The sequence below is a fragment of the Ureibacillus sp. FSL W8-0352 genome (genome assembly GCF_038004345.1).
Lineage (GTDB): Bacteria > Bacillota > Bacilli > Bacillales_A > Planococcaceae > Ureibacillus > Ureibacillus thermosphaericus.
The window spans coordinates 3,151,885-3,209,555 of the sequence record NZ_JBBOQT010000001.1 but is presented as its reverse complement, the minus strand read 5'-3'; the positions used below and the strand labels follow the sequence as shown (position 1 = coordinate 3,209,555).

General features: G+C 33.2%; 46 protein-coding genes and 2 pseudogenes (1 of these 48 running past the window's edge). 16 read left to right on the top strand and 32 right to left on the bottom strand.

What is annotated here, in order from left to right; translation table 11 throughout:
• Positions 1-938, top strand: partial view of an IS4 family transposase gene (locus NST98_RS16105; protein ID WP_340715551.1) — the 3' portion only. The gene continues 187 nt to the left of window position 1, outside the view; 938 of the gene's 1,125 nt are visible here — the last part of the coding sequence; its start codon lies off the left edge, out of view; the stop codon is at positions 936-938.
• A gap of 4 nt (positions 939-942) precedes the next feature.
• On the top strand, positions 943-1,149 hold the full coding sequence (locus tag NST98_RS16100) for a hypothetical protein (RefSeq protein WP_340715550.1): 207 nt from the start codon (positions 943-945) through the stop codon (positions 1,147-1,149).
• Between the two features lie 179 nt (positions 1,150-1,328).
• Here NST98_RS16100 and NST98_RS16095 read toward each other — a convergent pair whose 3' ends face one another.
• From NST98_RS16095 to NST98_RS16070, 6 genes are all read right to left on the bottom strand, one after another.
• The gene (locus NST98_RS16095; protein WP_340715549.1) at positions 1,329-3,290 is read right to left on the bottom strand and encodes an N-acetylmuramoyl-L-alanine amidase; all 1,962 of its coding nucleotides are present in this window, start codon (positions 3,288-3,290) and stop codon (positions 1,329-1,331) included.
• Between the two features lie 224 nt (positions 3,291-3,514).
• Positions 3,515-4,465, bottom strand: coding sequence for a C40 family peptidase (locus NST98_RS16090; protein ID WP_340715548.1), 951 nt, complete (start codon positions 4,463-4,465; stop codon positions 3,515-3,517).
• Positions 4,466-4,699: 234 nt separating this feature from the next.
• Entirely contained in the window at positions 4,700-5,896 is a 1,197-nt protein-coding gene (locus NST98_RS16085; protein ID WP_340715547.1) for a CAP and S-layer homology domain-containing protein, read from the bottom strand.
• 161 nt (positions 5,897-6,057) lie between these two features.
• Positions 6,058-6,717 (bottom strand): S-layer homology domain-containing protein, encoded by a 660-nt coding sequence (locus NST98_RS16080; protein WP_340715546.1) that lies wholly within the window; start codon positions 6,715-6,717, stop codon positions 6,058-6,060.
• 292 nt (positions 6,718-7,009) lie between these two features.
• Positions 7,010-8,317 (bottom strand): S-layer homology domain-containing protein, encoded by a 1,308-nt coding sequence (locus tag NST98_RS16075; RefSeq protein ID WP_340715755.1) that lies wholly within the window; start codon positions 8,315-8,317, stop codon positions 7,010-7,012.
• A gap of 508 nt (positions 8,318-8,825) precedes the next feature.
• A complete protein-coding gene (locus NST98_RS16070) occupies positions 8,826-9,272 on the bottom strand; it encodes an Hsp20/alpha crystallin family protein (RefSeq protein ID WP_016839601.1) in 447 nt (148 codons plus the stop codon).
• Positions 9,273-9,690: 418 nt separating this feature from the next.
• Between NST98_RS16070 and NST98_RS16065 the strand changes: the two genes are divergently transcribed.
• Both NST98_RS16065 and NST98_RS16060 read left to right on the top strand, forming a co-directional pair.
• Positions 9,691-10,164: a hypothetical protein gene (locus NST98_RS16065; protein WP_340709449.1), complete on the top strand. Its 474-nt coding sequence runs from the start codon at positions 9,691-9,693 to the stop codon at positions 10,162-10,164.
• 117 nt (positions 10,165-10,281) lie between these two features.
• Entirely contained in the window at positions 10,282-10,566 is a 285-nt protein-coding gene (locus tag NST98_RS16060; RefSeq protein WP_340709450.1) for an amphi-Trp domain-containing protein, read from the top strand.
• 350 nt (positions 10,567-10,916) lie between these two features.
• On the opposite strand, the gene NST98_RS17370 is transcribed toward NST98_RS16060, so the two are convergent.
• Entirely contained in the window at positions 10,917-11,021 is a 105-nt protein-coding gene (locus NST98_RS17370; protein ID WP_445684063.1) for a hypothetical protein, read from the bottom strand.
• Positions 11,022-11,261: 240 nt separating this feature from the next.
• Here NST98_RS17370 and NST98_RS16055 point away from each other — a divergent pair, with 240 nt between their 5' ends.
• From NST98_RS16055 to NST98_RS16045, 3 genes are all read left to right on the top strand, one after another.
• Positions 11,262-11,735 (top strand): hypothetical protein, encoded by a 474-nt coding sequence (locus NST98_RS16055; protein WP_340715545.1) that lies wholly within the window; start codon positions 11,262-11,264, stop codon positions 11,733-11,735.
• A gap of 233 nt (positions 11,736-11,968) precedes the next feature.
• Positions 11,969-12,253 carry a hypothetical protein gene (locus NST98_RS16050; RefSeq protein ID WP_340715544.1) on the top strand — a complete coding sequence of 95 codons (285 nt, stop codon included), beginning with the start codon at positions 11,969-11,971 and terminating at the stop codon, positions 12,251-12,253.
• A 362-nt stretch (positions 12,254-12,615) separates the two neighbouring features.
• Positions 12,616-12,912, top strand: a complete 297-nt coding sequence (locus tag NST98_RS16045) for an S-layer homology domain-containing protein (RefSeq protein WP_445684048.1) — start codon at positions 12,616-12,618, stop codon at positions 12,910-12,912.
• A gap of 361 nt (positions 12,913-13,273) precedes the next feature.
• Here the strand turns inward: NST98_RS16045 and NST98_RS16040 are convergent, their stop codons facing one another.
• The gene (locus tag NST98_RS16040; RefSeq protein ID WP_016839607.1) at positions 13,274-13,471 is read right to left on the bottom strand and encodes a hypothetical protein; all 198 of its coding nucleotides are present in this window, start codon (positions 13,469-13,471) and stop codon (positions 13,274-13,276) included.
• 536 nt (positions 13,472-14,007) lie between these two features.
• Between NST98_RS16040 and NST98_RS16035 the strand changes: the two genes are divergently transcribed.
• From NST98_RS16035 to tnpC, 3 genes are all read left to right on the top strand, one after another.
• Positions 14,008-14,202 (top strand): hypothetical protein, encoded by a 195-nt coding sequence (locus NST98_RS16035; protein WP_340714536.1) that lies wholly within the window; start codon positions 14,008-14,010, stop codon positions 14,200-14,202.
• Positions 14,199-14,552, top strand: a complete 354-nt coding sequence (gene tnpB, locus NST98_RS16030) for an IS66 family insertion sequence element accessory protein TnpB (protein ID WP_340714537.1) — start codon at positions 14,199-14,201, stop codon at positions 14,550-14,552. The genes NST98_RS16035 and tnpB overlap by 4 nt, the downstream gene beginning before the upstream one ends.
• A gap of 77 nt (positions 14,553-14,629) precedes the next feature.
• Complete coding sequence (gene tnpC / locus NST98_RS16025) at positions 14,630-16,204, top strand: IS66 family transposase (protein WP_445684053.1); 1,575 nt, start codon at positions 14,630-14,632, stop codon at positions 16,202-16,204.
• A gap of 81 nt (positions 16,205-16,285) precedes the next feature.
• Here the strand turns inward: tnpC and NST98_RS16020 are convergent, their stop codons facing one another.
• The 4 genes from NST98_RS16020 to NST98_RS16005 all read right to left on the bottom strand — a co-directional run bounded on the left by NST98_RS16020 (position 16,286) and on the right by NST98_RS16005 (position 22,377).
• The gene (locus NST98_RS16020; RefSeq protein ID WP_340715542.1) at positions 16,286-17,938 is read right to left on the bottom strand and encodes an S-layer homology domain-containing protein; all 1,653 of its coding nucleotides are present in this window, start codon (positions 17,936-17,938) and stop codon (positions 16,286-16,288) included.
• Positions 17,939-18,203: 265 nt separating this feature from the next.
• On the bottom strand, positions 18,204-19,559 hold the full coding sequence (locus tag NST98_RS16015) for a serine/threonine-protein kinase (RefSeq protein ID WP_339289136.1): 1,356 nt from the start codon (positions 19,557-19,559) through the stop codon (positions 18,204-18,206).
• A gap of 338 nt (positions 19,560-19,897) precedes the next feature.
• Positions 19,898-21,607, bottom strand: coding sequence for a phospho-sugar mutase (locus NST98_RS16010; RefSeq protein WP_340715541.1), 1,710 nt, complete (start codon positions 21,605-21,607; stop codon positions 19,898-19,900).
• A gap of 248 nt (positions 21,608-21,855) precedes the next feature.
• The gene (locus NST98_RS16005; protein ID WP_083839562.1) at positions 21,856-22,377 is read right to left on the bottom strand and encodes a competence protein ComK; all 522 of its coding nucleotides are present in this window, start codon (positions 22,375-22,377) and stop codon (positions 21,856-21,858) included.
• 291 nt (positions 22,378-22,668) lie between these two features.
• On the opposite strand from NST98_RS16005, the gene NST98_RS16000 reads away from it, so the two are divergent.
• On the top strand, positions 22,669-23,160 hold the full coding sequence (locus tag NST98_RS16000; protein WP_340715540.1) for a sigma-70 family RNA polymerase sigma factor: 492 nt from the start codon (positions 22,669-22,671) through the stop codon (positions 23,158-23,160).
• Between the two features lie 124 nt (positions 23,161-23,284).
• Here the strand turns inward: NST98_RS16000 and galE are convergent, their stop codons facing one another.
• The gene (gene galE, locus NST98_RS15995) at positions 23,285-24,271 is read right to left on the bottom strand and encodes a UDP-glucose 4-epimerase GalE (RefSeq protein ID WP_340715539.1); all 987 of its coding nucleotides are present in this window, start codon (positions 24,269-24,271) and stop codon (positions 23,285-23,287) included.
• 242 nt (positions 24,272-24,513) lie between these two features.
• On the opposite strand from galE, the gene NST98_RS15990 reads away from it, so the two are divergent.
• On the top strand, positions 24,514-25,794 hold the full coding sequence (locus NST98_RS15990; RefSeq protein ID WP_340715538.1) for a glucose-6-phosphate isomerase: 1,281 nt from the start codon (positions 24,514-24,516) through the stop codon (positions 25,792-25,794).
• Between the two features lie 466 nt (positions 25,795-26,260).
• On the opposite strand, the gene NST98_RS15985 is transcribed toward NST98_RS15990, so the two are convergent.
• From NST98_RS15985 to NST98_RS15955, 7 genes are all read right to left on the bottom strand, one after another.
• Positions 26,261-27,628: a sugar transferase gene (locus tag NST98_RS15985; RefSeq protein WP_340715537.1), complete on the bottom strand. Its 1,368-nt coding sequence runs from the start codon at positions 27,626-27,628 to the stop codon at positions 26,261-26,263.
• 96 nt (positions 27,629-27,724) lie between these two features.
• Complete coding sequence (locus NST98_RS15980; RefSeq protein WP_340715536.1) at positions 27,725-28,477, bottom strand: glycosyltransferase family 2 protein; 753 nt, start codon at positions 28,475-28,477, stop codon at positions 27,725-27,727.
• Positions 28,478-28,480: 3 nt separating this feature from the next.
• Positions 28,481-29,626 carry a glycosyltransferase gene (locus tag NST98_RS15975; RefSeq protein ID WP_340715535.1) on the bottom strand — a complete coding sequence of 382 codons (1,146 nt, stop codon included), beginning with the start codon at positions 29,624-29,626 and terminating at the stop codon, positions 28,481-28,483.
• 132 nt (positions 29,627-29,758) lie between these two features.
• The gene (locus NST98_RS15970) at positions 29,759-30,343 is read right to left on the bottom strand and encodes a sulfatase-like hydrolase/transferase (protein WP_340715534.1); all 585 of its coding nucleotides are present in this window, start codon (positions 30,341-30,343) and stop codon (positions 29,759-29,761) included.
• Positions 30,324-31,490, bottom strand: a complete 1,167-nt coding sequence (locus tag NST98_RS15965) for an LTA synthase family protein (protein WP_340715533.1) — start codon at positions 31,488-31,490, stop codon at positions 30,324-30,326. Before NST98_RS15965 ends, NST98_RS15970 begins: the two co-directional genes overlap by 20 nt.
• A gap of 64 nt (positions 31,491-31,554) precedes the next feature.
• Complete coding sequence (locus tag NST98_RS15960) at positions 31,555-32,559, bottom strand: acyltransferase family protein (RefSeq protein ID WP_340715532.1); 1,005 nt, start codon at positions 32,557-32,559, stop codon at positions 31,555-31,557.
• Positions 32,560-32,867: 308 nt separating this feature from the next.
• Entirely contained in the window at positions 32,868-37,124 is a 4,257-nt protein-coding gene (locus tag NST98_RS15955) for a glycosyltransferase (RefSeq protein ID WP_340715531.1), read from the bottom strand.
• Between the two features lie 114 nt (positions 37,125-37,238).
• On the opposite strand from NST98_RS15955, the gene NST98_RS15950 reads away from it, so the two are divergent.
• Complete coding sequence (locus tag NST98_RS15950) at positions 37,239-38,594, top strand: transposase (RefSeq protein WP_340714611.1); 1,356 nt, start codon at positions 37,239-37,241, stop codon at positions 38,592-38,594.
• 275 nt (positions 38,595-38,869) lie between these two features.
• On the opposite strand, the gene NST98_RS15945 is transcribed toward NST98_RS15950, so the two are convergent.
• The 6 genes and pseudogenes from NST98_RS15945 to NST98_RS15920 all read right to left on the bottom strand — a co-directional run.
• Positions 38,870-40,126 (bottom strand): ABC transporter ATP-binding protein, encoded by a 1,257-nt coding sequence (locus NST98_RS15945; protein WP_168412859.1) that lies wholly within the window; start codon positions 40,124-40,126, stop codon positions 38,870-38,872.
• On the bottom strand, positions 40,116-40,910 hold the full coding sequence (locus tag NST98_RS15940) for an ABC transporter permease (protein WP_340715530.1): 795 nt from the start codon (positions 40,908-40,910) through the stop codon (positions 40,116-40,118). The genes NST98_RS15945 and NST98_RS15940 overlap by 11 nt, the downstream gene beginning before the upstream one ends.
• A gap of 53 nt (positions 40,911-40,963) precedes the next feature.
• A complete protein-coding gene (locus tag NST98_RS15935; protein WP_340715529.1) occupies positions 40,964-42,130 on the bottom strand; it encodes a glycosyltransferase in 1,167 nt (388 codons plus the stop codon).
• A gap of 107 nt (positions 42,131-42,237) precedes the next feature.
• Positions 42,238-43,803 carry an O-antigen ligase family protein gene (locus tag NST98_RS15930; protein WP_340715528.1) on the bottom strand — a complete coding sequence of 522 codons (1,566 nt, stop codon included), beginning with the start codon at positions 43,801-43,803 and terminating at the stop codon, positions 42,238-42,240.
• Between the two features lie 16 nt (positions 43,804-43,819).
• Entirely contained in the window at positions 43,820-44,314 is a 495-nt protein-coding gene (locus NST98_RS15925) for a tetratricopeptide repeat protein (protein WP_340715527.1), read from the bottom strand.
• A 440-nt stretch (positions 44,315-44,754) separates the two neighbouring features.
• Positions 44,755-45,363: pseudogene (locus NST98_RS15920) on the bottom strand (group II intron maturase-specific domain-containing protein); the annotation flags it as partial.
• A gap of 135 nt (positions 45,364-45,498) precedes the next feature.
• On the opposite strand from NST98_RS15920, the gene istA reads away from it, so the two are divergent.
• Positions 45,499-47,016 carry an IS21 family transposase gene (gene istA, locus NST98_RS15915; protein WP_340715526.1) on the top strand — a complete coding sequence of 506 codons (1,518 nt, stop codon included), beginning with the start codon at positions 45,499-45,501 and terminating at the stop codon, positions 47,014-47,016.
• On the top strand, positions 47,004-47,723 hold the full coding sequence (gene istB, locus NST98_RS15910) for an IS21-like element helper ATPase IstB (protein ID WP_013399917.1): 720 nt from the start codon (positions 47,004-47,006) through the stop codon (positions 47,721-47,723). The genes istA and istB overlap by 13 nt, the downstream gene beginning before the upstream one ends.
• A gap of 71 nt (positions 47,724-47,794) precedes the next feature.
• Here istB and ltrA read toward each other — a convergent pair.
• The 3 genes and pseudogenes from ltrA to NST98_RS15895 all read right to left on the bottom strand — a co-directional run.
• Positions 47,795-48,460: pseudogene (gene ltrA, locus NST98_RS15905) on the bottom strand (group II intron reverse transcriptase/maturase); the annotation flags it as partial.
• A 599-nt stretch (positions 48,461-49,059) separates the two neighbouring features.
• Positions 49,060-52,281 (bottom strand): S-layer homology domain-containing protein, encoded by a 3,222-nt coding sequence (locus NST98_RS15900; RefSeq protein WP_340715525.1) that lies wholly within the window; start codon positions 52,279-52,281, stop codon positions 49,060-49,062.
• 712 nt (positions 52,282-52,993) lie between these two features.
• Entirely contained in the window at positions 52,994-53,713 is a 720-nt protein-coding gene (locus NST98_RS15895) for a WecB/TagA/CpsF family glycosyltransferase (RefSeq protein WP_339289176.1), read from the bottom strand.
• A 261-nt stretch (positions 53,714-53,974) separates the two neighbouring features.
• Here NST98_RS15895 and NST98_RS15890 point away from each other — a divergent pair, with 261 nt between their 5' ends.
• Positions 53,975-55,249, top strand: coding sequence for an ISL3 family transposase (locus tag NST98_RS15890; RefSeq protein ID WP_340715043.1), 1,275 nt, complete (start codon positions 53,975-53,977; stop codon positions 55,247-55,249).
• 193 nt (positions 55,250-55,442) lie between these two features.
• Here the strand turns inward: NST98_RS15890 and NST98_RS15885 are convergent, their stop codons facing one another.
• The 3 genes from NST98_RS15885 to NST98_RS15875 all read right to left on the bottom strand — a co-directional run bounded on the left by NST98_RS15885 (position 55,443) and on the right by NST98_RS15875 (position 57,489).
• On the bottom strand, positions 55,443-56,714 hold the full coding sequence (locus NST98_RS15885) for a nucleotide sugar dehydrogenase (protein ID WP_340715524.1): 1,272 nt from the start codon (positions 56,712-56,714) through the stop codon (positions 55,443-55,445).
• A 437-nt stretch (positions 56,715-57,151) separates the two neighbouring features.
• Complete coding sequence (locus NST98_RS15880; protein WP_340715523.1) at positions 57,152-57,340, bottom strand: hypothetical protein; 189 nt, start codon at positions 57,338-57,340, stop codon at positions 57,152-57,154.
• On the bottom strand, positions 57,337-57,489 hold the full coding sequence (locus NST98_RS15875; RefSeq protein ID WP_340715522.1) for a hypothetical protein: 153 nt from the start codon (positions 57,487-57,489) through the stop codon (positions 57,337-57,339). The genes NST98_RS15880 and NST98_RS15875 overlap by 4 nt, the downstream gene beginning before the upstream one ends.
• Positions 57,490-57,671: the final 182 nt, after the last annotated feature.

Genomic DNA, 57,671 nt, shown 5'->3' with positions numbered 1-57,671 from the left:
ACGCTGTCTTTTTAGAAGAATTACAACGAGCAACGGGATTGGAATCGATTAGTTTTTCACAGTTAGGGAGACGAATCAACGCCATTCCAACGGTTTTCTTTCAATCGATTTTTCTTGATTTAGTGGCTCAAATTCATGAGAAAACACATTTTCAAAAGCGAAGAAAGCTGACAACGCCACTAAAAATCATTGATTCGAGTACATTACCGCTTAATTTGACCAATCATAAGTGGGCAGAGTTTCGAAAAACAAAATCAGGAGTAAAGCTTCACTTACGACTTGTTTTTATGGAAAAAGGACTCTCCTATCCAGATCAAGCCGTACTCACGAATGCCAACGAACATGATCGTGGTCAACTAGAAGTATTCGTGGATGACAAAGAATGCATGTACGTGTTTGATCGTGGTTACTTGGATTATGGGCGCTTTGATCAAATGACGGAAGATGGCTATTTCTTTGTGACCCGTTTGCGTAAAAACGCTGTTGTCCGAGTGTTAGAATCCTTTTCGTTACCAGAAGATTCACCCGTATTCTCTGATGAAATGGTTGTCATTGGAACACCACAAAATCGTTCTGAAAACGTGTTTCGCTTACTCAAATTGCATGATACAAAAGGAAATGAGCTTCATTTACTGACAAATCGGTTTGACATTGACGCAGATGAAATTGCAGAAATCTACCAATCACGTTGGGCAATCGAACTTTTTTTCAAATGGATGAAACAACATCTGAACATTAAAAAGTTTTTTGGTCACAGTGAACAAGCTGTGCATAATCAAGTGTACGTAGCCATGATAGTGTACTGTCTGAATGTTTTAGCTCAGTTGAACACAAATAGCGAACGCAGTTACTTACAAATTAGTCGCTATTTAAAGGCTTCTTTGTGGAAATCCGCTCACATTTGGTTACGAAAAATCGAAGGAAACGGCGTCCCATAAAGGTTTGCCAGTCGTTGTTGCACAAGTCATAGGTTATAGTAAAAAAATGGATGTTTACTACCCTCGCTTAGGTGTTTTCGTTTTTTCTCTAAAGTCCAGAAAAAATAAAACTGAAAATTCAGACATCATTTATGCGACGGTAGTGAAATCGATTAAAAAAGAAAAATTTATCATTAAAGAGAAAATTGTTATTTATGAGTATCATTTGTAATATGGGTGTAATATTTATTTGATACTAACCGGAAAAAATACAGGATAATGTTGGATTTTTATTAAAAATAAGGGTTGAATTCCAAATAATACGGTTGTCTAGAAATATAAAAAAGCGAATTGGAAAACACATCGTTTTTCTCAATTCGCTTTCATGTATTTCTAACGCAAGCCCAATTATTATTTTTGATAATACTCTACGATTCCTTTATAAATTGAATCACCAAAGATTTCGACATATTCATGATCTGTCAATTTTGCACGGTCTTCAGGATTTGTAATAAATCCTAATTCTACTAACACGGAAGGAAGAATCATATTGCGAATTACATAGTAATCTTGTTTTTTCACACCACGATCTTTCATATCTGCATTTTTCACAATTTGATCGTTAATGGCTTTTGCCAATGTTTCATCTTCTTCAATATTCACGTTACCCGCAACGCTATAGTACGTTTCTGTACCTTTTGCACTCTCATTTGAAGCAGAGTTTACGTGTATACTCACAAACACTTCCGCGTAATTATTAAGCGCAATTTTCACACGATCTTCTAACGTCGGGTACGTATCTCCCGTTCTAGTCATAATAACTTTTGCACCATCTGCTTCTAATTTATTTTTCACAACTGTTGCAACTTTTAAAGTTATTTCCTTTTCCACCGCTCCGTTACTTGCTGCACCTGGATCTTTACCACCGTGCCCCGCATCAATAATAATCACGCGATCTTTTACTGGACTACCTTTTTGATTGATAAGTTTTAAATACGTTTTATGCACATAGCCTTTCGTGCCATTTTTCGTTGTAATATTTGCCCAGTTCCCACTAATCGAATGAACAGCCACTATTTCTCCTTTATTTAATGTTCCAAGAGAATTAGAAGTAGCGTCTGCTTTCTCTCGAATATTTAATGCATTCGTTGTAACACGACCAATTGTGTTAGTCGTATAAGTAGGTGTTTCAACAACTGGGTCTTTATCTACAGGATCTTTCACAGGCGGCGTTTCTACTGGATCTTTTACAGGTGGATCAACAGGCTTCTCCACAACCGGTTGTTTCGTAGCAGAAGCTTGAACGTATCCAGGAACCCCGTCCTTTTCTGTTAAATACCAATCACCTACTGTTTTATAAACCGGTATTTGCTCGTCAGCGTTAAAAGAACCTATCACTTTTGAATTGGTATTGCTAGATTTATAAACGTTCACTTTTCCAACTGCAATCACATGTTTCTGCACTTTTCCGAGAGGTTGTCCAGCCTCATCCACTACTTGAGCGTAATCTCTTGAAATATAGGCATATTGATCTTTATACATCACTTTAAACCAACCAGGTTGAATTTCAAATAAAGGGAGTTTAGTTCCTTTATTGATTTGGCCAATTCGATTAGCGTTTGTTGATGTATCGGTTGAAGTGCGGACATTTAAGTAATCAACTGTCGCCGCCACTGTTCCAATAGCATCTTTTTCATTCGGAACTTGTACGCCTTGCACTGGTAATTCTAATCGATATTTTTCCTCTTTTGCTCGGGCAATAAAGGAAGCAAATTGTCCACGTGTAACGGAAGATTCCGGCATAAATACGCGTTCTTTACCGGAAGGACTCCCTTTCGTAATACCGTTGTAATAAATTGCAGAAATGTATTTGTAATAAGGATGTTTCGGACTGATATCTTTAAAAGGTACCGTTAAGTTTGCGTACTTCTCCACATCTAATTGAAAGGCAGTTGCTAAAACTTTCGCCATTTCTTGGCGAGTTAAGTTAACGTAAGGACCAAATTCTCCATTTTTAAAAGCTGAAAAATATCCTTCTTTTACTGCTCTTTCCACATAACCTGAAAGTTCTGTCCCTGTTTGTACATCTTTAAAAGAAGATTGTTTTACTTTCAACGGTTGCAACCCAGAAGAAATGACTACCATTTTGGCAGCTTGTCCTCTCGTAACTGGTTGATGTGGTTTATAATATGTTCCATTTTCCGTTTCATACCCTTTAATAGCACCTAAGTTAATTAAATATTGGATTTCTTCATAGGCATCATAAGATGGTGGAACATCGACAAACTGAACTTTTGCACTAGTTGTATGTATATTGAATAAAGATAAACAAAGTATAAAACCTATTAATAAACTTATTTTTTTTAAAGACAATACATTTCCCACCCTTCTAAGATAGTAATTTTATTCTATCAAAAGAATTATTTTCATTCATCAGTCTTTTCTACCTGTTTCCCTAAATTTATCCTTATATAATCTATTAACGATTCTGGAATGAAGAAGTTCTCGCTTAATGATAAAAAAAGAGAGGTTCGTTAAACCTCTCTACTTATAAATTTATTTAATTTCCTACAAGAAAAGTTGGTAGCTAATATGGATTATTGTGCATTTTTAATACGTTCAATGAAAGTATCCAAGTGTTCGAAAGTTGCGTATTCGTCTACTCCAAATGTTCCGTCTTCTCTACCAGTCGCAATGCCATTGGAAGCTAAAATAGCTACATATTCGTATGCCCAATGTTCTTTAGAAACATCAGCAAATGTTGCTGGCTCACCTTTTAATTCTAAACCATACGCTATCACTAATGCTTTTGCTAATTGACCACGAGTAATCGGTGAACCTGGGTTAAATTTTCCATTTGAATCTCCAGTAAAGATATTTAATTTATTTAAGGCCGTTGTTGCACCAGCATATTTAGATTCTGGCTTCACATCAATAAATGGTGAATTTTGATCAGTTGTATCTAAGTTTAATGCTTCAGCAAGTCGGATTGCAGCTTCACCGCGGGATACAACAATGCTAAAATCGATTGCAGCTTCTTTTACTTCCACTTTTGCTTGTTCAGCTTGAATTTTTTCCACATCTTCAGTTGTAAATTCCGCAACACGTCTTGCACCAACATAACGGGAGCCCCAGTAGTACGGATCGTTTAGACTATCGATTTCCACTCCGCCAGATGTAGTAGCGGAAATGAACTTGTTATCCCCCAAATAAATTCCGACGTGGGAAACTCCTTTGCCTGAAGTATTGAAAAATACCAAATCTCCAGGTTGTAAATCGTTTTTGGAGACAGCTGTGCCTTGTGTGTATTGTTCTTTGGAAGTGCGCTTTAATGAAATGCCTAATTGGGAAAATACATATCTTGTATATCCTGAACAATCGATCCCCGTTTTAATATTCGTCCCACCATATTTATATGGCGCTCCTATGTATTGCTTCGCTGTATTTGTTAATTCATCCACTGTTGCTGCTTGTGCTGTGCTGTTTGCACCGAAACCTGATACAAGTAAGAACGATGTAAAAATCGTCAACAACCATTTCTTTTTCACGAACACTCGGCCCCTTTCGAACATTGCTAAATCCGTTACTATATACTCACAGTTAATAGACTATCATAGATTGGACTCTAGTAATTTTTCAATTGTGTAACTTTTTTGCTATATAACAGAAAATGCCGAAATCCTTACCTTTAAAGGAAATTCGGCACTTCTAATAGAAAAATTATGAAATTATATAACAGGTATTGTAACATTCCTGTAATAAAAGATACTAGTTTATTACAGTTATTTGCTAGAAAATAATTGAACCCAATAATAGTTTCCTTGAGAATCTGACTTTATTCCCACGCCTATATTCGTATAATTTTCTTTCAACATATTTTCCCTGTGCTTTTCTGAAGCCATCCATGCATTAACAACATCTTTTGGTTGATCAAAATTACGTGCAATATTTTCACCAAATCTCGTAAATTCATAGTCAAAGAGTGTCGCCATATCCCAAGGATGCCCGTAATAAGGAGAGAAATGATCAAAATATTTTCTCTGTATCATATCCTGTGCCTTAATAATCGCCAATTGAGTGAGTGCTAAATCTTGTTTCAAAGGAGGGACTCCAACTTTTTTACGTTCTTCATTTACTAAATCAATCACTTCATTTGTCCAATTCACTGCACTATTGACCGTAGAAATATAGTGTTTCGACAAATAGTCATAAGCTAACTGATAAGATTTTATTTTATTTTGAAATTCAATGCCTCTATAAACGAGAACTGCCAACTGTGCTCTTGTTACATACTGATTAGGTGAAAAAGTAGTAGGTGTTGTACCTTCGATGATTCCTACATCTGCTAGCGATTCTATATAATCTCTAGCCCAGTAATCCTTTTTGTAATCTTTAAATGAAGTTTTATTCACATGGTCCACTTGAACACCATAACTAAGAGCCAACATTTTAGCGATTTGTGCTCTTCTTAGCGGTTCTTCCGGACGAAAATGCTCACTATTTTGAACAATCCCTAGTTCTGCGAGCTTGCAGATTTCTTGATAATATTGATGGCTGGGTGATAAATCTTTTGCGTTTAATTCAAAATCCGTTTCGAGGGGAATTTCTAACGATCTCGCTATAACACTAGCCGCTTCCGCTCGAGTTGCATACTGATTCGGTTTAAAGGTGCCATCTTGATAACCATCCATGTATCCTTTTTCCTTTAGTGTCAAAATTGGTGTTGCAGCCCAAAAAGAACTGCTTATATCTTGAAAGGGAGTTTGCATTTCTGTTGAATTAACACTCTCTTCTCCAACCATTGCATGAACTCTATTATGTAAAAAACCCCCATTTAAAAACAATATGATAGCGGCGGTTATTATGATTGTGTTACGTTTCATATATTCTCTCTCCACTTCAATAAAACTAAAATAACTACCTTTTTTTATGTATTCTCTATTTTTATAATAATTACCTTTTATTTTCAAAAAGTTCATGATTTGTTAATAGAGAAATATGTTTTGATAAAAAAGAATTACGTTCTCAACATCAAAGGTATCAGATAAATTTTCTATTAATATCTTCAATAAAGTTAGGTAATCATTTAAAAAGCATTATCTCGAGCAAAAGTCCCAAGATAATGCTTTACTTTGAAATATTATTCAACGCTAATGACTTGGAAGCCTAGTCCATCCGTTGCTTCAAGAGCTCTTTTAATAAAAGTTGCCAATTGCCCTCGAGTTAGTGGAGAAAAAGGACTAAATGTTTCAGGAGTTGTGCCTGTTGTAATTTGATAATCAATCAACGTTTGAATATATTGTCTCGTTTCCAGATCATTGATGACATTGACATCTTTAAATGGTGTCGTTGTATTATTCGATACTTGCAAGCCAAAACCTAATGTTACCATTTTTGCAATTTGCGAACGTTTTAACGTATTAGATGGACGAAATGTGCCATCTTGATAGCCTTGTATGATTCCTTTTTGGCTCAGCGCAGCAATAGCACCATAGTATTTGCTTGCTTTAGGTACATCAATAAATCCAGGATCTGCCACGTTCACTGTATCTAAATGTAATGCCTTGGCAATAAATAAAGCCGCTTCTTGTCTTGTTGCTTGTTTATAAGGTTCATATGTTGTCGCACTCGTCCCTTCAACGATACCTTCGTTAATAAGGGTTACAATCGATTCATAATGGGCATCTTTAACAGATACATCAATAAAAGGATTCTCCGCTGCATTGGCTGAAGTTGGAATGTAAATTGCAGCTACGATACCAAAGATGACAACGGATATCCAAAATTTCCATAGTTTCATGTGGATATTTTCCCCCTATCCTACTCTCTTCAACCATTGTAACCCAAATTATGGTAGGTTTCTATAATAACTATTGATAGAAGGATAATTGGGAGTTTTTTTCGATAACACAATGGACCGAACAGAAAACCATTTGTCTCCATTCGGCCCCTCTATTTGGACTTTCCCTGCTATGTCCATCTATGAAGTTTAAGTATTAGTTGTTGGTTGGTAGCCTATGACTAATACTTATTAGCAAAATTACAATTGAGTCTTTATTACTTAAAAGTTCTAAGTAGTTGATGAAATAAAATTATTCTTCAACCATTTCAACAGGAATAACTTCTGTTACTTCAATTTTTTTATCTGTTAAGTCTTTAATATCTGACTCTTCTAATAGCTGTAAAGAAATTGTGTCATCTGCTTCGATAACTAAATCTTCTAGTTTCACGATGACTTTAGTAGCTTTTTCGCTTTCTTCGTCACCCTTGTTGGCATCAATTTTTATTGGAGTAGTTAATGAATCGTCATTGACTAACACTTCAAAGTCAAATATTACTGTTTCGTCATTTAATAATTTGATTTCTTCAGAATAAGTAATTTCAAGTTCTTTTGTTGTTTTATTAAACTTAGCTGAAATTACTGTAGGCGCTTCATTTGTGATTTCTTCAAATTTTACAGTTTTCTTAAATTCAGAAACGAATTGGTTTTCTCTTGTACCTTTTACTTTTTTCGGTTCGATTACAACTTCATATTCACCATTGAACAACGTTTGATTTGTGATTGTTAACGTTTTTCCATCTTCACTTAAGGTAAATGTTAATGAATCAGGTGTTGTTGCATCTTCTTTTGCAATCACTTTTACTTGTTGTAGGTTTTCTTGTGTATTATTAATTGGTTCATTAAATATTACTTCAATCGTTGAAGCTGTAGTGGCATTCACTGACACAACTTTCAATTCATCTTGTTCAGAAACTTGAATTGTGCGATATAAGAATGAAGCAAATTGTCCGCGTGTTACTGTTTCGTTCGGTCTGAATTTTTCAACAATCGAAATTCCTAAGTCACGCAACGCTTGCACTGCTTCTTTTCTATTGTTATCGTTATAAACTTCATCCATGTCCACTACTATTACATCATCAATCTCTTCAGCTAATTCGATTAATGATACACCAAACAATGCTTCATATACACGATTTAAAGTTAAAGCCATTTGTGAACGGTCCATATTTTTCATGTGCATTAATTTGTTATCTGAACCAAGAAATACGCCATGATCTTTTACTAAAGCTGCGTATTTTACTAACTCTTCGTCTGCAAAGTCCACTGGCAAATCCTTGAAGCGTTGTACTGTATCCCAATCTTCTGGTATTTCTTTGCCTTGTTCTTCAAGCCAGCGACCTAACATTTTTACCACATTTCCACGTGTTAATGTGTTATTCGGTTTGTATGTACCATCTTTGTATCCTTTTACGATTCCCATTTCTGCTAAAGCATCGATTGCTTCTTTATGAGTATTATCTTCTACATCAGTAAAAGTTGCCGCTGATACAGCTGGAACGATTGCAGAAGCTACTAATGTCGCCGTAGCTGCCGATGCGAAAAATTTTTTATAATTCATCAACTACTACCCTCCAAGAAAATATCGTTTTTTTATCATTTTCTTTGTAAAACGATGCTGATTTCTATCAACAAAATCTAGTATATTAATATTATTTATTTTCGTCAAAGGTAATATTTAGTTGCTAAATATTAGTATAAATATCCATAAAATATCATTTTTTTATCTAGCTCGAATATTATTTTTATTCAATAGAGCTAAGAACATTTTGTTATTTTTTTGATACATTTCCTTTTTTGAAGAAAAAAAGAAAAAGCACAAACTTTCTTAGTTTGTGCTTTTTCTTTTGGGCTACCAACCTGGTATTTCCTAGCGGGAAAAGTAATTTATTGCTATAGAGGAAATAATCCTATATACAATTTTAGTCTATCACTTATAGAAAAAAAGAACAATGAATAAGTTGAATTTCATGAAAAATATTTATCGAAAATAACAAGAAATTGTAATTTCATTTAAGACAAAAAGTAAGAAAAAGAGCTATGACAATACGTCATAGCCCCATTCATTTTTATTTAATTTGTATACGTCTTGAAGGACTCTCATCATCCGGTGAAATTTTTGGCAGTGTAATTTTTAATACCCCATTTTCTAATTCTGCTTCGATTCTGTCTTGATCAATATCGTTTACATAGAATGAACGGTAAAATTCACCGAAATGACGTTCTTTACGGATAATACGATCTTTTTCATCTCGTTCTTCTAAGCGATCATCTCGTTTCGCACGAATTGTTAAATAGTTATTTTCTATATCAATTTGAATGTCATCTTTTGAAAAACCAGGCAAGTCAGCTTGTACAATGTAGGCATCTTTCGTTTCTGTAATATCTGTGCGGAGTGATTTGAAGTCATTGCCGAATGCAGGTAGGAAATCTTGATTAAACATATCATCAAAGGCACTTTTGAAACGTTCAAATAAATCATCATTTCTTCTTCTGAACGGTCTTAAATCGAACATCTCAATTCCTCCCTATTTATAATTTTGTACAAGTACTTGTTACATCTTTATTTTATCCTTTTTTTGCATTTTCATTTGAGCATTTTGTAAATTGAAGGAAATTTATCATATTTTTATCATACTTTTGACATACATTTATTACGGTTTCATCAAAAATTCTCCGCATTTCTGTAATATTTTATTCTCAAAGAAACAGAATGTGCTTTATTTTTTATGAGGAATTTTATTTCTGCGTTTTAAAGTTTAGACTTTTTACTTTTTAAAGAAATAATATTTAAGAAAAAAGTAATTTGTGAAGTAAGCTTTTTAAGCAGATTGATTCATTTTCTTGAGAAGTTGGGTTATTTCATTCAAATGGATACATATAATACATTGATTTTCCTAAGAAAGATTCCTATCTTTGGAAAGGAGGTGTAGGATGTCTCCGAATTTTGATGAGAGCTATATTGTTGGTCTTATTGGGGGATTCTTTGTACTATTAATTCTCGCTGTGATTTGCTATGTAATTACTGCACTTATTTACTTTTTTACAGCAAAAACAAATGGTCCTGAAGATCTTGCATTTTTAGCATGGATTCCTTTAGTAAATGCATATTTACTCTTCGCTTTTGGATCAAAGAAAACGACTCCAGAAGAAGTGAAAAAAGATGCATTAACTTGGATGATTATTTATGCTGTGTTATTTGTGGTGTCATTTATTCCATTTATCGGTTGGTTAGCTTCATTAGCGATGATGGTAATCTTTATTTATTACAGTTACCGTTTATTTTATCGTTGGACGGGAGAATCAGGGAAAGCGGTATTATTTGTGATTCTTACTATCGTGACATTTAGCATTTTCTTCTACGTATATGGTTTAATCAAAATGAAACAAGAATTTGTTGCTGAATAAAAAATAGGCTAGAAAGTATTCACGATGAGTACTTTCTAGCTTTTTTGCATGCGGAAAATTATTTTTACATCTAAGGTCGTGTTACAATGGAAGTAAGAGATAAAGGAGGCGATTACAATGGAACGTACAAATCAAGAAAAACCTTTCACACAAGTGCTTATTAAACATAAGGAAGTGCAAAATGTCCAAGATTTTGCAACAATGCTTGAGAAAATTGCACAAAAGTTGAAAAAAGAAGGAAAATTCACTTTCGTACAAGGAACAGAACAAATCGAAGTGTATCCAAGAAATCAATTGAAAGTCGATTATAAGTACACGGTAAAAGGCGACAAACACGAATTTGAAATTGAATTCGAATGGTCTCCAAATTTCATGGTTGAGAATAAAATGACCATTGAATGATTGTATTGGTAAACTTTTTCGAAAGCGGTTTCAATTTTCGCAATGCTTGGCCGAGGTTTAAAATAAATGTTTCATATTATATTTGGATAATCATATTAGCTAATGAGGGGAATTCCTGATGCTTAAGGGGATTCCCCTTTTATTTCTTTAAAAAAGTAAGGATTGACGAGAAGTCATATATCCCTGAGCAGTTCTTTACTAGTTCGCACCATTTCCTCATCAAAAATTGTGATGTAAACAAAATCTACATTTTATTCCTGTAAAAATTATTGGATTTTAGTTATGGCTATTTCTAACGCTTCCCATTTTGGATAATCAAAAATTCCTGATGAAATAACCGAAAAGGCATTCTATACGCATCCATATTCCTTTGTCAGTTTCAATGACTCCGTATAGCAAGATGCAAGTAGTTCCTTCTCATTGTGATGACCCCCCTGCAAAACAAAAACTACTATATTGATAATGTACTATTATTCTACATTATTCTTCTTAGAACTTTATTAAAGTAGTAACCATTATTTCTTTTAAGCTTTCCTTACTCTCCCCTCATGATAGGTTAGCTCCTAATATCAATCATAATAGTAAAAATCAAATAGTATAATCTACCAAATAAAAACAAACTCATAAAAATATACCTTTTTTACCAACTATATGGTAAATCATTAATAAATATTGCTTTTATTAGGAGGGAAAAAATGAAACAGTTTGTATTCTCAACAAGTTTACTTTTCTTCTGGATTAAAGGTAAAGTGGAGGTTGATAGTCGCTTTGTTAAAACTAACTTGACTAATACAATTTTAGGATTTATTCCAGCTGGTAAAGACCAACAAAGCATTCCTTTAAAAAACATCTCTGGTTCTATGTTAACTTCAAAATATCTTATTAAACCTATTATTTTAGGACTACTTATAATATTTTTTGCATTAGACACTATGGTTAATAGTTTTATTGGGGGGGTAATTTTCCTAGTTATTGGTATAGGAATTTTAGGTAGTGGAATCCAAACATTATTAATAATTGAAAAATCAGGAAATCCATATTATATTAGTGTTCCATTCTATGAAAAACAAAAATTGCAACTGTTAAGCGAACAAATACATAAGGCTTTAGCCGATGATACCGATAAAACAGATTTAAATTTATTTTTTGATAGAAAGCCAAACACCTAAATACCATTTATGTAGTAAAACTCTTTTTATATAAGTAACAAAGGAGAACTTTTTCTATGAATAAATATACATTTTCATTTTTAGTAGGATTGTTCTTGTTTATCTTCTCAAATTCTGCTTTTGCAAGTTCGGAAATTACTTTTGGAAAAGCTTAAGAAAGCAATAACACAATAATAAGTAGAAGTTCTACAAGTTCTAAAGCCAATCCTGCAAAAAAATATGAAAATTTATATTTGGAACCAGGAACTTATTATATTGTTATTTATGATAATTATTTTATCAATCATTACACAGGAAAATACAATATAACAGCTAATTTTACACCAGCCAACAATAATGAAGTGGAACCTAATAACGGTACTGCACAGGCACAACCACTTGAATTTGGTGAAGTTCTAAATGGCTTTTTATCATATAGCGACTCTACTGATGTATTTATGATCGATGTTCCTAATAAATCAGATATAACTATCAATGTTAAAGCTGCATTAACAGCTTGGGTTTCCTTAAAAGTATGAGATAATGAATATAATGTAATATTCATCGATTCTTATAAGAGTACAACTAGTAATCCCGCAAAAATTAAAGAAATTTTAAACCTTAAACCTGGAAAATATTATGTTGAAATTTTTGATAATAACTCTTTTGATTATGCATTTGGAAACTATGAATTATACGTAACTGGTCATGGGATAACAACTTTCAAAGACTATCAACCAGCCTATTGGGCAAATTCTTTTGTTTGGGGTGCAAAAAATAATATTATCAATGGAGACAAAAAATCAAATTTATTGAACCCTAATAAGAATATTACTGAAGCACAGTGGTTAGCAATGCTATTGCGATATGCTTATGATGCAAAAGATTCTACATCTGGTATTTGGTACAATTCCTACTACACGCTAGCAAAACAACAAGGTATTCCTGTTGCGAACAAACCAAATCAACCCTTGAGACGTGGGACAGTAGCAATGATGTTAGTAAAAGTGTATACAGGACAAACAGTTCTGAAAGAGATGCGATTCAATGGTTATATGATAATGAAATTACGACTGGTGTTGACCCCTCAAAACCTAAAAATTATGATAACTTCAATCCAAATGGTCATATGACACGTGCACAAGCAATTACATTTATGTATAGGTTATATGAAAAAGATATAATTCCACAAAAATAAAAATATAATAGGTTACTATGTACGATTATAACATAGTAACCTTTCTATATTTCGGTAAAAACTACCGTACTAGGTACCACTGTCTCAGTCAAAAGATATAGTGCCTGAAACTTCAACACCAAATCTGCTGTTGTTATCTTGCCACCGATATCTGAAGTTTTCACCACTTTTTCTGTTGGTTGAAGCAAGTACACGCACAAGCATGTACTGCTTTCTTTTATCAATTAAGGAGGGAATCTATATTAATTAGAGGGGTATTTCAGTTTGTATCGAACAGCTTATCAGTCTATTTTCCAAAGAAAATTCTAGTTAAAGGAATCCGATCGTTTCTAGGCATGATAGCTTTTCTCAAATTCAAAGTTCAGATGCTTGGCACTTCTACCAAATACACTTTCAATTCTTTTGTATTGCCGTCAATGGTTAATTTAATTGTAAAGGAGTCTCCAACTTGAAGACCGTTTTTACCTATTGCGATGGATAATTCTGGCGTACCATTGGCGGAAACAATACCACTGCCTATGGTTGGATCAATATCTGACACAACAATTTTTTCTTGCATTTGTAAAGTTTATAACCATCCTCCTACTATTATTTTGATATTGATAATCGTTATCAATATAAAACATTATATCAAAGCTTTTTTAATTTTCAATAGTTAATTGAAAATATTTCTCATTTGAAGGATAACTCTATCTCTTACTGGAGGTGCGATTTATTGATATGTGTTCAGGTTTACATTTCTTATAAATATTGGATTCATTCAAAAATAAAAAACTGTGCTAGACATTCGGTTAATTTGAATGTCTGCACAGCTAATAATCCATTTTACAACTAATAAACTTTTGATAGCTTCATAAAAATCATTAGATGCTTTCTTACCTTTTAGCGATGCTGCTTCTGCCTGTTGCACTACAGAAACTTACAAGCTGTTGCAAAAGTTTTTCAAACTAAAAAAAGCGGATTGGGAAACATCATTTTCCTCAATCCGCTCTGATTTTTAGCATTAATACTGTAAGCCCGTAATCAAATAACGCATATAATATATTTGGCACCTTCGGTACGATAGACGTATCAATTAAAGGAGGTGCCATATCTATGTCCAAAAATAAATTAACAATTGTCCCTGTTAAACTTAATCCTCTTCCAACTGAAGCTACTTCGTTTCATTCTCCACATGATGCAGCTAAACCAGGTTGCGTCATTAAAACTGCTCTCGCTGAGATTTCCTTCTTTAATGGCGTAGATGAGCACATTATTCAAACCATTATGAGGGAGTTGAAAAATCTATGAAACATGATTTTACGAGCGTAAAAAATATTTATATTATTTGCGGGAAGACCGACATGCGAAAAGGTATCGATGGTCTGGCTACGCTCATTCAAGATTCGTTTCAATTAGATCCATATGGTGATTCAATTTTTCTATTTTCAGGTTGGAGTAAGGATCGCTATAAATGTTTGTATTTCGATGGTGATGGATTTGCGATGCTTTATAAACGCTTGGATAATGGAAAATTACAATGGCCAAAAAATGAAAATGAAGTAAGAAAACTCTCTCAACAAGAACTACGTTGGTTGTTAGAAGGATTATCCCTTCAACAACCGAAGGCTATTGTAAAATCTAAAAAAGGTGTCTTTTAATCAAAACACTTTCAATGGTATAATTATCCATAGTATATATTGAACGAAATGTGGTGAATGATTTGGGCAACACTTCTATGCAACAAAAAGAACGATTGATTCAATTACTGGAACAACAATTAGCACATTCAAATAAGCAGAATAACGAATTAGCAAAGAAATTGGAGCAATCGTTGAAACAAATTGAGGTGTTAACTGAACAAGTTCGCCAATTAACAAAAGCTTTATATGGTTCTAAATCTGAAAAGTCTAAGTATCGAGCGCCTGATGGGCAAATTTCTTTATTTGAAGATGAAGATGACCCTTTTTTTAACGAATCTGAGCACACAGAAGAACAAAGCACGGAAACAATTTGTTATACCGTTACTCGTAAAAAGACAAATAAAAAGCGAAATGATTCCTTTCGTGGAGATATTGAAATAGAAGAAATTCATCATCATCCAGAAAACATAATTTGTGACTGTTGCCATGGAGAAATGGTGGAATTTAGTTCAGTCCTTGTGCGTGAAGAGGCGAAATTTATTCCAGCAACAATGAAACGGGTACAACATTTTGAACATGTATACGAATGTAAAACATGTAAAAAAGACAACTTACAAAAAGCTCAAATTAAACGTGGGAAAGCACCACAAGGTGCCATTCAAAGAAGTATTGCCGGGCCTACTGTTCTAGCGAAACTTATTTATGATAAGTTTATTCAGTACTTACCTCTCTATCGTCAGGTAAAGGAATGGGAACGTTATGGTTTACTAACGAATGATAAAAATTTATCGAATTGGGTCATTCGTGTATCTGAAGATTGGCTACAGCCCTTATATGACTTGATGAAGCAGCAGCTAATGAAAAAATCAGTGTTACACATTGATGAAACTTATTCGAAAATCATCAAACGTTCCGATGGAAAGGCTCCTCAATCAAACGCCTATAATTGGGTGTGTCGTAGCGTCCAAAGTGAAGGTCCGATTATTGTTTTATTTAAGAGTGCTCTATCTCGTGGACGAGCTATCTTAGAAGATTTAATCAAGGACTTTAAAGGAACTGTCATTTGCGATGGTTATTCAGCTTACAATCAATTGCCTAATGTGAAATTCGCCAACTGTTGGGCCCATGTACGTCGATATTGGTTAAAAGTAGACAGTAAGAATGGTCGAATAGGTGTGGAATATTGTGATCGGTTATTTCATATCGAGCGTAAAATAAAACATCTGTCACCAGAAAAACGTGTGCAAATTCGGCAAAAAGAAGCTAAACCCATCATCGACGAATTTTTTGATTGGATTGATCGCTCACCTTTCTTCGGTAAAAATGCCATTGCGAAAGCTGCGGAATATACATTGAGCCGAAAAGAAGAGTTAAAGGTGTTTCTCGATAACGGAAACGTTGCCATTGATAACAATCCAGCTGAAAATGCCATTCGTCCCAATGTGATTGGTCGAAAAAACTGGCTTTTTTCTTTTAGCGAAGCAGGTGCAAAAGCAAATGCGATTTGTTTAAGTTTAGCTGAAACAGCCAAAGCAAATGGGATTGACTTCTATCGATATTTAGTAAAGCTGATGACAGATCTTCCTAATTTACCAATTCATCAGCAACCTGAAATTTTACATGACTATCTGCCTTGGTCTGAAAATATCCAAGCCACATGTGCAAAATAGCCAGCTAACCGAAAAAATTTTCAGTTAGCTGGCCATTCGTCGTGCGTACCGAAAGGTGCGCTATTTTTATTTCGGGCTTACTTAATACTTTCCTAATCTCGGTTCAATACCTTCTCTTTTAAGGCGATGCATAAAGGTAATAGCTTGTGCTCGCGTCAAGTTGCCTGACGGGTTAAAGTTCAAATAATCTTGTGGTTTAGAAACATTTGTACCTGTCGTAATTTTATTTTTATACATCCAATCTACTGCTTCTTCCTCTGACATATTTTGACCTGTGTAAACTTTTGCTAACATTTTCGCTACAAGACCACGACGCAATGGCTCGTTCGGCTTTTTGCTCACTTCAATTTTTTCTCTTACCGCAATTTGATAATATGTGTCATACCAGTTCCCATTCGGCGAATCCTTTGCCTCATGTGGCAACGCATATCTTAATAACATCGCTAGCCATTGAGCTTCCGTAATATTTTGATTTGGATTTAAACGATTTGTTACTGGATCCCCTTTGATGACTTTGTTTTGAATGCCCCATTCAAAAGCTGGCACCCAATATGCTCCTGCTTCATAATCTTTAAATTTCTCTATCGAAATGTAACTATCAGCTAATCTTAAAGTATATGGAACTTTATTATTGTTCCCTTGATCATGGGATACTTTAATTGTGTAGAAACCTTGTACTAAATCTAGATTCCCTATTTTTTCAACCGATCCATTCCCATTAGCAGTATAATAATCTTTCCGCACTTTTCCTAATGAATCGGCAATTTCTACTTTAAAAGTAGTCCCGCTCAATTGAGTCATATACACATCGACATTTGTCTGCCCGTTAATATATAAGCGATAGTAATCAACATCGTGATTTGTACTTAATACCCCTTTTGCAAATTGGCCTAACTCAATCTCATTGGCAGTAGATGGGGTATTATTCACTTCTTTTTCAAAATTCGCATCCGCTCTGAAATTCACAGTGAAGTTATAAGGGATATTATTTAAATCTCCCTCTTTAGTAAGGATTTTTAAATAATAAGTTCCTTCTGGTAGCCCAGTATGGATAATTGTTGTTGTACCGGAAGCATAAGAAGTTTCCCAAGTTTCTATTGGATTTCCATTGGCATTTAACAAAGACACTTCAAATTTCGTTTTAGGCGATTGAGTGATGTTCACCTTTACCTCACTATTTGCTGCTAGCTTGAAAGAATAGAAGTCACTCGTTGGATCTGCCCAACCTGCATACGTTGTATTGAGTAAAATAGGATTTGCTTTATTTCGATCATTGTTATCTTCTTTTTCCACAAGATCTGTTGCTGTATAATTAACCCTTAATGTATATGGCGCATTTGTGCTATCGCCTTTAAAGTGTTCAACTTTTATATAATACGTTCCTTTATCTAATCCTTGGAAGAATAGCGTTTCTACTCCTTGATTTGGAGCACTTTTTGTTTCATATACTTCCAATTCTTTATTAAATGAATTGATAAGCGTTACGCGAAATTGGGTTTTTTCAATATTTGTCATCCCTACTTCGATTTTCCCTGCTCGATTTAGGGTAATTTTATAGAAGTCTTTATCATTTAAATTTGCGATGTTTGCATTCACAACTGCTCGGCCATTTTCAAACTTAAGTTCTTTTGCTTGGGATATAGAGTCATTTGGCTCGTTTTCTGCCGCAAAAGCTGTACTTATCGTAAATATAAGTGCAGCTACCATCGTAAAAACTTGCAATAACTTTTTCAACGCAATTCCTCCTCCTACCTAATTGTGTTTTCTAGGTATAATGTTAACAATAGAGGAATTGTTTGGTAGACCCATTTTCAAATATGGTCCTATATGCCTTGAAAAGCTACTAGGCATTTTTATGATGGTGCCCAACATTTCTTGTGAGAAACACAGTTTCCAGCATCTCTATGTTTGGCGCTTCATTCTTGGTGCCAGTTACTTTTTGTATAGTGCAAGGTACTCATTTAGATGGTACCTAGAATGTTTTGAACTTTTAGCAACTTCATATACTTACTTTTACTGACTGAATTGCTTTTGCAATGTTACGCGAATGTATATTACTTGCGTTTAACTTTTTCAATTTAACAAAATACATACCTCTCTTTGAAATATAGTAAGCAAGTTCTTCTTCTATTTCTGCAGGCACCTGATTTTTTGTAATGATATCTATGATTAAATCTTGTATAGCCCATTGATCATGATAGGAAGCTAACTCCCACATTTCTTTTAAGCATTCCAATTGGATAGCAGAACTTTGTGGTACAGCCTTAAAAAATCTGTTGAGGAAATAACCAAATGAGTTCATTGCACTGAATGGCCATCCTACTCGTGCATAACAATGGTTAAGATTTTGAATAAACAATTTTATAAATTTTAGCGCTTTATCTTCTCCTATATCTGATACAAACTTTGATATTTCGCTTATATTATCAAAGTAGTTTATTATAGGCTCGATAAAATCGTAATAAACATGATCATATATATTTGATTTCATAATAACTTCGTAAAGTTCTTTCGACTCAACACCGTTTTTTTGACTTAAATATTCCCTCACAGTCATATGCTCCCAATTTAAAAAACTCAACTTTGATTGCAGCATCTTATTTTTGAGCAATTCCTTTTTTAAAATAGAAACATTTTCAAATCGATCCTCTATTTTTTCAGAAATTGCACCTTTAATAATGAATTTAAATGCTGATGGAGCATCACGCAAATTGCTTGGTTCTCTTCCTGTAAGAACAAAGTATAATATTTTCCCTAAGGAATATATATCGCTCTGAATAGTTGCATCCTTTAATTTATCTACTTGTTCTGGTGCTGCATAGTAATAAGTTCCAGTACAATATCCACCTTGAGAAAATCTAGAATAATCCTTTTCTCCCCCAAAGCCGCTGATGTACCATTCCCCATCTATTAATAAAATATTTTGTGGAGTTAGATTTCGATGTAAGATACTTCTAGAATGCGCAATTGATATTCCATCAAGAATACGTTCAAAAATATTGGTACGTGTTTCAATATTTAAGAGTTGATGATTACTTGTTATATATTGTTGCAAATTTTGTTCTGCATAAGGCATGATATACCACAGTTCATCTTCATTATAGGCTATTAATGGAACGATATGTGGTTCCCCTTTTAGAGCATGCAATATGTCAATTTCTCTTTTAAATCTTTTTACAGTTGCTTCATCGTTTTTAAATTCCCTCTTCAATTTTTTAACAGCGTATTTGTGACCATTCTCATCAACATATCTTGATACAATTGTAATTGCGCTTTCACCAATAATATCTTCATATTGTAGTTCGCATAACATGGCTTCTTCTTCCTTTAATGGGATTTTATTTTCATGGTTCAATTTAAACAATTCTGAAAGTATTAAGAATGTATTGCTAAATAGAAAACTCCACTTATGCATTATTAATATATTGTTATCCTGTACTGTCACTTGATCAACATGAAAATTTAAAAGAATCAGGGACATTACCATTTCATCATTATTTAATAATTGTATATCAAGTTCATACTACATTTATTCTTTTATTCATAATTAGGGATATTCTATTCATAAGTGTAAAAGAAGGTAGATCAATTATAAGAAAAAACGGCACAAATTCTTGTGTGATAAGAATTTATGCCGTTTTTATCCTTATAAAAATGTTTAGTGATAGGGTCTTACTCAGACACCTTTCTGTCTCATCTCGCCAAGTAGTGATGCCAAGCACTTACTAAGGATTCCAGCGACTCTTCCGCTGCTTCTCTGCTTTCTTTCACCACACCAAAGTAGAATTTACATTTTGGTTCAGTTCCGGATGGACGGATCGTTACCCAGGAGTCATCTGCCAACACAAACTTCAATACATTTTCCTTAGGCAAAGTTAATGGCTCAGTTGTGCCGTCCACCAAATATGCCAAACCCTTCCAGTAATCTTCCACCCTTACTATCGGCACGCCATCAACTTCCTTTGGTAAATCCTTACGCAACCCATCTAAAATGGCTTTCATTTTCTCTTGTCCATCTTTTCCTTCAAACACTTTTGACACTAGAGCCTCACGATAATAACCAAACTCCCCATATAACTCTTCCAACACTTGCGACAATTTTTTTCCTTTCGTAGCATAATGAGCTGCCATTTCAGCGACCTGAATCGCTACTTGCACGGCATCTTTATCGCGAGCGAATGGCTTAATCAAATAACCATAACTTTCTTCATAACCAAATATAAATGTATATTCTTCCGTTTTCTCAAACTCCGCAATTTTTTCAGCAATGTACTTAAATCCAGTTAATGTGTCAAAAGTCTTTACATTGTATTTCTTCGCAATCGCAGTACCCATTTCTGAAGTTACAATCGTCTTCACCATCGCGCCTTTTTCCGGCAAAGTACCTTGCTCTCTCTTCGTCTCTAATAAATATTGTAATAATAGAGCACCAAGCTGATTTCCTGTCAAAAGCTCATACTTCTCCCCGTTCCAAACAGCAACACCGAGGCGATCGGCATCTGGATCGGTCGCCAATAACAAATCTGCCCCAACTCTTTCTCCCAACTCCGTCGCTAGCTTAAAAGCAGCAGGTTCTTCAGGATTCGGGTAAGCAACCGTTGGAAACGAACCATCTTGAGTTGCCTGGGATTCTACTACATGAATATTTGTAAATCCAAATGCCTCTAATCCCTTTGTTACTGGTACAAAACCTGTCCCGTGCAACGGAGTATACACTATGCTTAACCCAAGAGCTAAGTCTTGTCGATTCTTTAACGTCAATAAATTTGCCAAATACTTTTCATCATACTCTTCTAAAATCCAATGCAAAAAACCTTGCTTCTCTAATTTATCTTCAGACGCCACTTCAATCGCAAATATATCCTCAATTTTTTCCATATGATCCACAATTGTTTTCGCCGCTGATGGAACTAACTGCGCCCCATCTTCGCCATACACTTTAAAACCATTATACTGTTTTGGATTGTGGCTCGCCGTAATCACAACACCTGCGAAGGCATGTAACTCTCGAACAGTAAAGGACAATTGTGGTGTTGGCCGCGGTTCCTTATATAGATAAGAAGAAATTCCATGAGCCCCTAAAACACGAGCCGTCTCCAACGCAAATTCATAAGAATAATGCCGAGTATCATAAGCGATGACGACTCCCTGGCGTTTTGCTGATTCCCCTTGAGAATCGATATAACAAGCTAGCCCTTCAGCAACTCGACGAATTGTATAGATATTCATGCGATTCGTACCAGCACCTAGGATACCGCGCATCCCTGCTGTCCCAAAGGATAAATATTGATAAAACCGGTCCTCAATCGCAGCAAAATTTTCTGCAATTTGCTCCAGTTCTTCTTTTAAATAATTCGGCAAGTCTTCATTTTTCCATTGTTGATAAAGTTCTATCACACTCATTTTGACACCTACTCAATAACGTAATTGTACCTTCATTTTCATGCTTTTAATTATGGCATAGATAAACTAAAAAACCAATGTTGTTACTATAATTAGGAATTAGAGTAATTTTAAATAAAAATGAAAAGAGCAAATTGGAAAACGCTTCGTTTTCACAATTCGCTCCTTTTTCGAGACCATTAGATTGTCCCTTTATGATGAAGAGGAGAATGGCAACAATAGTTTAACAGATTTTAAAAAATATTCCATTACAAATTGATAAATCTTCTTCTGCCTGAAATATATTTTGTTTCACATAACAATGCAAGGGCAAGTCTTCTTCTTTCCCACACTTTTTCCGCTGATAATCGAATAAGAAAGCGTTCGTTATTATGGAATATAATATAGCAATGATTTTTATCAACAGGCTGAACTTTGAAAGTTAAATCGATAACCCATAATGGTTCTCGGTAATCTTTATATGGAAATTGACAGGCTACAATTCCTCTTTCTTCTGAAATAATGATGGGCGGATTTTTCCGTTTTCTTAAAATTCTTCTCGCTGATTTTAGTCGCCCATTTAAATCCGAACCGAAATAAATACAGATGTCATCCAGAAGTTGATACGTGTTTTTGGTTGAAGCTATTTTCCCATAATCATAAGTCAAAACCTGAGATGAATGCACTTCAGTATAGAAAGGAGTAATTGCAAAAACATTAAAATTTTTCATCATGTCCAATTCATTGAATTCATTCATACAATAACTTCCTCCTATGCTAATTTGCTTCATCTATTTTGAAATAGTAAATATTTAATGAACTTTTCCAATTTTATTTATAAAGGATAATAGAATTGAACCGTTTTTACTACTTACAACTAAAATTATACAGAATAAACAAAAAAATACAATACAAATTATGGAATTTTTAAAATTTTCTTTAATTTATAGATAATAGTATAGAAAAATCTAGTAATTATTAGTAGAAAATCATGATAATAGTCGATTCGAAAAAATATAAATCTTCTCTTACGATAGTAGCACCCGGGAATATTGATCAGTACTGATCGTAGGAGAAGAAGGATGGAAACATTTGATCAAGTACTCGAACAATATACACCGATGATTTATAGCGTAGTAAAACGAGCAAAGGTGTACAAAAACCACGACGATTATCGTCATTGTGCAACAATCGCATTATGGAATGCATGGAGAAACTATGAACCTTCTTACGGCCCATTTGCACCATATGCTTATCGCACAATGCTCACGACGATTTACCGAGAAATGAGCAAGGAAAATCATTATGAGAAACATTGTACAAGCTTCGACAAAGAAACTCTTACATTTTTAGCACAACAGATGGAAATCAAAAACGGTGGACAGTCAAGCTGTTCGGATATTTTTTTGAAGCTGGAGACAATCGTCTCTAAGGAAGAAATGGAACTGCTGTTGGATCTTTATTATTACCGATATAAATACGATGAACTTGTCGAAAAATACGGTGTTTCGGTATCAGCATTAAAGAAACGGAGGGATCGATTAATTAAACGGTTGCGGGAGGAGTTGGGGTGAGAGTGGGATCAGTTAGCAACTATGTATTGGGTGCCTGATAGTTGTCTCAAATTAAAGAATAGATACAAGGTACCTGCACAGGTGCCTAGCACAGTCTTTAAATCCAATTAGTTGTGCTGGGCACCTATATTGAACTTTCAAATCTCCATGCATCTCTACACATGTCAATAAGATTTCGTTTTGCTTTCCAACCTAATTCTTTTTCAGCTTTCGAAACGTCTGCATAACAAACTGCAATATCTCCTGGTCTACGTTCCACAATTTCATATGGCACTTTCATTCCATTTGCTTTTTCAAAAGCTTGAACTAACTCTAACACACTAGTACCTTTCCCTGTGCCCAAATTATAAATATGTACACCTTTTGAGAGATGCTTATACGCTGCTACATGACCTTCAGCTAAATCCATCACATGAATATAATCTCTCACACCTGTACCGTCTGGTGTAGGATAATCATTTCCATATATTTTTAACTTATCTAATTCTCCTTTTGCTACTTTTGAAATATACGGCATTATATTATTAGGAATGCCTTTTGTGTTTTCCCCTATTAATCCACTCTCATGGGCACCAACTGGATTAAAATATCTTAAAATCGAAACAGAGAAATTTGGATCAGCTTTCGCAACATCCATCAAAATCCTTTCACTCATGGCTTTTGTTTCTCCATAAGGGTTCGTTGTCGGCAATAGCTCCATTTCCTCTTTAAAAGGCACTTTATTTTCACCATAAACAGTTGCAGAAGAGCTAAATACAAATTTATTGACATTGTACTTTTTACAAACTTTCACTAAAATCATTGTGCTTACTACGTTATTTAAATAGTATTTTAATGGCTCAACAACTGATTCTTCGACCGATTTATAACCAGCAAAATGTATAACACCATCTATCTCATGTTTCGAAAAAACTTGCTCCACAGCCTTTTTGTCAGTTACATCTATGTTATAAAAAATAAAATTATCATTTAATTTTCTAAGGTTCTCTAAAACACTAGACTTGCTGTTTGAAAAATTATCTAAAATGATTAATGAATACCCCTGATCCATTAAAGCGACACATGTATGTGATCCTATGTATCCAGTTCCCCCTGTTACTAATAGCTTCATTGTATTCAACTCCAATTTATTGTCTATCCTAACTATACTTATAAAAGAATAACATAATAGATTTAATTTTTGCGATTTATACTTATATATAAATCTATATATGTATTTATTTAAATTAAACAAATCTTTGAACAATAACCTTAAAAGAAGGTATTTCTATTGCTTCCTCTAAAAAACATTTTCGTTTAATCCCTTCTATGTCATAATAGATAACGAATAAATAAAGAAATGAGGCAATAAAATTGGCCACTCATTTAATACAAACAACTTTTTTAAACTGTACGTTAGAAGACTATAACATTGGTAAATATAAAGATTGGGTTGAAAAAATCCACTTTCTACTGGAAAATTCCAGTGATATGACGGGATGGATCGACTATCCTTTACAAAATCAAGATGAACTTTTCAAACAAATACAAAATTTGAAAAACGAAATCTGTGCAAAAGCAGATGTTTTAGTTGTTATAGGGATTGGCGGATCATTTTTAGGTGCCCGAGCGGTGCAAGATGCGTTAACTCCTTATTTTGGCATACATAAAAATGGAATTGAGGTAATATATGTTGGGCATCATATGAGCGGTGCCTATATGAAACAAATTCTTACATATCTTTCTGATAAAGAAGTATACATCAATGTCATTTCGAAATCTGGAGGAACAATGGAACCTGCACTTGCCTTGCGAGTATTACGCCAGTATATGGAAGAACGTTACGGTGAAGAGGCAGTTCATCGAATTATTATCACAACGGATCCTGAAAAAGGACTGTTAAAGAAAACAGCCGATTTAGCTGGATATCGCCGTTTCGAGATTCCTCCTAATATTGGTCTTCGCTATTCGGTGTTAACCCCTGTAGGACTGTTTCCTCTTGCCATTGCAGGTATTGAAATTGGACAAATTATGGAAGGGGCTAAAAAAGCAGCATGTGAATTAAAAGATCCTGATTTAGCAAATAACCATGCTTACCAATATGCTGTCATGCGAAATATGCTCTACAACGAAGGATATAGCGTGGAATTGCTAGCCTCCTTTGAACCGTCATTAAAGAAATTCCATGAATGGTGGATGCAGCTGTTTGGTGAAAGTGAAGGAAAAGAAAGAAAAGGATTGTTCCCAACATGTGTTACTTACTCTACGGATTTACATGCAATCGGACAATTCATTCAAGAGGGAAGCCCAATCTTGTTTGAAACGCTTCTTCATTTCCATGATATTGAAGGCGATTACATCGTGCCTTATGACGAACGGAATGAAGATGGATTAAATTATTTAGCAGGCCGCTCCTTTAACGAAATCAATGCAACATCAAAACAAGGCACAGCCCTCGCTCATGTAGAAGGTGGAGTACCAGTCATACAACTAGAAATGACAAAACTTGATGCCTATCATTTAGGCTATTTAATGTACTTCTTTATGAAAGCATGTGCCATAAGTGCGAAGTTATTAGAAGTAAATCCTTTCGACCAACCTGGAGTGGAAGCTTATAAAAAGAAAATGCTTAAGTTATTGAATTCTTCTCAGTAAAAAGAAAATTAACTTTAAAACATCTCCCTCAATATGTTAGTAATTGCTTGGGAATGTATGAAAAAGAAAATTAACGATTCATTTTCCTTTACTACTTACGATACATTGAGACTTTTTAACAAAGACTCTCTTCTAAAAAGAACTATATAACGTGGTGAACCTTTCGTTAGAGCATTTGAACCCTCACAAATTATAAGAACAAATATATGAAAGAGGCTGTTCAGAAAGTCGATAACTTTCTGAGCAGCCTAATTCTTATAGTAATATTCTCTTAAAAACTTTGCTCCTGCGGTGGTCACATCAAAATGTCACCATCCTCCTCGCAAAGGAGGCGTCTCAAAATTGACTTTTCAGACGCCCCCTTCCACTGCTAAACATTCATTGTTTTTGTTTTTTCATTTATCTGCTCACTTTTGATTCAAGTTTTTTTCAATTTATGTCTTTAAATTATTGTGATCGATAAACTTTAATAATGTAAAGAACGCTGTTTTTTCGGTTCTATATTCTCTCTTTCTTTCCTACCTTCAGATTTTGATTTATCAAATAGTACAATTAATGTTCTAAACTGAATAATCATATCAAGTAAAAAAGAATAGTTTCGAATATAGAATAAATCAAATCGCAATTTATCGTCCACACTCGTTGTATATTTGCCCATAATTTGGGCATAACCAGTTATCCCCGGTTTTACTGTATTCCTATATGAGTAATATTTTAAATCCTTCTCGAATTGTTCGGTAAAGTAAGCTCTCTCAGGGCGAGGTCCAACAATAGACATGTCCCCCTTCAATACATTAAATAACTGAGGTAGTTCATCTATTCTTGTTCGACGAATAAAATGACCGACTCTTGTAATTCTAGGATCATTTTCTCCTGCTAAAATTGGTCCTGTATTCTTTTCAGCACCTTCTACCATGGAGCGAAACTTATAAATCGTGAATTCTTTATTGTATTTCCCTAACCTCTTTTGCTTATATAAAATACTTCCAGTTGGGTCATCTAATTTTATAATAATACTGATTAATAAAAATAGGGGAGATAATACAACTAATGCTATAAATGAAGCAACAATATCGTATAGCCGTTTAACTAATTGTTGTCCTAACGATAATCCAAACGGTTTTACAGCCATTGCCATTGTATCATCAATAGTAGTAATAATCGATTGAGATAGTAATAGATCATAAAAATCTGGAATAACATAAACAATTTTTTGATTTTTTACAGATTCAAAAATAATTTTCGATTTTACTTCACTGGAAATATTAGAACCGATAATTACGTAATCAACATATTGTAGCGTTTGATAAATGCGGTCCAATGATTCTTCACTCGAAGAATATTTGACTTTCATTCTCTTTCCAAATTGAAATTTTAATTGTTCGACAATCTTTTGTTTTTCCTCAATATCCCCTACAAAAAATACAATACCAGATTTTATGGACAATAGTTGCATTATTACAAGTTTGCAACATATTAAAAATATATTAATAAAAATATAAGCTATTAATATAACAGATCGTGGCAAGGCAAATTCACGAAATAAGAATGAGGCAGCCATTGTTATTAGCATCATTAAAGTAGAAGCAATAATCACATGACGAACTATATCCCATTTACTTTTTCGATCAACAGTATACAATTCGTACATTGTAACAAAAAACAATCCAATTAATAGTATCCAAGGAGATAAAGAAAGAAATGCATCCCAGTTTCGGTGTTCAATATTCTCAAAACGAATGCGGAAAGCTAATATATATGATAAAAAAATAAATGCTAAATCTATAAATATTAAAATCAGTTTTTGACTTCGCTGATTCGTTACACTAGACAAAAAAAAACCCCCTAGTAATTTTGGCTACTACTAGGGTTATTGTAACATAAAATTTAAACTTTTTTAGATGGAAAAATCAATACTAACATATTGTCTCTATAAATAATGTTTTTTTACCGCATTCCAAGCATAATGTGAAAAATTCCATAAAGAAGGAATAAAACTTAGATTTTCTGATTCCCTATAAACTTTCCACATTTTTTTGGCAACTTTAATTTTATTACTAGATGCTGAGTTTTTTACGATTCGGTAACTAGCTAATACTTCTTGTATGCAATAAGCCTTTTCACCATTTCTTAAAATTTTCAACCATAGTGCTGTGTCCTCTGGTTGTAAATTGGGCATAATGGGTTTTCCTAATTTTTCAGTATCTAGCATTACCGTCAAACAACCAATTGTCGTATTTTTTAATAAATCTTTATAACTAATGACTTTTGGGCACTTAACAAGTCTATTTAAATCTTTTCCATCTTCATCAATCATTCGATAATTAGAAAAGGAAAAGGCACATTGTGTGTTTTGCATAAACTGAACCTGAATTTCTAATTTGTTTGGTTCCCATAAATCATCGCTATCAAGAAAAGCTATATATTTTCCTTTTGCTAATTTAATACCATGATTTCGAGTTAAAGCCGCTTTCGAATTTTCCTTCATTCGTTCAATTTTTATACGAGAATCTTTCTTTTGTAACTCTAACAATATGTCCCAAGTATTATCTGTAGAGCAATCATCTACTATTATGTGTTCAAAGTTATCAAAAGTTTGGTTCAAAACAGACTGTACGGTTTGAATAATAAATTTCGAACTATTGTAAGTAGGTGTAATTATTGAAACTAAAGGTTGGTCCATTATTTAATCACCATTATGAAGATTTTGATATAGCTCAATTAAGTTCTTTTTGGTCTTTTCCCAACTATATTGAGGGTAGAGTGCTTTTGCATTTAATCCTTTTTTCATTAAATCCTTCTTATTTAATTTCATAACAGTATTTTTCAAATCTGTTTCGTTATATTCAACCACATATCCGATATTTTCTTTTTCAACTAATTTATCTATAGACGTTCCATTTGCAACAATACACGGTTTCCCGCTATAAAGTGCTTCAAATAATTTATTTGGAGAAGCAATTTGATTATGTTGATAAGCTGGATCATAGACCATGTATATCAAATCAATTTGTTGTACAACGGAAAGCACTTGAGGAAATTCGAGATATCCCAAGAAATATACATTATCAAGTTTTTCAGCATAAAGCGTAATCTCTTCCTGTAATTCTCCTTTTCCAGCAATCCAAATACATACATTGTCTAATGATGTTAATTGTAATAACAAATCTATGCCGCGGTCTTTACTTAATGCACCATAATATAAAATATTAATTTTCTCCTCAGATTTTTGAATAGGATACTCCTTAATCTCTTTAGGGGGATCTATTGTATTATTAATTACAAATGTTTTCGGATGCAATTCATTAGGAATATTAATGAATCGATTTTCATCTGGTATGATAATTAAATCACAAAACTTCATAATTAATTGGCTTACTCTTGTAATTTGATTTCGAACTATCTTTGGTATGGGGCTATGGAATGTTTCTACAAAATCCGCAATATCATAAATAAACTTAAACGATAGATTTCGCTTTATTTTTTTTGCTAAGAAAACAGGAAATCCTAAATCAAAATCAATTGCATGAACGATATTATAGTTATTCCCGTTTTTTAATAAAAACTTAATTACCTTTATGGCGAATTTTAGTTTTTGGAAAGCAGTCAATATTCCTTTACCATATGGAGTCACACCACAATAAATCGTGTGAACTTTTATTCCTTCTTTAGCAAATTGTTGAATAGCCATTTGAATTACTTCTGAATTGATCCCACGATCCCAATTCAATATTTCAACATCATAACCTGCCTGTTTTAATGCTCTTGCAGCTCGGGGTAATCGATTTGCAATGAAGGCACTATTTTGGCATAGCAAAACTTTTGCCTGCAATTTATTTACCTCCATATAAGTTAAATGGGTATTGATTAATTTCTCTCATTTTAATGATAGTTACTTGACAAGTGATGCGAAGTAGATTCATTTAAAATTACATCTTTTGAATATTGTTTACCAAATAATAAGTCATATTGAATTAATTGATATATATTCTTTCTCACTTAATTCTTTGGGTGTTTCAGTAAACAAATCCCCTTCACCACTTAATTTCACAACTGAGGTATATCCTGGTAATAATTTAGAAAAGTTACTTAAAAAACTATAATAACTTGGAGAATCTAATTCCGCCCATTCCATAATTTTAGGTGCTAAGAAACTCGAACTTATTGCACCGATTTCGTCTATTTCTTTGTCAAAATTATTCCATACAACTAATGGTGTTTTTTTCATATTCAATTCTTGTTCTAAAAAATTATTACTTTTATAATTCAGTTCATTATATACATTGCCTAAGGCAGGAAGATGGTCTCCAAAAAACACTACCAATGTGGGTTCTTTCAATGAGCCTAATGTATCGAACAAAGAATGTAAAGCATTATCTGAATGGATAATTCCAGTACCATATGTATTTAAAATTTGATTAGTTTCAGATGAATATGAATCTACTATTTTCTCTGTATTATCACCGTACCTTGTATCTAAATAAGGTCCATGATTTTGCATTGTTACAGCGTATATAAAAGTAGGCTTTTCATTTTTTTTTGATTTCATCTAATATTAAACTATTAATTTCATAATCATCAACATAATAATCCCCATAGTATTTTGGATTTTTTAAATCATCTAAACCAATAAATTTTTCGAACCCCAAATGTTGGTACACTTCATCCCGATTCCAAAAGTACTTATAGTAAGTATGTATTGCAGTTGCGTTATATCCCTTTTCTTTTAATACTGTTGCCAAAGAAGGGATATCTTTTGATATATATTGTTGGTATGGTATAGATCCACCTGGTAAATGATTCATAGAAAAACCTGTTAATACTTCAAATTCAACATTTGCAGTTCCACCTCCAAATGTTGGTGAAACAATATTTCCAATCTTGAATCTATCTACAGTTGGATTTATTGAATTTAGTCCGAGATTTTTCAATTCCCAAAAAGCCTCGCTCATTATTACAACAATATTAGGATTTTTTCCACTTATTTCATATGTATTATTACTACTATAGTTTATTTCGTTTATATAGTTCATCACATTTTCATAAGTATAATTTTTTGGCTCTTTAATATACAAACTTGGAATATTAATTAAAAAGCCTACAATAAAACCATTGTTGATTTGATTTGTTTTTTGATCCCAGCTGATTAATGAAGCACCACTTTTAGTAACAAACGTATTAATAAAGTTTTTAGGATAATTAATAAACATAGTTAATATGATTAATGAAATAACTAAGATTGATAGTTTACCTTTCCATTTAAGTACCGATACCTTTGCATACTTTAATATTAAATAAGTTAATATTGCAATAATTAACAAGGAAAATATTGCAAATGCAATATTTAAATTATTATATAATACAGGCAGTAAATCTACTACTTGATTAAAAAAATATAAATCCCATGGAAGTAGTGGTTCATTGATGATATTTAATTTGTAATAGTTAATAACAGCAAAAGTAAAGAAAAATGCATAGCTTAATAAAATAGAAAAATAATAGTTGTTAATAATGGACAATAAAAAGCATTCAATTACAAAGAAGATCAATGTTGAAATAATAAATATTCCAATATTCCCCATTATCCATGTGAAAGTTAATTGAAGTTCCTTCCTCAGGAATAACTCAAGTAATACGACTCCTATTAGAGGAGATATAAGAAAAATTAATAAGCCACAAATTTTTTGTTTATTCATTATTTATATTACACTCCAGTTTAAATCATTAAGAGATTAATTTTGAATCTCCTCATCCCAATTTTTATCCCCTAAAATTCTTTATAAAATCAAAACGTGGTTCTATAATCCACTTAAATAACAGTTTTACAATATCTGTTGATAATATTATTGCGATTAAACAACCTATTAATATTAATCCAATTTTTTTTAAATCTGTATCAAAATAAGGATAGAATGAAGAAGAGTTTGCATATATATAAGAAATTATAAATCCGTGTAACAGATATGCATAAATTGTGTTTCTACCCAATTTAGATAAAATTGGAATTTGTTTTTTAGGAACTATTATCATTACACACATCCCTAATATTATTGCAAAAATAAAACTAATAATTCGATAAATCGCTCCATAAATACCAGAATACTCAAGTACGGAATATGGAACTGCATGAAATAGAAATTCAGTCTTTAAAGTAGAAGCGTATCCATAGAACAAATAAAATATTAAACAAATTATCACTACTGAAGAAATTTTATATTTCCTGCTTCTAAAATAATTTAAATATTCCTTTTTAAAATAAAATCCCATTAAGAAAAAAGGGAAAAATGCTATTGTTCGCGAGATACTAGCGTAGTACCCTGCATCTTCAGCATAACCTATTAGTATCGAAAATGTGAAAGAGATTAATAATGCTATACTTTTTTTCAAGTTTGCAACATACGGTAATATCAATTTCCATATTATCATACTGAAAAGATACCACATTATCCAATATGGGGTAAAATACGAAAAAACTATACTATTAGTATTAATTAAAAGATAATCGAATAGTGAATACAATGTTTCAAAAATTAGATAGGGAATTATCAAATTAGTAAAAATCTTTTTTCCATAATCTTTCGATTTATAATTTTTCGAAAAATATCCGGATATAAAAATAAAAAGAGGCATGTGGAATGCATAAATTGTAAGCACAATTGCACGTACAGTTTGTCCTAAACTAAGAGGCATTATTAGATGACCTATAACAACTAAAGTAATCAGAATAAACTTAATGTTATCAAAATATGCATCTCTTGTTAACAATAAAATTCGTGCTCCTCTCAATAAAATAATACCTATATGAAGTGATATGTTTTTTGAAATTCTTTATTTTATAATGAATTAAAAAATAGATTTGCCAACATCGCTAAATCAGCAATATTGTTAAAATAATTATATATAATAACTAACAGTAAGAAAGTAGTCGCAATGTCTATAATTATAGGAACATCTGGAATACAAAATCTGTTGCATTCCTAAAAATATAAATAGCAAATCACACAGAATCCTTCTAACCATAATTTGTATACGTCAAATTATGATTAGAAGGATGTATAAATTATTTATAAAAATTAAATAAACTTATCTACTTTATATTTTTTATCTTGCATAATTTTTTGCAGTTTAGTGGATGCGATAATATAATCCCCGGGATCAAAGATATCTTCTTCAAAAGTTAAAAACTGCAATCTTCCAAAGCTGAACATTTTTCTATTATTTATGATTTTTTTCATAAATACCATAACATTGTATCCATTCACTAGATACTCTTTTATGATATTTACAAATCGATTTAAATCCAAATTGTCATCAACATAAACATGTAGAGTTTTAGTCACAATACTCGATTCCTTAATCTTTGTTTTATCAATATAAGTTTGAATAAGAGATGACCATTTTTTATCCCATTGTGATTTAGAAAATACTTTTGAAACTTGTATAGCATTTTCTTTTATTGATTTTAATTTATCAGGATTTTCCAATAAATATTCAATACTATTTTTCAACGCATTACTATTTGGTTCAATCAACAAGCCATTAAAATTATTAATTACAAGATCTGTTAATCCACCAATCCTTGTAGCGATGATAGCATTTCCTGAAGACATAGCTTCTAAACAAGAAAGGCTAGTCCCTTCACTGTGCAATGTTGGTATTAAAACTATATCTGCAACTTCATATGCTTTGTGCATTTCTGATGGATCTAAAGAATACCATTTAATTCTTTCTTTCCAATTTTTTATCTTTTTCTCAACATGTCTCGTGTCTTCTTCAAACCCTTTTCCAACAAAATAAAAATCTACATTTTTATATTTTTTAAGGATATCATCAATTATATCTAACACCAAATACAGACCTCGGGCACCATATAATCTACGAGGATACATTATAACAATTCTATCACTATCTTTTTTGACAGGTTTAAATTCATCGGTATCTACATAGTTTGGTATATACTCCATTTTGTTTCCTAACTTAAAGTCAATTGTCTGGAACCAATTAGCCGTATTTGTATCAACTGAAACCATTTTATCAACCAAGGATGCGGATTCTATTATTTTTCTATTTTGTTCCCAAAATGTTAAAGCAGACAAATTCTCATTTATTGGAGAATCCCATGCAACACCATGGCTAATTCCAATACTTGGTCTAGCAACATTTGGCCAAGCTTCAAAAAATGCAGAATAAATATTCAATAAAGCTATACCATTTTCTTCATCATAAAAAACACGATTATAGTTTTTAACATTTTCAATCGACAATTCAGTTATTTCTTTCTCTCCACGTGCTAATGATCTAACTTCTATATTTTTAAATTTCCTAGTCCAAGGGAAAGTTCCATATTGATAAATGATTAATTCAAATCCAATTGAATTTACAATTTCATTTAGGTCAATTAGATATCTTTCTGCTCCACCAGAATAGAAACTATCCCCATCTAATCCTAGGAATGTACCGGTCATTACAGCAACATGATTTGTCATATTATAATTAGCAAACACTCTTAAATTTGTGATACTATTATTAATTCTTTCTTCAACTAAATCAACTCTATTCTTCCATTGATTGTTTAAAGCAAATCTTTTTGAATTATTTTTTAATTCTTGTTTGTCTAAAGCTAGAGCTTCTTTTATAGAATTTTCAAATTCCAAATAATCTGCAGCTAAATATACACCGTAATCATCTTTATATCTTTTCATTTCATGAATCGGAGTAGAAACTACTGGCAATCCTAATGCTCTATATTCAAAATATTTAACAGGGGATACACAATCTGTTAATTCATTAACTTTAAAAGGAATTAATGCAACATCAAATAAAGAAGCGTAATCAACTAATTTACTATAGTCTACTCTGCCTAATAAACGTATATTGTCAATATTGTTAAAATGTATATCAGGAGAAACACTTCCAATAATAACAAATAACCAATCCTTATTTCTTTCTGCTAATTTATTTATAATCTCAGCGTCAAACCATTCTTCAATTGCACCAAAATAACCTATCACATTTGAATATTTTTTATCTAACAATTCATTTCTGATTAAAGTATTGTTATTTAAATCCTTAAAGTCCTCAAAATTAGTAGCATTTGGTAATAGAACCGCATCTTTTCTAATTTCTACATATTTATATAACTTCTCAGCTGAATATGTGACTATGTCAGCATTTTGTACCATTTCATTATGTGCTTCAATTGCTTTATTATCCGTATCACTGAAGAATTCTAATTTATCTAGCAAATCATACCATAATAATTTATGTGGTAAATGATCTATAAAAGCTTTTTGGCCTTGCCAAGTACATAATACAATACAGAACTTATTTTTTAGTACTGATAGTAATGCCGCTTCATTATTAATAATGAATAAGTTATTTTCATATTCTTTAATGAAAGAATCCCCATTAATATTAGAATCACAGAAAAAACATAAGTATCCTTTTTTTGCGAATTCTCTTAAAAATTGTTGTGGTCGTTGAATTGGCTCCCAATGAACTGCCGGTGGATACACTACAATTCCTTTAAACTTTTTACTTTTCAATATATCTTTTATTTTTATCGTATAGTCATCATTCGGTTGTTTTAAATAATTTTCATAATACAAATATTTTTTATTATATATAGATTCAAAATTTTCAACTTCAGGCTCAGGATGGCGCTCATACAATTCATTTGATGATAAACTATTTCTATGTTCTATGATTGTGATTAGTTCATCTAATGGGTGAGCGATTTTATTTTTTGATACATACGGTTTCCTTAACAGTTTATTATAAAACCAATTAATAAACTCTTTCTTTTCACTTACATTTCCTTTATACAAATGTATATATATGCGTTTCAATAAATTGACTAGTTTAAAATATTTTGAGCCATGTAAGTCATAGATTTTTTGCGATAACTTATTAAAAGTTATATCATTTGTTGCTATCTGTTGGTTTAATTGATTTAGATTTACATGAAGCTGATCTATTTCAGCTTTATATTGATTTAGATTTTCATATAATGTATCAATTTCTTGTTTCTTGTTTGGAAGATTAAGTAACTCATCCACTTTTTCAATTAGTTTTAGTTCTCTATTACTGATATCATTTGACAATTCATTGATTTTATCAATTAAATCACTATATTTGAGCTCTACTTCGGAATTTTTTATTGATATTTCATGTAAACTCTGTCTAACCATTCCTAACTCAATGGCTTGTCTTTCTTTTTCCTCTTTTACCCTATTCAATTCATTAGTTAAGTAAAATAATAATTTATCGTTTTTGTTAATATTGAATAAATCTAAAAAATATACAATATTGTAAGATACTAATATATCATCATTAATTAAGCCCTTACAAATATTAAGAAAATTTTCGCTCCATTTATTAACTTGCATTTTTTTATTACTGTTTAGTACTAAATTTAAATATTCATTTTTTAGTATTTTAGAACTTCTATTATCAATAACCCATCTTTGTAAACAGAAGTCTTCATTGTGATTATTCATTTTACAAATCTGCGAAATAATTTCTTTATAATTAATGGTTTTAGCATTTCTCCCAGAAAAATTAGAACGTGCTAAATTTTCAACATTATCAACATTAATAAAACCCTTTAACCCATCATATCCTACTAATAGAACAGGAACATTTTGTGCCATTGATTCTAGAGCTACTCTTCCCATACCACAAACAAAGTATGAATCCTTAATGAACTTATCTACTTCATCAGAATATCCTACCATTTCAATAAATTCATCATCTTTTGTAAATTCTTTTACATCATTATAAGAGTCCCCATCACCAATAATAATTAATTTTTTTCCAAATCCTAAATTAGTTTTTAAAAATTCTCTGAAAAACCTTATACATTCAAAAACGCCATTTATTTTATCTTTATCCAATCTAGAAATCATACTAACAAACTTACGATCGATATTATAATTATTAATATTTTTATTTACCGGTACAATGTTAGGTAATACTGTTACATCAAGAGATTCATTGTTAATATTAATTATTGACTGAACTTCTTCAGAAACAGCATATATTCTATGAGCAGATGGTAAAATAGTATCAAAGATTAAATTTCTATATATCTCTCCATATATTGGGCTAAAATTCAATGGGCCATGAGCAGTATAAGAAAATGGTATATTTAAATAATTAGCAACTGCAGCAGCCACAATTGCAGATTTATGTGGATGAATTTGAATATAATTAATATCATTTTCCAATACAAAATCTTTTAAGACTTTAAAATGTGCTAAAACATCTGCACCAATAGTGCTAGAGAAGTTTTCAATAAATAAACTCTTCTTTATATGAGTTAATTTCATAATTCTCACCCCTTGATTTTCAAGGGATTCAAGACAATAAAAAATGGGTACCTCCCCAAATTTCGTTATAATGGTAGGTAACCAAACAAACCATACGAAAGAGGTGAGTACCCTATGACTATTGTAAAACAAATTTCTCTTTTTGACATCCATCAATTATTAGAAATGGAAAGTTCCCATCGTTATGAAGCCATTTTTAGTGCTATCGACATTCAGCCTATATTTCAATTGTTTTCTAAAAAGACATTGAAAGGTGCACCACGTGAATTGAATTATGGTGCAATGATTCAATCGCTGATTATACGTATTGTCGAACGTATTCCAACTATCAAGGATTTAGTCAAACGTTTGGTTCATGATCCTTTATTTCGTTTCGACTGTGGATTCCTTGTGTCTGATGTCGTACCATCTGAAAGCTCTTATTCACGCATGATTCAAGTCATTAGTGAATCAGATGTGCTAGATAAAATGAACGATACACTCATCAAAACAGCGATGTTGGAAGGCTTTCTAAATGATGAACATGTCGCCATCGATGCGAGTCACTTTGAAGCTCGTGATGCTTTCACACCATCAGAAAAGAAAGCACCTAAAACTCCTAAAAAACGTGGTCGTAAAACTAAAGCTGAACGAGCTGTTTGGTTAGCCGAACAAGTAGAGAAAAAAGGAAATCAATCAACCTATGAAAAAGAACTGAAAGAACAGCTGGATATCCCATTAGAAACCCTTTGGAAGGATGTACCGATTGAGCCAAAATGGGGTGTGAAAAAGAATAGTAAAGGAAAAAATACATTCTGGTTTGGTTATAAAGCACATTTAGCTGTTTCGACGAAAAGTCAATATATCATCACTCGTTTGATGTCCTCAGGTAATTTAAGTGATTGTAAAGCTGCGATTCCATTATTGAAAAAACTTCATCACTTAGGAAACGGTCATTTTACAATAGCTATATTTGATGCTGGTTATGATGTTGAACCTATTTACCGTCAAGCCGTATCACAGTCCATGCGAGTCGTGATTCCTTACAACGTTCGTCGAGAAGGAGAATATATAGGATTCGATGAACATTTTCGTCCAACCTGTGTGCGTGAACATCGTTACCAATATGACAGCTTTGACGCTAAGTACAATACATTAAAATTCACACGTCCAAAGGAATGTGCAACTTGCCCATTACGAGAAGACACCCTTTGCCAAAAAGTTTTCAAAATCAAATGTGATATAGATATCCGTAAATTTACCTATCCAGCACGTGGGACAGAACGATGGAAACAGCTTTATCAAGAACGTACAGCAGTCGAACGCGTTAACGCTTATTTAAAGGAATACTTTCAATTAAACAATGTCCGTCATCGTACAGGAAAGAAAGCAAAAATGCATTTCAATCTGGTGACGTTAATTTATAATACCTGCAAACTAGCAGTTGATCGAATCAATGCTTTATTACAGCAACAAAACCAAGTTGCATAATTTAAAAAAAACAAAGTTTTTAGTATAGGGGTACTCTATACTTCAGAAAAACTATGATTTATGAAATTGATTCATATACTTTTGAATTAAAGAAATATCAGAGTCTTTGGATGTGGCGATAAATAAATTATTATCCAATCCATTTAGAACTTCACAATGAGATAAAATATGAGTTTCTAAGCCACCCATATAAAAATGTTCTGTAACAATTAAAATGTTTTTGTTCTTCATACTCGAATCACACTTTCTCAGTTAGTTCTCGGATTTAAAAAATATTAACTTTCTATTATATCAATAGTACTATTTAAATTCGCAATACCGGTTCCTTTTAGTGGAATTTCTTCCACTTTAAATATTAGAAAGTCAGATAATTTGTCGAAATATATCATATCATTTTTCCCATCTTGTTTTGCTATAGCTACGGAAATATGATATGTACCAGCAACCAAATTTAAGTCTTGAGTAAAAGAAATTTTGTATTGTTTATTTTTCTTAAAATTCACTTTCATATTAAAATATATTGTACTTGTACCATACACTTCTATACCTTCAGTATTTTTAATTCTAATACCAACTAATATATCTTGAACATCAATAGAAGAATAAACTGTTAAAGTAATTTTACTAAATTCCCCAGAATCAAATACGTAAGATTCCTCTTGTAAGTTATTAAACATTTTAACATTTTCAATAAAGACATCTTTTTGATTTTCTTTTAATTCATTATTATTACTGCTTTCTTTATGTTTTTTTACTTCTTGATTTAAATTTTGTAGATATTCATTTTCTTGAGAATAAAGGAGCAAATGGTATTTATCTATAATTTCTTTTGGTGAACCTTCTGCGATTAGTTTAGATTTATCTAAAAGATAAGCATAATCACATAATTGTTCAACAACACGCATTGAATGAGATACGAATAATATAGTGCAGCCTTTTTCTTTTAAACTTTCTAAATAATTGTAACATTTTCTTTGAAATTTCTCATCGCCAACTGAAAGTGCTTCATCTATAATCATAATATCTGGATCAACAAACGCTGCAACAGAAAAAGCAAGTCTAACAAACATACCACTTGAATATGTTTTTACAGGTCGATCAATAAATTCCCCTATTTCTGAAAACTCATGTATTTCGTTAAATTTCTCATCAATTTCTTTCTTACTAAGACCAAGTATTGCACCATTTAAATATACATTTTCTCGTCCGGTGAATTCAGGGTTAAACCCTGCCCCAAGCTCTAATAGTGCAGATACCCTTCCGTTTATTATTACTTCACCATGAGTAGGACTTAATGTACCTGCAATAATTTGTAAAAGCGTACTCTTACCAGATCCGTTTCTCCCTACAATACCAACAGTAGATCCTTTAGTGATATTTAAATTAATATTATTTAATGCAGTAAAGCTGCTGACTTTATTTTGGAAAAAATTCGGTGCAAGATTGTAAAGTATTTTATCAATAGGTTTTTTATATATTTTATATTCTTTGGTGACATTCTTAACTTGTATTACCACATCACTATAAGACATCTGCAAATCCTCTTTTCAATTTCCGAAATAATATAAGACTTATTATCATGAATATGTATCCACTTATAGTGAATAGAGCAAAATTAAACATATTTGGCAATTCACTTGCAAAAATTGCATTTCTAAAACCTTCAACAATATATGTTAATGGATTTAAATTCATTATTGGATGCATAAATTCTGGAACAAGGGAAATTGGATAAAAAATAGGTGTTATATAAAATAATATATTTAAAATCAGACCAACAGTGTTAGCCAAATCTCTTATGTAAACACCAATGGAAGCAACAATATATGCAAAACCTAAAGAAAAGAAACTAATTGGTAGAAAATATATCAATGAAATCAATATTCCTCCCGGATTCCAATTGGTAATAAACAGTAGGATACCAATTAATAGAACGCAAATATTAATAAGCGCATTTATTAAAGACGACAAAAAAGTAGTGAAAGGTAATATTTCTAAAGGAAATATCACTTTTTTTACATAGTTTACATTAGAAGTTATTACCATTGTTGATTTGCTAACTGTTTCACTAAAAATATTGTACATAATTAAACCTGAAAATATTATCATTGCAAATTCGAACTTATTATCGCTCTGTTCTACTCCCCATCTGGCTTTAAATACAATTGAAAATACAAATGTATAAACAGCTAACATTAATAAAGGTGTAATGAAAGACCATAAAACTCCAAGCACTGATCCTCTATATTTAGCTTCAAATTCTCTTTTAGTTAATTGCTTAATTAAGTTTCGGTGCTTCTGTATATAACTTAGCAAATATAATACACACTCACTTTCTTTATTTAATAACCTACAACTATTAGCAAGAATTATACGGTTGCATGTAATAAATCCTGAATTGCCTTAGCCTTTGCCTCCCAAGTATTTTCTAATGCTTCTTTTGCTAATATATTTTGATAATCTTTATCTGTACTTAGTTTTAATGCAATATCTAATTTATTAATAAAATCATCATGATTCTCGGCAATTAATACTGATTTATACTTTCTGCATTCTTTTAGATTAGTTGTAACTATCGGCTTTCCCAAAGCCATATATTCAAATAATTTTATCGGTGAAGTCGATTCTGTAATTTGATTTAATACAAACGGAATTGTGGAGATTGAAAAATGTACTGCATACTCTGGTAGAAACTGATAGTCAATTGGACCAATTATGGTTACATTCTCAAAGTTTTCGAAACCATAATTCAATATTGAATTATCGTAATTCCAGCCTATTAGCAGTATTTCATATTCCGGCTTATTAATTGCTAATTTTATGATTAATTCGTAATCAAACCAAGAAGCAAAAGCTCCAAAATATCCAATAATCGGTTTTTTCTTATTAACAACATCTTTTATTTCTATAGGAATATTATTATGGCTATATGGGATATTGAAATGACTATAATCCACGCCATTGGTTACAAGTTCAATTTTTTTTGTTCTGTATGACAATACTTCCCGATAAAGAGTATCAGCAGAAGCAACAACTATAGTATTTTCCTCATCCTTTAAAAAGTTCTTATGCTTTTTAATTGTATAATTATTTATCTTACCAACTAATTCTTCATCCAGTTCATCTATATATTCATATAAAAAAGTACATTTTCTATTTTTAGCTAGCTTTATTATTTTTTTTAAGTTTCTTGTATCAGTAGAATACGTATGAAGAATAAATTTCTCTATATTTTTTAGAACAATATCTTGACGATTTGTAACATAACAAGAATTTTCTATTTTTTTAAATCCATTAACTTCAACACTATCCGTACAATAAAAATATAAATAACCTTGTCTAGCTAAATTTTGGGCTATATGCTGAGGACGTTGAAATAGAGGAACATTCCACGGAATAGGGGAAAGAAATACAATAATCTCTTTCCCACTATTTTCATTTAAAATGTCTTTTAAAATTTTTGTATGCAGTTTAGTATTCCTTCTTTTTTGAAAAAAGACTTTTACTTCTTCAATTATTTTTTTTAAAAACGTCATTAAGCCATATTTTTTTAAAAATCTAAAAAGTCTAGAAAAAAACATTTATTATAATTCCCCTTCAATGTCCTTATTCATTGTTAAACTATTATTTTGATATAGTTCTCTTATATTTTTTCTGTTTTGATATCTTTTTTGTTTTCATTTAGTATTTGCCCTACAAATATTCCTAAAATTATCCATGCAACACCAGATATACCAGGTAGTGAATCATTAAACATTCCCTGAATAAAGTAACCCAGCGATGCTATTCCAGGTACAAAATATTGGATATCAATTTTATTGATAAAAGCTTTAATTAAATAAAGTACGGTTGTTGCAAATACTAGAATTAACGAAACAAATCCAACTAAACCTGTACCATATAAAATTCCTACAAATATATTATGGGGTTTATCAACAATTTGATTTTCATCAAATAACCCAGCTCTTGCATCAATATTATAATGTGGAAAATTATACATTAACGAATCTAAGCCATAACCTAAAAGAAGTCGATCTTTTAATAAATCAAAAGTTTTTTCCCAAATATAGACGCGGCCAGTACCAGCTGCTACTGCACGCTCTGGTAACTCCGGTAATTCGAAGGTACGATCTGATGCGTAAACTCTATTAATCAATTCAAAATTTGTAGTTGATTGTGATGCTGATTCTTCTTCATATGGGTTTTTATCTATAAGAAAACCAAATGATTCAGCCCATACTTTAGGATTTTCTTTAGATAGGAAATGAAGTGTTCCCCCTGATAATACTAAAAATATAGTTAGTATTATAATACCTTTTAATTTATTATCTAATCTAAAAAGGATAATAACTATTGGTAAAAATAGAATTAGAACAGTTACAAATCCACTAGTCGATATTGACATAAACATTATAGCAATAGATAACACTGCAACTACTGTATTGATTATACTATATAACCAATTCTCACCAACTAATGCGGCAACCAAAAATATTACTGTCATTATAGCAAACATACCACTCATATAGTTCCATTGGTTTAACGTACCGACTAATTGGGAATTTTCTGCAAGTGCTGCTCCTTCTGGTAAAAATACAGTAACAATCCTTTGCACCCATTCTTTTTGCATTAAGTCATTACCTGTGAAGTTCATCGTAATGATAAATAAATTAATGAACACAAAAGGATAGAGTGAATATAAAATTTTATTTACTGCATTTTTTGGGTGATTAATATTCATGGCAATAAACATTAATGCAATATAGCACAACCAGCTAATCGCACCATCAGTTCTGTTATATTGTCCAGTTAAAGCAATAGATATGTTCGGTGAAAATATTGTTGAAATCACAATTGAAATTGCAAATAGACCCAAAATATAATTCAATACAGTTTTTCGAATTGTACCATTCATAAAAAATAATTTGATTAGTAATAAAATGGCCGAAACAATCGTAATAATTAAAATTAAAAAAAACTTATAATAAGTAAAGATGTCGCCTTTTGCTCCAGAAAAAAGAAGACTAATATTGGATACTTGAGGACTAATTACTTCTCTAACGTGAGCCAATACAATTATAGGCATAAAACCAATCAAAATAAGTAACAATCTAAATATCCATTTATCTATATTTGCCCTTGATACTCGATTTTCTTCTTCATCTACTAATATATTTTTTTGTCGATCTTCTCCATAAAACGAAGTCATATGTATACCTACCTTACTATTGATTTTGAATTGAAGTAAGCAATTCAGAAACTTTTTCTTGGTATTTTGGTAATTCTTCTGGTTCCCATCCCATCTCTTTACAAAGATTTAAAACAACTTTTGCATCTTCATAACGCTCTGCTTGATAAAACACTTCCCCTAATTGAAGCATAAATATAGGATCTTCTACTTTATACGGATTAATATCAAGTGTTTTTTGTAATAATATTGCAGCCTTACTGTATTCCTTATTGATTGCAGATATTAATCCTCCCATGTGGTTTACTGCCTCTGAATTAGGTTGAGTTTTTAATAATTCATTGATATAAACCAAAGCTTCTTCATAATTCCCACTATTATACATTTGTTGCACCTGATCATACAATAATTCATTTTTTATAAACTCTTGATCTTGTTTTTTTGCCATTACATTGGCTGTAATTAAACCAACGATAATGAACCCAATCATTCCTAACAATATGTATTTTCTATGAGATTCTCTTAATTTCATATTCTCATTCCTTTTATCATTTTTCATTACAGTTAATACCTAAATTATTATACACTATTTAATTATATATTGCTTTAGTATCATTTACATATTATTGCCACTTAAATCCTTATAGTAACGATTAGTTTTATTCAACCTTTATTCTTTAGGAATAAAAAAAGAGAACCATTTCATTTTGTGAATATAAAACTCACAAACGATGTTTCTCTAGTATTATTATACATTAAATTTTAATACTTTACTATTAACACATGTTATTAATTATTTTCTACTCCTTGTATAATGCCGTTTAGCGATACAGTTCAGCAGAGTGTTTTCATTTTACTTTTTAAAAAATTAGTTCTAGTTTATATTCACGAACACTAAATCGAGTAGGAGGGAGCGATTAACTCCCGTCCTCTCACACCACCGTACGTACGGTTCCGTATACGGCGGTTCAATTAAGATAATTGACGCAAGTTTTCATAACGAGCTTCAAGACTTTTCAGCCCTTGGTTTCTCCAATAGGAGTTACCAAGGGTTCTGTGTAATATTGGACTATTTGAAATACGCCAATAACTCTTCCGAGTATTTCCCCATTCATACGCTTGCCATTGTGGTACGCCAAGTTGAATAAGGTTGCGTATCTTTGTTTTCGGTTTCTTCCAGTTCTTCCATAGACACATTCGAAGTCTTCTACGAATCCATTTATCTAATTCAGGGAATATAGATTTGGTGTCTGCTAACGCAAAATATCCACACCATCCCATTAGATATTGATTCAGTTTCTGAATGCGGTATTCCATCGGGTAGGGCATCTTGCGTGATGTGATTTCACGAACTTTATTCTTCATTCGTTTAAGGCTTTCTTTTGCGATACGAACCTTTGGCTCTTTATGATAGGTAAAGCTAAATCCTAGAAACTTACGTTTCCATGGACGGTCGACCGCTGATTTCTTTTCATTTACTTTCAGTCGTAGTTTTCCTTCAATAAATCGCTGGATACTTGCCATTGTGCGAAGTCCTGCTCGTTTACTTTTCACGTAAATGTTACAGTCATCCGCATGTTTATGGCAAACTAAAAATGTAACGTTTGGCAATTAATTTATGCAGGTCCTATAAAACAAAAAACCACTTGCCAACATTCCCCAAATACACTACCCTCCTAGTTGGACAAAACAGTTCAACGGGAGGTATTCAAGGAGATGTTAGCAGTGGCTGAAATTCATTATATCAGATATGAAGCAAACCAAAAAGGATGTTCCTATTCCGATATTGCCAAAAGAATGAATCGTGATCCAAGAACAGTGAAGAAGTATGCGGAAATGGAAGACTTCAATCCCTCAAAAGTTAAACAAATGAGAAAAGCGAAAGTGATGGATCCAGTGAAACCGATATTGGATCAATGGATTAAAGAGGACTTGACAAAGAAGAAAAAATATCGAAGAACTGCGAAACGAATGTATGAAATCTTAAAAGAAGAATATGGATTTACAGGTTCAGATCGTTCTGTTCGGCTCTATGTATCAAAAAGAAAACAAGAACTGCTCGAACAAAGTGAACCAGCTGCGTTACCTTTAGAATCGAAACCTGCAACGGCTCAAGTTGATTTTGGAGAAGCTCCTTTTCTCTATCAGGGGAAATACGTCGATTTTCCTTACCTGGTCGTTTCATTCCCTTACAGTAATGCGGCCTATGTGCAAGTCATGCCAGCTCAAAATCAAGAATGTTTCTTGGAAGGATTAAAACGAATCTTTCACTATATGGGAAGGGTTCCAAGGGTCATTCGTTTTGATAATCTCTCCCCTGCCGTAAAAACGATCTTGCCAAACGGAGAAAGAGAATTGACAGAGACATTTCAACGATTCGTTTTACATTATGGCTTTGAATGCGAGTTCTGCAACCCAGCCAGCGGAAATGAAAAAGGGAATGTCGAATCAAAGGTGAAATATATTCGAAACAATTTCTTTTTACCTGAACAAACAATCTATCAACTAGAAAGTTTTAATGAATCTTTATGGGAGAAATGTGAGAAGGACTGGAATCGTCCGCATTATGAGAAGGAGCGACTCATCGCTGAATTATTTGAAGAAGAACAAGCGTTATTTCTTCAATTGCCAGCCAAAGAATTTGAATGTGTCCGATATGAGCAGGTCACGGCTGATAAGTACGGTTTCATCCATTTAGAAAACAATTTATATTCCACGTCTCCCCGTTTTGCCAAACAAAAGGTTTTGGCAAAGATCTCTTATCATGAGATTGCCATTTTAACAGAAGAGCATGAGCTGATTATCAAGCACGAGCGTTTATATGGCACAAAACAAAAATCAATGAAATGGCAACCATATCTTACGTTAATGGCCAAAAGGCCAAATGCATTAAAATATACGGATTTCTATGAAAAGATGCCGGAAGAATGGAAAAATTATTTTTCCAATTGTACCGTTCAAGAAAAGAAGGAAGCATTACAACTACTAGCTGTTTTACTAAAAGAACATGATTTCGAAGTTTCGACACAGGCTTTGAGGATTGCCTCCCAGTATGGTCATCCGAAAGTAGAATCGATTAAACAGGTATTTTATCAATTAATCAATGGAAGAGGTATACGAGAGCCAATTCAACCGAAAAAACACGTTCCAGATATGCCGGAAGCCATCCGAGGAGTAAGGCATTATGACCGCCTATTCGAATCCCAAGGAGATGTGGCATCATGGAACAAATGATTAAGGAATATGCCAAAAGACTAAAATTAAGCTGGATTCCAGCCAATTACCATACCATCCATGCGGAAACAAATGAGGAATTTTTACTGAAGCTGTTTGAACGAGAAGTGCAGCATCGAGATGAGAGAAGGATAAATTTACTACTAAAACAGGCGACATTGCCGAAAATTCCAAATAAACCTTATGATTGGCGGGAGATTCAACTAGCCCCAGGCATCACAAAAGATTATATTTTAGAAGGTGAGTTTACGAAAAATCAGGAAAACCTTATCTTCTATGGCGGAGTGGGAACCGGTAAAACATTCCTTTCCACTCTCATCGCCCTCAATTTGATGAAAAAACAAGGAAAAAGAGTGAAGTTCTATACGGCCGCCTCCATTGTCAATGCTTTATTGGAGGCCAATGAAAAAGGTGACCTTGGTAAATTTCTCAATCAAATCGAAAAGTTGGATCTCTTGATTCTTGATGAATTGGGCTATATTCCATTGCATAAACAGGGGGCAGAGTTATTATTTCAAGTTATTTCCATGTGTTATGAAACCAAAAGCATCATTGTGACAACCAATTTACCTTTTAGCCAATGGAATAATGTCTTTGGCGATCCCATTTTAACAGAGGCCGTCATTGATCGGCTGATTCATCATTCTCATTTAATCATCTTCAATGGTGAAAGTCACCGATACAAAGACTCAATCTCTCAACGTTAACCATGGAATTTGGCAAGTGTATGTATGCATTTTTAATTGCCATTTCATACAATTTCTACTTGCCAAAAACAATCCGCATATCGAACGAATTTGTGTCCTCTTCTTTCCAATTCTTTATCTAGTTCATCTAGTACAATGTTAGATAGTAGCGGACTTAATGGTCCTCCTTGTGGAGTTCCTTCTAATGTGCTTGACACCACACCATTAATCATGACGCCCGATTGTAAATACTTACGAATCAATTTCAGTAATGGTTTATCTTGGATTCTCTTCGCGAGTGTACCCATTAATCTGTCATGGTTGACCTTATCAAAGAATTTCTCCAAGTCCATATCTACAACCCATCGATATCCATCTCTTATATATTCTTTCGCTTTCCTCACCGCATCATGAGCACTTCGGTTTGGTCGAAATCCGTAGCTGTTTTCAGAGAATGTAGGGTCATACACTTTTGAAAGTACTTGGGCGATTGCTTGTTGAATCAAACGGTCTGTTACGGTAGGGATTCCTAGTAAACGAACACCGCCGTCAGGTTTCGGGATTTCGACTCTGCGGACTGGCATTGGTTCATAAGTTCCCTTGAGAATTGCCTCCTTAATAGATAGCCAGTTTTCGACTATGTGCTGTCGTAGGTTTTGTACGGGCATCATATCTACTCCGTGGCTTCCTTTATTCTGTTCTACACGTTTTAGTGCTTGAAGCATGTTCTCCCGTGACAGGATTTGATTCAAAAGCATCGTTATTCTCCTTCCGTGAATAGCTGTTCTCTTTATGCCAGTGGTCACTCCACCCTCCAAGAGGTCCCCCACGGGATTCACCGCTTCCTTCCTCAAGTGAGGTACTACGTTTTCTGTGTTCATCATGACTCACTGAATGCCAAGGGCTATTCTCTCTTAATTGTTCGGTCCTTCTTAGTAGTTCTAAACCAACTAATACTATGACCTCTGCTGACTTCTGACGGTTCAGCTACTTATCACTAAGTAGGTTATGAAGAGTACTTCACATATCCGCCAGACCTCCCCGGGTAAGTACATGCACTTTCACACCATCTATCCGCCTCATTTACTCGATATGACCTTCGACAGAAAGAGCTTTGTTTTGTTTTGCAAACTCACTCAATCATACCTAGCCTTATATGAGGTTCGTGTTCCTCGGACCGGTGTTTTGCCTCCAGCTTCCTTCAGATTCCGCGTCACCACGGACACCCTTGCTCTTGGCTAACCTCTACTTCTGTCTTCGGGGTTCGGGACTTACACCCTATAGTTCATGTACATGCCGGGCGCACAACTAAAAAAAACCGATCTAGAGTACTAGATCGGTTTTTTGAATTAGTTTATTAGTTAATAACTTTAACACGTAGAGATTTGCTTACGCCATCTACTTTAATAGTTACAGTGAAGTAGTCACCCACACTTAGAGCTGGAGTTCCTCCAATTACTACATCATGGCGACCGTTATTTTGAACTTTAACATTATCATTTTGAGTAAATACATCAGAAATTGTTAAAGTTACGCCACTTCCAGTGTAAGTTGCATCGCTAGAATCATGAGTAAATTTAACTCTACCATTTGTAATATCATCTACAGTTACTTTTTTACCATACTGGTCTTTAATTTCAAATACATGTTTATCTAGTTCTTCTAAAATTTGTTCACCAGTGATAGCGTTTGTGCTTGTTAATTTTACTTCTAAGATTTCTAAATCTTTTTCACTGATAGAGTTGCTGTCTTTTAATTTGATGCTAGCAGCTTTACCAGGTGCTTCAGAAACTACTAATTTATGAAGAATCTCTTCACCTGTAGCGTTGATTACAACACGTACTCCTGTTTCGATATTTTGATATCCAGCAGCTTTAAATGCATCTTTTAATGCTTCTGAATCTGCATCAGCATATACATCAATTACATCTGGAGTAGTAGCTGATGTAGAGTATTTTGGTTTTAAGTAGTCACCAGGTAATACTTGGAAAGCTCCTGGAATATCTGTAATTTCTACTTCCACTCCGTTTGATAACACACCGTATACTTCAATTCCTGCTACATCAGTAGATGTTTTGCCATATACATAGCCATCACTCTTAACTTTGTATGAAGTGAAGTCATCATCTTCTACTGCACGGAATGTAATAGAAACTCTATCTGTTACATTTTTATTGCTTTCAGTTAAATCTTTAGCAGTTAATTGTAATTCGAAAGTACCGCTACCTTTCTTACCACGGTCAGTAGCTTTAACTTCAAATGTTAATTTGTCAGATGTATTTGTAATTGTACCACTTGCTTGAATAATACCATTTTCAGTATTTAGAAGTTCAATTTTGAAGTTAGGATCATTTGCAAGTTTAGCATTATCATCGAAGATACGTCCATATTGGTCTTCAATGATTAAGTCTTTTAATTTAATTTCAGCTTTTCCATCTTGGTGGAAGTATGTGTCAGCTTTATCTTTTACACCAATAATTTTTGCAGCATATGCATCTGGTTGGATTTTTAATGTGATTTCTGAATCTTGATCGTATTTTTCTACTGTTACTTCAATATCTACTTCTTCTACTCTTGGTTTAGAAGTGTTATATTTATTAGATACAGTTTTAAACTCTAGATATAATTGACCGTTTTCCTCAACAAATTGGAAACCAGAATCTCCACCAACAATACGTGAAGAAGATGCTTTGAATGTAATTCCGTTATCACGGTCACCGATTTTTTTGTTTAATTCTGCTGCATTTTTAATAACTTCACCATTGATGTCAGTTGCAATTACAGGAAGTTTTACGATTTCATCTCCAGCAACTACTTCAGATGGAGCTAATAGTTCAATTTTGTGTACTTCTGAGCTTGCTTCTACTTTGTAAACTTTTGTTGTAACTTCTCCTGTTGCTCTTGCTCTAACTTCAACAGTGTTTTCACCAGCTTCAATACGTTTTGCATCGCGGTGTGCTACTTTTAATGCGAAGTAGTATTTACCATCTACGTTTAATACTTCAATATTTTCTTCGTCTTCTAATTCGAAGATGTCTCTGTCAGATACTCTTACTCGAAGACCTCTTTTAACTTCATCTAGGATTGTAGTATCATTTGTTGAAGCTTGAGATTTAGTAGATTTTGCAAATTCAGGATCGATTTCCACACCATATTGATCTTTTACTTTGAATAATAAGTAGAAATCTTCATTACCTTTTGCAACATCTTCTAGATTTTTCGTAGTAAGTGCTTTGCCGCTTGCATTATAAATGTCTAATAATTCAACTGAACCTGGCTCTGCGATATCAGAAAGAACAACATCTTGATAAGCGTGTAACTCGTAGTCACCGTTTTCGTAAGTGAATTCAACGCTACCTTCTTCGCCTTCTTTTTCGCGCTCTTCAACCCAAGTTATAACTCTACCATTTTTAACTTCAGTATCTAAGCCGCTACCTTTGCTAGCAGTACGAATTCCTCTTACTTTAGGATCTTCATAACGAGATTCAATTACGTTTTTCGTAATGTCTTCTCCGTATTGGTTATATGCAGCAAATGCAATAACAGCTTGTTTATATACACGATCTCCGTCTTTTGCTTCACGACCTGTAAGAACTAATTTGTTAGATAAGAATTCAATTTTTGTAACTTCTTCTTTAGTAGTTGTTACAGATTTAGTTAATTCTTTTTCACCAAGACCGCTAACTGTTAAAGTGTATGTTGCATCAGCGAATTTGTGGTCTACAGTGATAACAGCTTCAGTTTTAGCATCGTTCCAGTCAACGTCTTTAACTGTAATTGCAGTTGTTCCACGAGCTACAGCAAATTTAGCAGCTTCTGTGTCAACAGCTTTGTTGAATTTAACTGTTAATTGGCTAACACCAGTAGCTGTTAAAGATTCGATTTCAACTTCAGCAGGTGTTGGAGTTGTTACGTCTCCGCCTTTGATAGAGATGCTTAAGAATTTAGCGAATTGACCGCGAGTTACAGCATCAGCTGGACGGAAGTTTTCAACTGTAGTGATTCTAAGATCAGCTAAAGCTTGGATGTATGGACGGAATTCGTCGAATGCTTTATCTAAGTCAGCAACTTTTACGTCTTCGATTTCAGCAGCAAGATCGATTAAAGATTTGCCGTTGATTTTTTCGTAAGCGTTGTTTAAAACTTTAGCCATTTGTTGGCGTTGGATGTTTTGTGTATAGTTAAGTTTACCGTTTGAACCAGTGAATACACCAGCGTCTTTTACAAGAGCAGCGTATTTAACTAATTCTTGGTCTTGAGCTGTTACAGGAACATCGCTGAAGCGTTGAACTGTTGCCCAGTCAGCTGGAACTTCAACACCGTTAGCTTCTAAGTAACGACCTAACATTTTAACTACGTCGCTACGTTTTAATTGTTTGTAAAGACCGAATGTACCATCTGGATAACCTTTGATGATACCAGCTTCTACTAATTCATTGATATATTGGTTGAATTCGTGGTCGCCAGGAACATCAGTGAATGATGCAGCTGAAGCAACCGGTACGATAGCAGATGCTACAAGTGTAGCTGTTGCAGCTGTTGCTACAAACTTTTTGTATTTCTTTGGTTGGTTAGCCATAGAAAGATTTCCTCCTCTAATTCAATTAATATTTTTAGTTATCCTCACAAAATATGAGAAAATAAACTATTACACATAAAAGTTTAGTAGTATACGAATGGCTTGTCAATCATTTTTTAGTAACATTTCCATTAGTTTCACATGACTGTTACATTCGTAAAAAGGATAACTAAGAATCTCTTATATTATGACATAAATCGTTTGTAAAAAACAACCTTATTAAGCAAATATGTTTTAATTTTTCTACATTTTTTCAATACTACTACTGTAATCTCCAATTTTTTACAATGATTAGATTATTTTGGATGTTAGTTAACTATTTTGTTTACTTTTAATTACATTGTGTTAATTCCTTTTACCCCGAATCAATATATTGATTGGATATTAGATTTATGACTACTAATTTTAATTTTTTCTCAGTAATTGTTGATTTTTATTTGGTATATTTTTCCTATATATTAATTTCTTAAATCAAAGATCTCATCCATGTCGCATAGATAAAAAGAAGACCCCAGCATCTTTATGCTGAGGCCTTCTTTTTGGGCTACCAACCGTTTTTTCCTTGCAGGGAAAATGTATTGCTCTATATCGTAGAGGAAATCTTACTACTTCTTACAGTTTAACACCTTCACTGTAAATACACAATAAAATATTACAAAGATTACAAAATAATTTTCAATTGCATGATTTTGGCGCACCGAGGGAAATCTTGCTAATTTCGTTTTGTGTTTCGTACAACTTCAAGAAGAAATTTTGGCAATGCCATTTGTCTTTTAATACGTTTCGGTTCCATCATTAAACGATAAAACCATTCGAGTCCAACTTTTTGGAAAGCTTTTGGTGCTCGTTTCACATTCCCTGCAAGTACGTCAAAGGAGCCTCCTACTCCTTGATAGATTGTTGGGTATAATTGGTCGCGATTTGCATTAATCCAATTTTCCTGTTTTGGGCTACCCATTGCGACAAATAAAATATCAGGTTTTGCTTCATTTATTTTGGCAATCACTTTTTCATTGTCAGTTTCATATCCGTGTTGAATACCGGCAATTTGAATACCAGGATATAGTGCTTTCAGTTTTTCAGCAGCTGCTGCAGCTACACCTGGTTTCCCCCCATACAAGAAGATTGGTTTTTGTTTTTTTGCCGCTTCTTCGCAAAGTCGCATCATTAAATCGACACCTGTAACTCTTTCAGAGATTTGACCTTTTTGAATTTTGGAAGCTAAAATAACCCCAATTCCATCTGGGATTTGGAACTCTGCTTCATTTAGTAATTTTTTTAATGCCGGATCTTCTTTTGCTTTCATGATTTTTTCAGGGTTGATTGCGACAATGAGTGATTTTTCTTTCCGTTCAATGCGTTGAAATATTTGTTCGATTAGTTCATCGTAGTTTTCTGTGTTAACTTGTATCCCTAATACGGTTTCTTTCATCTTCGTTCATCCATTCAATTTTGTTGTTTCATTCCGTTAACCATCATACCAAAAATTTTGCGAATGTACAGAAAGCCCAGATTAAAAAAAGATGATAAAAACATGACAAAGTTTTTACCATCTAGAAATTCGGGCTCTATAATATTTGGTGTTGGTGAGTATAAACCAGCACCAATTTTTTTGAACAAAAAAAATGAGACAGTGACAAAACTCTGGTAAAATGTAATCGCCAAAACACATTTTCCAAAGGAGTTGTGTCACATGTCTCACCATCATTCTATACGAAACCTACTCAATATAAAAGACAAAAATATCACATTTGATGAAAATTTTTGTTCTACCGAAACAATCAAAAAAGTAAAAGCGAAAGTCTTTCATGGGACGTTAACGTATCAACCAAAAGCTTGTTATGCTTGTGGACATGTCTTCGATGATCAAATCATTAAACACGGTTTTAAAACGTCTCTCATTAAAATGCCTAGCATTTCAGGTTTTCATACCTACTTAAAATTGCGTAAACAGCGTTATTTCTGTAAACATTGTCATTCCACGTTTACTTTAAAAACGAGCGTCGTGGCTAAAAACTGTTGTATTTCCAACAATACCAAAGTATCGATTGCTTTAAACGCCAAAGATAAAATATCCGAAAAAGATATTGCGATGAAACATAATGTTTCTCATGCCACTGTCAGTCGTGTCATTGACAGCTTTTATAGCTACTATCAACCAAATGTTCACTACCTTCCAAAGCATTTGTGTTTTGATGAGTTTAAATCAGTGAAATCCGCAGCTGGAGCGATGTCCTTTATTTTCTGCGACTCTGAAACGGGGGAGATTGTGGATATCGTGGAGGACCGGAGATTATCTGTCCTCAAAGAGTATTTCTTACGGTATTCCAAGAAGGCGAGAGATGCGGTAAAAACGATTGTCATCGATATGTATAGCCCTTATATTTCCTTAATCCAAGAAGTTTTCCCTAAAGCGGAAATCGTACTCGACAAATTCCATATCCTCCAACTATTTAGCAGAGCTTTAAACAAAACGCGCATCAACGTCATGAATCGGGATAAAAAGAATTACAATAAATTGAAAAAATACTGGAAGCTCCTTCTGAAAGATCAAACAAAACTTGATTATAAGAACTATACATATCATCGTTGCTTTAAAAAGCATATGTGTGAGGTGGAGATTCTCCACTATCTCATTGATTTAGATTCTGAATTAAAAGCGTCCTATGAGTTATACCAATACGTTCGACATTACATCAAAACCAAAGACTTTGAGCTCCTAAAGAAAACATTAGAGAATAAACAAAATATCGTTTCCAGCTATATGAAAACCGCCATCAAGACAATCAACAAATACATCAATTATGTCGAGAATACGCTAAAGTACGATTATAATAACGGCATTTTAGAGGGGATTAATAACAAAATCAAAGTGATTAAACGCATTTCTTTCGGTTATCGATCCTTCTATCACTTTAGAAACCGAATATTCATTACCCAAAACTTAGCGAAAATAAAAACAGCTTAGGGGAACCTCGAATTTCCCCTAAGCCATCCGATTACATATTACCAAATAATGTCACTAAAATTTATTCACCAACACCATTTGACAAAGAACCGAAATTCGAGTTGGGTAATTGTTTATTCTATACGAAATGAATCGATGAAGCGACAGAGCATTAACCACCCTGTCGCTTACAATTTTATTGTAGTTAAACTACTTATATATTTTTTGAATCACCAAGTAAATGGAATTGGAATCCTGCTTCTTTCCATTTTTCGCGATCCAAGCAGTTTTTCGTATCAAGCACGATTTTGTGTTTTGGTGTGATCGTTAATGGGTTGTATTCTTTAAATTCTTTATGGTCTGTTAATACTAATAAAATGTCTGCGTCATTTACTGCTTCTTCAAAGTTTTGTGTCTGAGTTGGATGGTTATTTTCTTTAATATGCGGGTCGAATGAAACGACTTCTAAGCCTAGTTGTTGAAGTTCGTGGATCACTTCTAATGATGGGCTTTCGCGCATATCATCGACGTTTCCTTTGAATGCAAGACCCAGAACAGCTACTTTGCCGCCCGCAATTTTGTTTTCATTCAAGATTTTTTGCGTTTTTTGCGCTGTAAATAGTGGCATTCCGTCGTTAATGTTGCGAGCTAGGTGAATCATTTGGGCTTTTTCTCCACCAAGTTCCACCAAGAACCATGGGTCAACGGCAATGCAATGTCCACCAACACCTGGTCCTGGGAAGTGGATGTTTACACGTGGGTGGAAGTTCGCATAGTGAATGGCTTCCCAAATGTTTACATCAAGTTCTTCCGCTAGTTTTGCTAATTCGTTAGCGAATGCAATGTTTACATCACGGTATGTATTTTCCATGACTTTGACCAGTTCGGCAGTTGTGGCGTCCGTTAAATGGATTGGGCCTTTTACGAATAGTTCGTAAAGTTCTTTTGTCATTTCCGCAGATTTTTTATTGATTCCGCCAATGATGCGGCCGTTGTTGATTAATTCTTCAAAGATGCGTCCCGGAATTACTCGTTCTGGAGAGTGAGCAACATATAGTTCTGTTCCAATATCTAATCCAGATTTAACGAGTTCAGGTATCATCACACGTTCCACAGTTTTTGGCGGAACTGTAGATTCCAAGATAACAAGATTTCCTTTTCTTAAATAAGGAACGATTGATTTTGTTGCTTCACGTACATATTCAAGGTTTGCTGTTTTGTCTGCATTAATAGGTGAAGGAACCGCCACAATGAAAACATCTGCTTCTTGCGGTGTTGTGGAAGCTGTTAAGTACCCTTCATCTACCGCTTTATTCAGACGTTCTTGTAAGCCTGGTTCTTCGATATGTAATTTTTTCTCTTGAATGCTTCGAACAGCAGCAGGGTTTACGTCAACCCCATGCACTTTTACTCCGTAATTTGCAAAAGTAACCGCAGTTGGTAATCCGATGTATCCTAGTCCGATTACACACATTGTTTTGTTCATATGAATCGTTACTTCCTTTCGAGTTTCAAGAACGAGAGGGAGCTGTTCTTTTAATGTTGCGCTTTTGTTTTGGGGAATTTTGATTATTAAGCGCGTTTTAAATAACTAGTGATGCTCCGAGACTCGTTTTGTTTAGAATGTCTGATAGTGTTGTTTTTCATTTTGTCCTGCGATTACAAGTATACAACTTTTGAGTGAAACTGTGAATTATTTTCACATTACCTACTCTTTTTGGTGTGGGTACGGTTTAAACTCGTGTATTTGCAAATTCAGCTTGTGTGGATGGTACCTTGGCTCGTGCGGATAGATTACTTGCTTGTGTAGATAGATTACTTGCTTGTGTAGATAGATTACTTGCTTGTGTAGATAATACCCCCACTTGTGTGGATGATTCCCCACTTGTGCAGATAACTTCTCTGCTCGTGCGGATAGTTCACCTACTTGTGTAGATAGTACGTTGGCTTGTGCGGATAATACACCCACTTGTGTGGATGATTCCCCGCTTGTGCAGATAACTTCTCTGCTCGTGCAGATAGTTCATCTACTTTTGTAGATAACTCCTCCACTCGTGCGGATAATTCACCTATTGTGTAGATAATACCCCAGCTCGTGTGGATACGGTTCACACTCGTGCATTTGCAACTCCAACTTGTGTGGATGGTACCTTAGCTCGTGCGGATAGATTACTTGCTTGTGTAGATAGTACGTTGGCTCGTGCGGATAGATTACTTGCTTGTGTAGATAGTACGTTGGCTCGTGCGGATAATACACCCACTTGTGTGGATGATTCCCCGCTTGTGCAGATAACTTCTCTGCTCGTGCGGATAGTTCACCTACTTGTGTAGATAACTCCACGACTCGTGCGGATAGCACCTCCACTCGTGTACATAACTCCTTAACTTGTGTGGATAGTATTTCCTCTTGTGCAGATATCATCCAACTTGTGTGAATAGCTCC

Bases quoted from the DNA above. Each gene is read 5' to 3' on its own strand.
- istB (WP_013399917.1), top strand. From the start codon at position 47,004: ATGGAACAAATGATTAAGGAATATGCCAAAAGACTAAAATTAAGCTGG.
- NST98_RS16000 (WP_340715540.1), top strand. From the start codon at position 22,669: ATGGAAACATTTGATCAAGTACTCGAACAATATACACCGATGATTTAT.
- NST98_RS15935 (WP_340715529.1), bottom strand. From the start codon at position 42,130: ATGACGTTTTTAAAAAAAATAATTGAAGAAGTAAAAGTCTTTTTTCAA.
- NST98_RS16080 (WP_340715546.1), bottom strand. From the start codon at position 6,717: ATGAAACTATGGAAATTTTGGATATCCGTTGTCATCTTTGGTATCGTA.
- tnpC (WP_445684053.1), top strand. From the start codon at position 14,630: ATGCAACAAAAAGAACGATTGATTCAATTACTGGAACAACAATTAGCA.
- NST98_RS15955 (WP_340715531.1), bottom strand. From the start codon at position 37,124: ATGAAATTAACTCATATAAAGAAGAGTTTATTTATTGAAAACTTCTCT.
- NST98_RS15885 (WP_340715524.1), bottom strand. From the start codon at position 56,714: ATGAACAAAACAATGTGTGTAATCGGACTAGGATACATCGGATTACCA.
- NST98_RS16075 (WP_340715755.1), bottom strand. From the start codon at position 8,317: ATGAATTATAAAAAATTTTTCGCATCGGCAGCTACGGCGACATTAGTA.
- NST98_RS15930 (WP_340715528.1), bottom strand. From the start codon at position 43,803: ATGACTTCGTTTTATGGAGAAGATCGACAAAAAAATATATTAGTAGAT.
- NST98_RS15965 (WP_340715533.1), bottom strand. From the start codon at position 31,490: ATGAATAAACAAAAAATTTGTGGCTTATTAATTTTTCTTATATCTCCT.
- NST98_RS16010 (WP_340715541.1), bottom strand. From the start codon at position 21,607: ATGAGTGTGATAGAACTTTATCAACAATGGAAAAATGAAGACTTGCCG.
- NST98_RS16040 (WP_016839607.1), bottom strand. From the start codon at position 13,471: ATGCAAGAAAAAATTGTTGTGTCAGATATTGATCCAACCATAGGCAGT.
- NST98_RS16035 (WP_340714536.1), top strand. From the start codon at position 14,008: ATGTCCAAAAATAAATTAACAATTGTCCCTGTTAAACTTAATCCTCTT.
- galE (WP_340715539.1), bottom strand. From the start codon at position 24,271: ATGAAGCTATTAGTAACAGGGGGAACTGGATACATAGGATCACATACA.
- NST98_RS16085 (WP_340715547.1), bottom strand. From the start codon at position 5,896: ATGAACTTTTTGAAAATAAAAGGTAATTATTATAAAAATAGAGAATAC.
- NST98_RS15900 (WP_340715525.1), bottom strand. From the start codon at position 52,281: ATGGCTAACCAACCAAAGAAATACAAAAAGTTTGTAGCAACAGCTGCA.
- NST98_RS16060 (WP_340709450.1), top strand. From the start codon at position 10,282: ATGGAACGTACAAATCAAGAAAAACCTTTCACACAAGTGCTTATTAAA.
- NST98_RS16055 (WP_340715545.1), top strand. From the start codon at position 11,262: ATGAAACAGTTTGTATTCTCAACAAGTTTACTTTTCTTCTGGATTAAA.
- NST98_RS15890 (WP_340715043.1), top strand. From the start codon at position 53,975: ATGTCTCACCATCATTCTATACGAAACCTACTCAATATAAAAGACAAA.
- tnpB (WP_340714537.1), top strand. From the start codon at position 14,199: ATGAAACATGATTTTACGAGCGTAAAAAATATTTATATTATTTGCGGG.
- NST98_RS15950 (WP_340714611.1), top strand. From the start codon at position 37,239: ATGACTATTGTAAAACAAATTTCTCTTTTTGACATCCATCAATTATTA.
- istA (WP_340715526.1), top strand. From the start codon at position 45,499: ATGTTAGCAGTGGCTGAAATTCATTATATCAGATATGAAGCAAACCAA.
- NST98_RS15895 (WP_339289176.1), bottom strand. From the start codon at position 53,713: ATGAAAGAAACCGTATTAGGGATACAAGTTAACACAGAAAACTACGAT.
- NST98_RS16070 (WP_016839601.1), bottom strand. From the start codon at position 9,272: ATGTTCGATTTAAGACCGTTCAGAAGAAGAAATGATGATTTATTTGAA.
- NST98_RS16065 (WP_340709449.1), top strand. From the start codon at position 9,691: ATGTCTCCGAATTTTGATGAGAGCTATATTGTTGGTCTTATTGGGGGA.
- NST98_RS15980 (WP_340715536.1), bottom strand. From the start codon at position 28,477: ATGGACCAACCTTTAGTTTCAATAATTACACCTACTTACAATAGTTCG.
- NST98_RS15945 (WP_168412859.1), bottom strand. From the start codon at position 40,126: ATGTCTTATAGTGATGTGGTAATACAAGTTAAGAATGTCACCAAAGAA.
- NST98_RS16005 (WP_083839562.1), bottom strand. From the start codon at position 22,377: ATGAAGCAAATTAGCATAGGAGGAAGTTATTGTATGAATGAATTCAAT.
- NST98_RS15970 (WP_340715534.1), bottom strand. From the start codon at position 30,343: ATGAAATCAAAAAAAAATGAAAAGCCTACTTTTATATACGCTGTAACA.
- NST98_RS15925 (WP_340715527.1), bottom strand. From the start codon at position 44,314: ATGAAATTAAGAGAATCTCATAGAAAATACATATTGTTAGGAATGATT.